Annotated in this window: 58 protein-coding genes and 1 pseudogene (2 of these 59 running past the window's edge); 54 read left to right on the top strand and 5 right to left on the bottom strand. The window is 40.0% G+C overall.

The genetic code is table 11. The features are described 5' to 3' along the window. The 4 genes in view from KTB61_RS07650 to KTB61_RS07635 are tightly spaced (at most 28 nt apart) and all read left to right on the top strand, a layout consistent with a single transcriptional unit that may run on beyond the window. On the top strand, window positions 1-667 hold the end of the coding sequence (locus tag KTB61_RS07650; protein WP_216697185.1) for an NAD(P)/FAD-dependent oxidoreductase. The gene continues 773 nt to the left of window position 1, outside the view; 667 of the gene's 1,440 nt are visible here — the last part of the coding sequence; its start codon lies beyond the left edge, outside the window; its stop codon occupies window positions 665-667. Further along, window positions 667-1,920 carry an NAD(P)/FAD-dependent oxidoreductase gene (locus tag KTB61_RS07645; protein ID WP_075759756.1) on the top strand — a complete coding sequence of 418 codons (1,254 nt, stop codon included), beginning with the start codon at window positions 667-669 and terminating at the stop codon, window positions 1,918-1,920. Before KTB61_RS07650 ends, KTB61_RS07645 begins: the two co-directional genes overlap by 1 nt. Before the next feature lie 18 nt (window positions 1,921-1,938). Then, entirely contained in the window at window positions 1,939-2,289 is a 351-nt protein-coding gene (locus KTB61_RS07640) for a DUF1667 domain-containing protein (protein ID WP_216697184.1), read from the top strand. Window positions 2,290-2,317: 28 nt separating this feature from the next. Continuing rightward, on the top strand, window positions 2,318-3,361 hold the full coding sequence (locus tag KTB61_RS07635; RefSeq protein WP_216697183.1) for a glycerol-3-phosphate dehydrogenase: 1,044 nt from the start codon (window positions 2,318-2,320) through the stop codon (window positions 3,359-3,361). 88 nt (window positions 3,362-3,449) lie between these two features. On the opposite strand, the gene KTB61_RS07630 is transcribed toward KTB61_RS07635, so the two are convergent. The 3 genes from KTB61_RS07630 to KTB61_RS07620 are packed head-to-tail and all read right to left on the bottom strand — an operon-like array spanning window position 3,450 to window position 7,534. Next, window positions 3,450-5,321: an ABC transporter ATP-binding protein gene (locus tag KTB61_RS07630; protein ID WP_216697182.1), complete on the bottom strand. Its 1,872-nt coding sequence runs from the start codon at window positions 5,319-5,321 to the stop codon at window positions 3,450-3,452. Beyond that, on the bottom strand, window positions 5,314-7,047 hold the full coding sequence (locus KTB61_RS07625) for an ABC transporter ATP-binding protein (protein ID WP_216697181.1): 1,734 nt from the start codon (window positions 7,045-7,047) through the stop codon (window positions 5,314-5,316). Before KTB61_RS07625 ends, KTB61_RS07630 begins: the two co-directional genes overlap by 8 nt. 34 nt (window positions 7,048-7,081) lie before the next feature. Beyond that, complete coding sequence (locus tag KTB61_RS07620) at window positions 7,082-7,534, bottom strand: MarR family winged helix-turn-helix transcriptional regulator (protein WP_216697180.1); 453 nt, start codon at window positions 7,532-7,534, stop codon at window positions 7,082-7,084. A 208-nt stretch (window positions 7,535-7,742) separates the two neighbouring features. On the opposite strand from KTB61_RS07620, the gene KTB61_RS07615 reads away from it, so the two are divergent. From KTB61_RS07615 to KTB61_RS07590, 6 genes are all read left to right on the top strand, one after another. After that, on the top strand, window positions 7,743-8,558 hold the full coding sequence (locus tag KTB61_RS07615; RefSeq protein ID WP_216697179.1) for a GGDEF domain-containing protein: 816 nt from the start codon (window positions 7,743-7,745) through the stop codon (window positions 8,556-8,558). Between the two features lies 1 nt (window position 8,559). Further along, on the top strand, window positions 8,560-8,979 hold the full coding sequence (locus KTB61_RS07610) for a PPC domain-containing DNA-binding protein (protein ID WP_216697178.1): 420 nt from the start codon (window positions 8,560-8,562) through the stop codon (window positions 8,977-8,979). A 21-nt stretch (window positions 8,980-9,000) separates the two neighbouring features. Then, complete coding sequence (gene asnS, locus KTB61_RS07605; protein WP_075759764.1) at window positions 9,001-10,386, top strand: asparagine--tRNA ligase; 1,386 nt, start codon at window positions 9,001-9,003, stop codon at window positions 10,384-10,386. A 62-nt stretch (window positions 10,387-10,448) separates the two neighbouring features. Then, window positions 10,449-11,057 (top strand): hypothetical protein, encoded by a 609-nt coding sequence (locus KTB61_RS07600; RefSeq protein ID WP_216697177.1) that lies wholly within the window; start codon window positions 10,449-10,451, stop codon window positions 11,055-11,057. Between the two features lie 83 nt (window positions 11,058-11,140). Continuing rightward, the gene (locus KTB61_RS07595; protein WP_075759766.1) at window positions 11,141-11,587 is read left to right on the top strand and encodes a GatB/YqeY domain-containing protein; all 447 of its coding nucleotides are present in this window, start codon (window positions 11,141-11,143) and stop codon (window positions 11,585-11,587) included. Continuing rightward, entirely contained in the window at window positions 11,584-12,117 is a 534-nt protein-coding gene (locus KTB61_RS07590) for a cysteine hydrolase family protein (RefSeq protein WP_216697176.1), read from the top strand. Before KTB61_RS07595 ends, KTB61_RS07590 begins: the two co-directional genes overlap by 4 nt. 102 nt (window positions 12,118-12,219) lie before the next feature. On the opposite strand, the gene KTB61_RS07585 is transcribed toward KTB61_RS07590, so the two are convergent. Next, window positions 12,220-14,622 (bottom strand): endonuclease MutS2, encoded by a 2,403-nt coding sequence (locus KTB61_RS07585; RefSeq protein ID WP_216697175.1) that lies wholly within the window; start codon window positions 14,620-14,622, stop codon window positions 12,220-12,222. Window positions 14,623-14,835: 213 nt separating this feature from the next. On the opposite strand from KTB61_RS07585, the gene ppk1 reads away from it, so the two are divergent. The 30 genes and pseudogenes from ppk1 to KTB61_RS07435 all read left to right on the top strand — a co-directional run bounded on the left by ppk1 (window position 14,836) and on the right by KTB61_RS07435 (window position 45,154). Then, window positions 14,836-16,884 carry a polyphosphate kinase 1 gene (gene ppk1, locus KTB61_RS07580; RefSeq protein WP_216697174.1) on the top strand — a complete coding sequence of 683 codons (2,049 nt, stop codon included), beginning with the start codon at window positions 14,836-14,838 and terminating at the stop codon, window positions 16,882-16,884. A gap of 135 nt (window positions 16,885-17,019) precedes the next feature. Further along, window positions 17,020-17,961 (top strand): 3'-5' exoribonuclease YhaM family protein, encoded by a 942-nt coding sequence (locus KTB61_RS07575; protein ID WP_216697173.1) that lies wholly within the window; start codon window positions 17,020-17,022, stop codon window positions 17,959-17,961. A gap of 8 nt (window positions 17,962-17,969) precedes the next feature. Continuing rightward, window positions 17,970-19,349 (top strand): 23S rRNA (uracil(1939)-C(5))-methyltransferase RlmD, encoded by a 1,380-nt coding sequence (gene rlmD / locus KTB61_RS07570; protein WP_216697172.1) that lies wholly within the window; start codon window positions 17,970-17,972, stop codon window positions 19,347-19,349. Between the two features lie 422 nt (window positions 19,350-19,771). Beyond that, a complete protein-coding gene (locus tag KTB61_RS07565) occupies window positions 19,772-19,999 on the top strand; it encodes a helix-turn-helix domain-containing protein (RefSeq protein ID WP_118520787.1) in 228 nt (75 codons plus the stop codon). Next, window positions 20,000-21,073 carry a DNA cytosine methyltransferase gene (locus KTB61_RS07560; RefSeq protein ID WP_216697171.1) on the top strand — a complete coding sequence of 358 codons (1,074 nt, stop codon included), beginning with the start codon at window positions 20,000-20,002 and terminating at the stop codon, window positions 21,071-21,073. Then, entirely contained in the window at window positions 21,066-22,298 is a 1,233-nt protein-coding gene (locus tag KTB61_RS07555; RefSeq protein ID WP_216697170.1) for a DNA cytosine methyltransferase, read from the top strand. Before KTB61_RS07560 ends, KTB61_RS07555 begins: the two co-directional genes overlap by 8 nt. A 13-nt stretch (window positions 22,299-22,311) precedes the next feature. Then, a complete protein-coding gene (locus KTB61_RS07550) occupies window positions 22,312-24,186 on the top strand; it encodes a hypothetical protein (RefSeq protein ID WP_216697169.1) in 1,875 nt (624 codons plus the stop codon). Window positions 24,187-24,198: 12 nt separating this feature from the next. Further along, window positions 24,199-25,644 (top strand): LlaJI family restriction endonuclease, encoded by a 1,446-nt coding sequence (locus KTB61_RS07545; protein WP_230973663.1) that lies wholly within the window; start codon window positions 24,199-24,201, stop codon window positions 25,642-25,644. 23 nt (window positions 25,645-25,667) lie between these two features. Further along, window positions 25,668-25,925 (top strand): hypothetical protein, encoded by a 258-nt coding sequence (locus KTB61_RS07540; RefSeq protein ID WP_216697168.1) that lies wholly within the window; start codon window positions 25,668-25,670, stop codon window positions 25,923-25,925. Between the two features lie 136 nt (window positions 25,926-26,061). Further along, window positions 26,062-27,945 carry an ImmA/IrrE family metallo-endopeptidase gene (locus KTB61_RS07535; protein WP_216697167.1) on the top strand — a complete coding sequence of 628 codons (1,884 nt, stop codon included), beginning with the start codon at window positions 26,062-26,064 and terminating at the stop codon, window positions 27,943-27,945. A gap of 203 nt (window positions 27,946-28,148) precedes the next feature. Further along, window positions 28,149-29,294: a helix-turn-helix domain-containing protein gene (locus KTB61_RS07530; protein ID WP_216697166.1), complete on the top strand. Its 1,146-nt coding sequence runs from the start codon at window positions 28,149-28,151 to the stop codon at window positions 29,292-29,294. A gap of 17 nt (window positions 29,295-29,311) precedes the next feature. After that, complete coding sequence (locus KTB61_RS07525; RefSeq protein ID WP_118452660.1) at window positions 29,312-29,500, top strand: hypothetical protein; 189 nt, start codon at window positions 29,312-29,314, stop codon at window positions 29,498-29,500. A gap of 505 nt (window positions 29,501-30,005) precedes the next feature. After that, window positions 30,006-30,467: a hypothetical protein gene (locus KTB61_RS07520; RefSeq protein ID WP_216697165.1), complete on the top strand. Its 462-nt coding sequence runs from the start codon at window positions 30,006-30,008 to the stop codon at window positions 30,465-30,467. Between the two features lie 68 nt (window positions 30,468-30,535). Continuing rightward, the gene (locus tag KTB61_RS07515; protein ID WP_216697164.1) at window positions 30,536-31,303 is read left to right on the top strand and encodes a phage antirepressor; all 768 of its coding nucleotides are present in this window, start codon (window positions 30,536-30,538) and stop codon (window positions 31,301-31,303) included. Window positions 31,304-31,308: 5 nt separating this feature from the next. Further along, window positions 31,309-31,749, top strand: coding sequence for a DUF7768 domain-containing protein (locus KTB61_RS07510; protein WP_132226281.1), 441 nt, complete (start codon window positions 31,309-31,311; stop codon window positions 31,747-31,749). Further along, window positions 31,742-33,997, top strand: coding sequence for a phage/plasmid primase, P4 family (locus KTB61_RS07505; RefSeq protein WP_216697163.1), 2,256 nt, complete (start codon window positions 31,742-31,744; stop codon window positions 33,995-33,997). Before KTB61_RS07510 ends, KTB61_RS07505 begins: the two co-directional genes overlap by 8 nt. A gap of 142 nt (window positions 33,998-34,139) precedes the next feature. Next, window positions 34,140-34,421 (top strand): VRR-NUC domain-containing protein, encoded by a 282-nt coding sequence (locus KTB61_RS07500; RefSeq protein ID WP_132226279.1) that lies wholly within the window; start codon window positions 34,140-34,142, stop codon window positions 34,419-34,421. Then, window positions 34,402-35,763 carry a DEAD/DEAH box helicase gene (locus KTB61_RS07495; protein ID WP_216697162.1) on the top strand — a complete coding sequence of 454 codons (1,362 nt, stop codon included), beginning with the start codon at window positions 34,402-34,404 and terminating at the stop codon, window positions 35,761-35,763. Before KTB61_RS07500 ends, KTB61_RS07495 begins: the two co-directional genes overlap by 20 nt. Continuing rightward, complete coding sequence (locus KTB61_RS07490) at window positions 35,753-36,166, top strand: RNA polymerase sigma factor sigma-70 region 4 domain-containing protein (protein WP_022059255.1); 414 nt, start codon at window positions 35,753-35,755, stop codon at window positions 36,164-36,166. The genes KTB61_RS07495 and KTB61_RS07490 overlap by 11 nt, the downstream gene beginning before the upstream one ends. A 135-nt stretch (window positions 36,167-36,301) precedes the next feature. Continuing rightward, the gene (locus KTB61_RS07485) at window positions 36,302-36,682 is read left to right on the top strand and encodes an HNH endonuclease (protein WP_216697161.1); all 381 of its coding nucleotides are present in this window, start codon (window positions 36,302-36,304) and stop codon (window positions 36,680-36,682) included. A gap of 234 nt (window positions 36,683-36,916) precedes the next feature. Further along, a complete protein-coding gene (locus KTB61_RS07480) occupies window positions 36,917-37,468 on the top strand; it encodes a terminase (RefSeq protein WP_132226275.1) in 552 nt (183 codons plus the stop codon). A 1-nt stretch (window position 37,469) separates the two neighbouring features. Continuing rightward, a complete protein-coding gene (locus tag KTB61_RS07475; RefSeq protein WP_216697160.1) occupies window positions 37,470-38,252 on the top strand; it encodes an S-adenosylmethionine synthetase N-terminal domain-containing protein in 783 nt (260 codons plus the stop codon). Between the two features lie 9 nt (window positions 38,253-38,261). Then, window positions 38,262-39,533, top strand: coding sequence for a site-specific DNA-methyltransferase (locus KTB61_RS07470; RefSeq protein ID WP_216697159.1), 1,272 nt, complete (start codon window positions 38,262-38,264; stop codon window positions 39,531-39,533). Next, window positions 39,523-41,349, top strand: coding sequence for a DNA cytosine methyltransferase (locus KTB61_RS07465; protein ID WP_216697158.1), 1,827 nt, complete (start codon window positions 39,523-39,525; stop codon window positions 41,347-41,349). The genes KTB61_RS07470 and KTB61_RS07465 overlap by 11 nt, the downstream gene beginning before the upstream one ends. Before the next feature lie 99 nt (window positions 41,350-41,448). Beyond that, the gene (locus KTB61_RS07460) at window positions 41,449-42,147 is read left to right on the top strand and encodes a virulence protein (protein WP_216697157.1); all 699 of its coding nucleotides are present in this window, start codon (window positions 41,449-41,451) and stop codon (window positions 42,145-42,147) included. Continuing rightward, a pseudogene (locus tag KTB61_RS13250) lies at window positions 42,131-42,349 on the top strand (DUF4314 domain-containing protein); the annotation flags it as partial. The gene KTB61_RS07460 and the pseudogene KTB61_RS13250, both read left to right, overlap by 17 nt. A 175-nt stretch (window positions 42,350-42,524) precedes the next feature. Beyond that, entirely contained in the window at window positions 42,525-42,701 is a 177-nt protein-coding gene (locus tag KTB61_RS07450; RefSeq protein WP_022059248.1) for a DUF5049 domain-containing protein, read from the top strand. Between the two features lie 123 nt (window positions 42,702-42,824). Then, window positions 42,825-43,190: a DUF7698 family protein gene (locus tag KTB61_RS07445; RefSeq protein ID WP_055200250.1), complete on the top strand. Its 366-nt coding sequence runs from the start codon at window positions 42,825-42,827 to the stop codon at window positions 43,188-43,190. 2 nt (window positions 43,191-43,192) lie between these two features. After that, window positions 43,193-43,435 carry a DUF7678 domain-containing protein gene (locus tag KTB61_RS07440; protein WP_022059246.1) on the top strand — a complete coding sequence of 81 codons (243 nt, stop codon included), beginning with the start codon at window positions 43,193-43,195 and terminating at the stop codon, window positions 43,433-43,435. A 117-nt stretch (window positions 43,436-43,552) separates the two neighbouring features. Then, window positions 43,553-45,154 (top strand): terminase large subunit, encoded by a 1,602-nt coding sequence (locus KTB61_RS07435; protein ID WP_216697155.1) that lies wholly within the window; start codon window positions 43,553-43,555, stop codon window positions 45,152-45,154. Here KTB61_RS07435 and KTB61_RS07430 read toward each other — a convergent pair. Beyond that, entirely contained in the window at window positions 45,140-45,382 is a 243-nt protein-coding gene (locus tag KTB61_RS07430) for a SymE family type I addiction module toxin (protein ID WP_230973667.1), read from the bottom strand. The two genes, KTB61_RS07435 and KTB61_RS07430, sit on opposite strands and share 15 nt — an antisense overlap. Before the next feature lie 55 nt (window positions 45,383-45,437). On the opposite strand from KTB61_RS07430, the gene KTB61_RS07425 reads away from it, so the two are divergent. From KTB61_RS07425 to KTB61_RS07360, 14 genes are all read left to right on the top strand, one after another. Then, on the top strand, window positions 45,438-46,781 hold the full coding sequence (locus KTB61_RS07425; protein WP_216697153.1) for a phage portal protein: 1,344 nt from the start codon (window positions 45,438-45,440) through the stop codon (window positions 46,779-46,781). Continuing rightward, window positions 46,699-47,529, top strand: coding sequence for a head maturation protease, ClpP-related (locus KTB61_RS07420; RefSeq protein WP_216697152.1), 831 nt, complete (start codon window positions 46,699-46,701; stop codon window positions 47,527-47,529). Before KTB61_RS07425 ends, KTB61_RS07420 begins: the two co-directional genes overlap by 83 nt. A gap of 14 nt (window positions 47,530-47,543) precedes the next feature. Then, complete coding sequence (locus KTB61_RS07415) at window positions 47,544-48,734, top strand: phage major capsid protein (protein ID WP_216697151.1); 1,191 nt, start codon at window positions 47,544-47,546, stop codon at window positions 48,732-48,734. A gap of 140 nt (window positions 48,735-48,874) precedes the next feature. Further along, complete coding sequence (locus tag KTB61_RS07410; protein WP_022059241.1) at window positions 48,875-49,147, top strand: head-tail connector protein; 273 nt, start codon at window positions 48,875-48,877, stop codon at window positions 49,145-49,147. Beyond that, window positions 49,147-49,479, top strand: a complete 333-nt coding sequence (locus tag KTB61_RS07405; RefSeq protein ID WP_022059240.1) for a phage head closure protein — start codon at window positions 49,147-49,149, stop codon at window positions 49,477-49,479. The genes KTB61_RS07410 and KTB61_RS07405 overlap by 1 nt, the downstream gene beginning before the upstream one ends. 2 nt (window positions 49,480-49,481) lie before the next feature. Then, entirely contained in the window at window positions 49,482-49,862 is a 381-nt protein-coding gene (locus tag KTB61_RS07400; protein ID WP_073126634.1) for an HK97 gp10 family phage protein, read from the top strand. Beyond that, window positions 49,862-50,179 carry a hypothetical protein gene (locus KTB61_RS07395; protein WP_022059238.1) on the top strand — a complete coding sequence of 106 codons (318 nt, stop codon included), beginning with the start codon at window positions 49,862-49,864 and terminating at the stop codon, window positions 50,177-50,179. Before KTB61_RS07400 ends, KTB61_RS07395 begins: the two co-directional genes overlap by 1 nt. A 3-nt stretch (window positions 50,180-50,182) precedes the next feature. After that, on the top strand, window positions 50,183-50,773 hold the full coding sequence (locus tag KTB61_RS07390) for a major tail protein (protein WP_216697150.1): 591 nt from the start codon (window positions 50,183-50,185) through the stop codon (window positions 50,771-50,773). 2 nt (window positions 50,774-50,775) lie between these two features. Continuing rightward, window positions 50,776-51,150 carry a hypothetical protein gene (locus KTB61_RS07385; protein WP_022059236.1) on the top strand — a complete coding sequence of 125 codons (375 nt, stop codon included), beginning with the start codon at window positions 50,776-50,778 and terminating at the stop codon, window positions 51,148-51,150. 17 nt (window positions 51,151-51,167) lie between these two features. Continuing rightward, the gene (locus KTB61_RS07380) at window positions 51,168-51,311 is read left to right on the top strand and encodes a hypothetical protein (protein ID WP_216697193.1); all 144 of its coding nucleotides are present in this window, start codon (window positions 51,168-51,170) and stop codon (window positions 51,309-51,311) included. Window positions 51,312-51,371: 60 nt separating this feature from the next. Next, window positions 51,372-54,557, top strand: coding sequence for a phage tail tape measure protein (locus KTB61_RS07375; protein ID WP_216697149.1), 3,186 nt, complete (start codon window positions 51,372-51,374; stop codon window positions 54,555-54,557). Further along, a complete protein-coding gene (locus tag KTB61_RS07370; protein ID WP_216697148.1) occupies window positions 54,554-55,204 on the top strand; it encodes a hypothetical protein in 651 nt (216 codons plus the stop codon). Before KTB61_RS07375 ends, KTB61_RS07370 begins: the two co-directional genes overlap by 4 nt. Continuing rightward, window positions 55,201-56,658, top strand: coding sequence for a phage tail spike protein (locus KTB61_RS07365; protein WP_216697147.1), 1,458 nt, complete (start codon window positions 55,201-55,203; stop codon window positions 56,656-56,658). The genes KTB61_RS07370 and KTB61_RS07365 overlap by 4 nt, the downstream gene beginning before the upstream one ends. A 12-nt stretch (window positions 56,659-56,670) precedes the next feature. Beyond that, on the top strand, window positions 56,671-57,671 hold the 5' portion of the coding sequence (locus KTB61_RS07360) for a hypothetical protein (protein WP_216697146.1). 814 nt of this gene lie beyond the right edge of the window; only the first 1,001 of its 1,815 coding nucleotides appear in the window; the start codon lies at window positions 56,671-56,673; the stop codon falls past the right edge of the window.

The following is a 57,671-nucleotide window of genomic DNA, read 5'->3' as shown; positions in this document are numbered from 1 at the left end:
TGGAAACTTAATTGTAGGTCCTGATTCCCAGCCATCTGCTGGAGATGATACATCAACAACAGGCAGCGGACTTAGTTTTGTAAAAAATACAGCATTAAAATCCGTGCCAGGAATTAACTTCAGAGAATCCATTCGTAATTTTGCAGGTGTTCGTGCAAGAACAAAAAAACATGATTTTCAGATTTATGAAGATAAGAAAAACAAGGGATTCATCAATATCGGAGGAATGGAATCTCCAGGATTATCATCTGCAACAGCGATTGCATTGGATGTTGTAAAAATGCTTGCTGATACCGGGCTTGTACTGGAAGAGAAAAATGATATTGTAGATACAAGAAAAGTAAATCGTTTCAAACATTTAAGCCATGAAAAACGTGCAGAATTAGTAAAAGAAAATCCTTTATATGGAAAGATCATTTGCCGTTGTGAAACAGTTACAGAAGGAGAAATCGTTGACGCAATCCATCGTCCGATTCCTGCAACTTCCATTGATGCTGTTAAGAGAAGATGTAATGCAGGTATGGGTAGATGCCAGGGTGGTTTCTGTGGACCAAAAGTACAGGAAATCATCTCCAGAGAATTAAATATTCCATTGAAAGATGTGCCACAGGATCGATTGGGAACAGATATTATTACAGGAGAAACGAAGGATGGAGGTGCCAGATAATGAAATATGATGTAATTGTAGTCGGTGGAGGTCCGGCAGGATTAGCGGCAGCAGTAGAAGCAAGTAAAAATGGTGCCGAAAGCATCTTGGTGATTGAACGTGATCAGGAATTAGGTGGAATTTTAAATCAGTGTATACATAATGGTTTTGGACTTCATTATTTTAAAGAGGAATTAACAGGTCCTGAATACGCAGGAAAATTTATTGAAATGTTAGAGCAGACCAATATTCAGGTGATGCTGGATACTATGGTATTGGATGTGGATGAACAGGAAAAATGTGTTCATGCGATGAATAAAAAAGATGGCTACATGAAACTGGAAGGAAAATCTATTATTCTAAACATGGGATGCCGAGAAAGAACAAGAGGAGCTATTGCAATTCCCGGGGACCGCCCGGCAGGAGTGTTTACCGCAGGTGCTGCACAGCGTTATGTAAATATTGAAGGATATATGGTAGGTAAAAAGGTCCTGATTTTAGGTTCTGGTGATATCGGACTGATTATGGCAAGACGTATGAGCTTAGAAGGTGCTAAAGTTGTTGGCTGTGTAGAACTTTGTCCATATTCTAATGGCTTAACACGTAACATTGTACAGTGCCTGGAAGACTATGATATTCCTTTGTACTTATCTCACACCATTACAGATATCCAGGGAGATAAGAGAGTAGAAAAAGTTATCGTTCAGAAAGTGGATGAAACAAATACTCCAATTCCGGGAACAGAAATCGAATTTGATGTAGATACAGTTCTGCTATCTGTAGGTCTGATTCCTGAAAATGAATTGACAAGAGCAGCAGGAATAACAATGGATCCAAGAACAAATGGACCAGTTGTATTTGAAAATATGGAAACTTCTGCGGAAGGTATATTTGCCAGTGGAAATGTTGTACATGTACATGATCTGGTTGACTTCGTTACAGCAGAAAGCCAGAAAGCAGGAAGAAGTGCTGCAGAATATGTAAAAAATGGAGAAACAAAAGATCAGACTTGTATTGAATTGAAGAACGGAGATAATGTCGGATATACAGTACCACAGAAAATTCGTCCGGCAAATGTAGATAAAATGGTTGAAGTTATGTTTCGTGTAAGAAATGTATTCAAAAACGTTGAAATCAAAGTAAGATCCAATGGAGAACAGCTTGCATCTTTCAAACGTGAACATATGGCTCCAGGTGAGATGGAAAAAATCGTTATTCCAAAGGCATTTTTAGATAAAGTTGAAAATGGAGAAATCACAGTATCTGTGGAGTAGAAAAGGAAGGTGCAGAAAATGACAGAGTTAATTTGTATTGTGTGTCCAAAAGGATGTCATTTAAAAGTTGATGAGGAAAATGGATATAAAGTCACAGGAAACGGATGTCCTAGAGGGGCTGCCTATGGTGAAAAAGAGCTGGTAAATCCTACCAGAGTAATTACTTCTACAGTAAAAGTAGATGCTCAGACAGCAAGGCGTGTTCCGGTAAAAACCAATGGGGATATCCCTAAGGGAAGAATATATGACATTATGGATGAGTTAACAAAGGTGACAGTTAAAGCACCGGTACAAGTGGGAGATGTAGTAATTCCAGATGTATTAGGACTTGGTGTAGACATTGTTGCATGTAAAAAAATAGCAAAATAATTTAATTACAATTTCAGGAGGAAAAGAAATGAGCATTATAACATTTGTATGTGCAGGTCAGATGAACTCTGCAATCACATTCCCGGCATTCGAAAACGGACATGAGGTTCGTCTTGTTGGATCACCACTTGATAGAGATATCATTGATGGATTAAGAAAAGATAATTTCCATATTACATTAAAGAGAACATTACATGATGGAATCAAATATTATCAGATCGAAGAATTAGAAGAAGCATTAGAAGGTGCAGATTTAATTCTTGGTGGAGTCAGCAGTTTTGGTTTAGACTGGTTCTGTGATGAAATATTACCAGTACTTCCAGAAGATGTACCATTGTTAACAGTAACAAAAGGTATGGTGGATCTGGATGATGGAACATTAGTACCTTATCCACATATTTTTGCACAAAGACAGCCAGAAGGAAAAAATATTAACTTTAACGCAATCGGTGGTCCATGTACAAGTTATGAATTAGCAGATCATGATGACAGCCATGTTGCTTTCTGCGGAAAAGATATGGAAACATTGAAATTCATCAAATCTCTGCTTGCTACAGATTACTATCATATCAGTTTATCTACAGATGTTGTTGGTGTTGAATGTGCTGTAGCTATGAAAAATGCTTATGCACTAGGTGTATCATTGGCCGTAGGTCTGGCAGAAAAGAGAGACGGAGAAATCGGTGCTGTACATTATAACTCTCAGGCAGCATTGTTTGGACAAGGTGTCAAAGAAATGACTCGTCTGTTAGAATTAATCGGTGGAAAACCAGAAAATATCATTCACGGAGCTGGTGACTTATATGTAACCGTATTCGGAGGAAGAACACGTAAAATCGGTACATTATTAGGACGTGGCTTATCATTTGATGAAGCAATGGAAGAACTGAAAGGTGTGACTCTGGAATCTATCGTTATTGCTACAAGAACAGCTCGTGCTGTTAAGAAACTGGCTGAAAGAGGAATCGTTGATTTGAAAGATTACCCATTACTTATGCATGTAGATGATATTATTAATAATGGTGCAGAAGTTGACATTCCATGGGAAGATTTTACTATGATTTCTGAGTAAGAAAATAAATGATAAGAAGGAGAGGCTGTTACACAAGGTGTAATCAGCCTCTCCTTTATTATTGAATTCATATATCAAAGTATTTACTTTAAGAAAGTTCCAGTTTACCGGTGTATAACTGATAATAGGTTCCTTTCTGTTTTATTAAATCTTTATGATCTCCACGTTCAATGATTCTTCCGTGATCTAAGACCATGATTGCATCACTGTTTCGAATGGTAGAGAGGCGGTGGGCAATGACAAATACGGTACGGCCTTTCATCAGATTATCCATTCCTTTTTGAACAATACTTTCTGTACGGGTATCAATGCTGGAGGTCGCTTCATCGAGAATCAGTACCGGAGGGTCTGCAACAGCAGCTCTGGCAATAGATAGAAGCTGACGTTGTCCCTGAGATAATTCTTCTCCATCTCCGTTTAACATGGTGTCATAACCTTGTGGAAGCATTTGTATAAATTGATCTGCATGGGCAAGCTGGGCTGCTTTGTAAATATCTTCATCTGAAGCATCCAGATTTCCATATCGGATATTATCTTTAATCGTACCGGTAAATAAATGAGTATCCTGCAGGACAATACCAAGAGAACGTCGCAGATCATCTTTTTTTATCTTGGTGATATTGATTCCGTCGTAACGGATTTTTCCCTGCTGAATGTTATAAAACCGGTTGATAAGATTAGTAATCGTGGTCTTTCCGGCCCCGGTGGAACCAACAAAGGCAAGTTTCTGACCAGGTTTAGCAAACAGATTAATATCATGAAGAATGGTTTTATCATCATTGTAACCAAAAGTGACATCTTCAAAGCGAACATCTCCAGTCAGTTCAGTATAGGTTACGGTACCTTCTGCAGAATGAGGATGTTTCCATGCCCACATTCCGGTATGTTCCTTACATTCAACAATATTTCCCTGTGCATCTTTTTTTGCATTGACCAAAGTTACATAGCCTTCGTCCTCTTCCGGCTGTTCATCAATGAGCTGGAATATACGTTCTGCTCCTGCAAGTGCCATGACAATAGAGTTAAATTGCTGTGCAACCTGCATAAACGGCTGTGTAAAACTTTTGGTAAACTGCAGGTAGGAAGCCATGACTCCAAGAGTGATTCCGCCAATACCTTTAACAGACAGCAAGCCGCCTAAGACTGCAGTCAGTACAAATTGAAGATTTCCAATATTACCAATAACCGGTCCCATCATATTTGCATATTTATTTGCCTGAGCGGCACTTTCAAATAAGACTTCATTAAACTGGTCAAATTCCTCCTCAGATTTTCTTTCATAATTAAAAATTTTTACAACACGCTGTCCATTCATACGTTCTTCAATAAATCCGGTAACATCTGCCAGAGCTTTTTGCTGACGAACAAAATATTTTCCGCTGTTTCCACCGATTGCTTTTGTTACAGCAATCAAAACAATAATAATGATAACAGCAAGAATCGTAAGGAGAGGACTCAATACTAACATGGATATAAAAGTAACAACAATGGTAAAAAAGGACATTAAAGCCTGCGGGATGGACTGGCTGATCATCTGTCTTAAGGTATCTGTATCATTGGTGTAAAGACTCATAATAGAGCCGTTGGTATTCTGGTCGAAATAACGGATTGGAAGTTTCTGCATATGTTCAAACATATCATCACGTACCCGTTTTAACACACCCTGTCCAATATAAACCATCATTCTTGTATAAATAAAAGTGGAGAGAACACCAATCAGAAAAATACAGCCAAGTACAGTTAGAGCTCTGTAAAGTTCAGTATAATCTGGATTTGTATGTCCAATCAAAGGAATAATGAAATCATCCAGCAAATATTTTAATGATAGAGAAACAGAGATAGAGGCAATAGAGCTGAACAGAATGCAGATAAATACCAAAAGGAGGCGGAATTTATATGTTTCTGTAACATATTGCAGCAGGCGTTTTGCTGTTTTTAATGCATTTCTATTTTTATTCATTATCTTCATCTCCCTTCATCTGTGATTCATATATTTCCCGGTAAATTTCATTTGTTTTTAACAGTTCCGCAGAGGTTCCCATGCCCATAATCTTACCACCATCAATGACTATGATCTGGTCTGCATCTTCAATAGATGAAATACGCTGGGCAATAATAATTTTTGTAGTATCCGGTATTTCTTCACGAAATGCTTTACGGATCAAAGCATCTGTTTTCGTATCTACAGCACTGGTTGAATCATCAAGAATCAGAATTTTTGGTTTTTTCAATAATGCTCTGGCGATACAAAGTCTTTGTTTCTGACCTCCGGAGACATTATTACCACCCTGAACAATCATAGTGTTATATCCAGATGGAAATTCATTGATGAATCCATCTGCCTGTGCAAGTCTGCAGACGTGTTTAACTTCTTCATCGCTGGCATTTCTATTTCCCCACCGGATATTGTCATAAATAGTACCGGTAAAAAGGACATTTTTCTGGAGTACCATAGATACCTGGTCTCTTAAGGCTTCCAGCTGGTAGTTTCGGACATCAACACCTCCTACTTTTACTGATCCTCCTGTTACATCATATAGGCGAGGAATCAGCTGAACCAGAGTGGATTTAGAGCTTCCGGTTCCCCCTATAATACCAATAGTCTGACCAGATTTGATGTGTAAGTTAATATCTTTTAAAGAAAGATTTCCATCTTCGCCGGCATAACTGAAGTTTACATGATCAAATACAATGTCTCCGTCGGCTACGTTGGTTATAGCCTGTTCTTTATTCTGCATTTCCGGTATTTCTTCCAGTACTTCTGTAATACGTTCGACAGATGCTTCTGCAATCATAATCATAACGAATACAAAAGTTACCATCATAAGGGAACCAATAATCTGCAGTGCATATACAATAATGCTGGTTAATTCTCCAGTTTCCATAGTTCCCTGAATAATGCTCTTTCCGCCAATAGATACAAGGAGCAGAATTACTACATACATGGTAAACTGCATAACAGGAGAGTTCCAGGCAACAATTTTTTCTGCTTTTGTAAATAAGTCATAAACATATTGAGAAATTCCATGAAACTTGTTAATTTCAAAATCTTCTCGTACAAAGGCCTTAACTACACGGGATGCATTGACATTTTCCTGAACTGAATTATTTAATACATCATATTCATCAAATACTTTAATAAAATGGGGATGAGCTTTTTTTGCAATGAAGATTAGGGTTCCGCCAAGAATTGGAATCATAATCAGAAACAGCAGAGCCGCTTTCTTATTTAGCAGTAAGGTCATAATCCAGGAAAGAATGACCATAATAGGTGCTCTTGCTAAAAGACGGATACTCATCATATAGGCCATTTGGATATTGGTGATATCAGTGGTCATACGGGTAACAAGTCCGGATGTGGAAAAATGATCAATATTATGAAAAGAAAATTCCTGTACCTTATAAAAAATATCGTGACGAAGATTTTTAGCATATCCTGCACCGGCAATGGCTGCCATATTACCGGCAGTAACACCAAAAAACAGGGAAAGCATTGCCATGATTACAAGAATAATCCCCCTCTGGATGATATAATCCATATTTCCCTGAGCAATACCAATATCGATAATTTTAGCCATTTCCAATGGAATAAGAACTTCCATTAGAACTTCAAGAATTACAAGAAAAGGGGACATCAGCGATTGAAATTTATATTCACGGACTGATTTTAAAAGTGTTTTATTCATCGTTTTTGCGTACCTCCTTAATGTTGATAGTTTGTTATGTGAGATTCTGGAGCATCTGATATAGAGTTTTTTTGCACAGCAGGAGTTGTTCTTCTGAAATCCCTCTTGTTAGATAGTTTTCTGTTTGACATATATGTTCAAGAATTTCGGGACGAAGGGCTTCTGCCTTTTCTGTTGGAATCAGTCTTTTTAATCGACCATCTTTCGGGTCATTTTGTCTTTTTATAAAGCCGTTTTGTTCCATTAGCTTTAGAATTCCTGTCACAGTTGATTTTCGAATCTGAAATTCTTCCTCGATATCTTTCTGGAATACGTTTCTGTGCAATGTTTCCAGTAAAATAAAATTGAGTACATGCCTCTGAATAGGAGTCAGACCCTGATCCGCGTCCTGACACTGACAGTAATTATCACGTTTTAACTTATGTGACAGCATCTGAATCAGACGTCCCATATGCATTTCTTTTAATATTGTCTCTATATCTTCCATAGTGTTTCCTCCATTGAAAAAGTTAGCAACCTAACTTGATTTATTATTATAGAGATTGTTACTTTTGTTGTCAATATTCAAACAATCAGTTCAGGATTATAAATAATATCAACATTTACCGTAACCTATGTGGTAAAAGCCTTTGAGAATTGTAGATTCCGTGGATTCGTGATAAAATGGAAGAAAACATCAACAAGGAGGAATAATTTTGAAATATTCAAATAAAAAATCAAATATAAAAATTACAATATTTCTAATATGTATTCTGGTATTTGTTGGTGGAGCATTATTTGATTTTTACAGCAGAATCCAGCAAAGGATACTTGAATTACAATTAGATGTGGATGCAGAAATTCTTTTAGGTAATGATATATATATGCTTATCTGGAAGATTATTATTGCAGTAATATTGTTATGTGGAATTATTGTTTATTATACTAATAAAGAAAAGAAACAATATATGCATGAGATTGATGAAAAGAAAAAGAGTGAGAAAGAACTGAAAGAAAAAGCGGATCGTGATTATCTTACAGGGTTGTTTAACAGAAGGAGCGGTGAGGAGCAGGTAGAAAGATTCCTTGAGAAAGAGGCAGAAAACAGCGAGGTGTGTCATGCTTTTATTATTATGGATCTGGATAATTTTAAATTGCTCAATGACACTTTTGGACACCAGATTGGTGATCTGGCACTAAAAGAAGTAGCAGATGTATTATACAGACATTTTCATGCAGAAGATATCATTTATCGTCTGGGAGGAGATGAATTTGCAGTTCTGATGAAAAATATTCCGATACATATTATACCGAAGAATGTGCAGGTCCTTTTAGGGAAAATATTGAAAATATATGAGCAAAAGGATAAAGCAGTTACCTTATCTGCATCTATTGGAATTGCCTTATGGCCGGCACATGGAGAAGAACTTAAAGAACTGTATAAAAAGGCAGATTATGCCTTATATCACGTAAAGAAAAAAGGAAAAGCATCCTTTGAAATATATAAGGAACATCAGGAAGGAGACATTTAGGATGGAATATCGTAAATTTGACGATCATTATGTGATTCGTCTGGACAGAGGAGAAGAAATCGTTGCCAAACTTAAGGAGGTTGCGCAAAAAGAAGGTATTAAACTGGCATATTTGACAGGAATAGGTGCTGTTGGAAAAGTAACAGCGGGAGTATTTGACACAAAAGAAAAAGAGTTTAAAGGACATACATGGGAAGGTGATCTGGAGGTTGTTTCCATAGGAGGAAATATAAATACCATGAATGGGGATACCTATGCACATTTTCATATTAGTATCGCAGATGAAGAGGGACATGTTTATGGAGGACATCTGACAGAGGCTGTGATCAGCGGAACCGGAGAAATGGTTTTAACAGAGATTAGAGGAAATGTTGATCGAGAGTATGATGAAGAAATTGGTCTGAATTTATTCAAATTTTAAGGAGCTGGAGGAAGCTGTTTCATGAAGATGATGACAGGAAGACAAATATTTAAAAATTTTAAAGAATATGATCAGAAATCAGTAGAATTATGTGGATGGGTGAAGAGTAATCGTGGTTCAAAGAATTTTGGATTTCTGATTATAAATGACGGAACTTTTTTTGAGCCGATTCAGGTTGTTTATGGAAAAGAAATGGACAATTTCTCACAAATATGCAAGATGACGGTAGGAACAGCAGTAATCGTTCAGGGAAATCTTGTGGCAACACCTGATGCCAAACAGCCGTTTGAGATACAGGCAGAAAAGATTTTCGTAGAAGGAAGTTGTCCTTCTGATTATCCATTGCAGAAGAAAAGACATACATTTGAATATTTAAGGAGTATTTCCCATTTACGACCACGAACCAATACATTTCAGGCTGTATTTCGTGTCAGATCTCTGGTAGCATATGCAATTCATAAATTTTTTATGGAGAGAGATTTTGTATATGTTCATACACCGATTATTACCGGACAGGACTGCGAAGGGGCAGGAGAAATGTTTCAGGTAACCACTATGGATCTGGAAGAAATTGCAAAAGAAGGGAAAGTTGATTATGAAGATGATTTCTTTGAAAAACCGGTGAATCTGACAGTAAGCGGGCAGCTTTCAGGAGAGACATTTGCACAGGCATTTCGAAATATTTATACATTTGGTCCTACCTTCAGGGCAGAGGCATCCAATACTACCAGACATGCGGCGGAGTTTTGGATGATTGAACCGGAAATGGCATTTGCAGATCTTGAAGATAATATGATTCTGGCAGAGCAGATGATAAAATATATTATCAGATATGTGTTGGAAAAGGCTCCTGAAGAAATGGAGTTTTTCAATAAATTTATAGACAAAGGGCTTTTGGAAAGACTTCATCATGTGGCAGAATCTGATTTTGCCAGAGTTACTTATACAGAAGCGGTGAAGATACTGGAGCAGCATAATGATGAATTTGAATATAAGGTTTCCTGGGGAATTGATCTGCAGACAGAACATGAAAGATATCTTACAGAAAGGATTTTCAAAAAACCTGTATTTGTAACAGATTATCCAAAAGATATCAAAGCTTTTTATATGAAGATGAATGATGATAATAAAACAGTGGCAGCAGTAGATCTTCTTGTGCCGGCTATTGGAGAAATCATAGGAGGAAGCCAGAGAGAAGATAGTCTGGATAAATTGGAAGCAAGAATGGAAGAGCTGGGAATGAATCCGGAGGATTATGATTTTTATCTGGATTTAAGGAAATATGGTTCTACAAGACATTCAGGATTTGGACTGGGATTTGAGCGAATGGTAATGTATGTTACCGGAATGGGAAATATACGTGATGTAATTCCATATCCAAGAACTGTTGGAAAGTGTAAATATTAAGGGTATGAGGTTTGAAGAAATGCATATGCTACCAGTAGAAGATTTATTCAGGAGGTAGCAGGATGCATTCAATCTGGCAGGAAAAAATAGATTTTCCCGATTATCCAATTTTGAAATCAGATAAAAAAGCCGATGTCGTATATTTGGAAGCAACTTTAAAAAATGCAGTGGAAGCGCATTTTTTAAAAGAGCAGGGAAAAGCAGTAATGATTTTGGAAAAAGGTATTATTTCCCGAAAGAGTGATCTTGGTGGAATGGGTATTTTAAAAGCCGAAAATAAAGAAGAGAGAAAAGTGCTTCATCAGCTTCGAGATTATATTTTCGGTAGGCAGATTCCCTGCGAGATGGAGGTAGTATCAGAAAACTGTCTATGGATCCATCCTGTAAAGCTGTTTTTGTTTATGACAGAAGGAATCCCTGTTTATGAGCAGACCTGTGTGCAGACACGAACAGGAAAGAGACTGGATATTGGCTGTGCATATGTGGATGCGGCCCAGATCATAGAACCAGAAAATAAAAAAGATCCAATGTATATTTATGTTTTTGAAGAGGAGATTTTTTTTAAGATGAATCAGAAGGATTTTCTTAATGTGAGAAAATATAAAGATGTGTGGCTTGCCCAATCATTAAAAAGAGATTTGAAGGGAAGCAGATATTACTGGGAGGTTTAGGGAAGTTTCCGATGGAGACTTCCTTTTATGGTGTAAAAGGTATAAAATAGAAGGAAACGAGAGAAAGAGGAGGAACTAATCTCATGAGTATGATTGATGTAATTCGTAAAGAAATGATGACTGCAATGAAAAACAAGGACAAAGAAAGAAAAGATAGTTTGTCCATGCTGTTAAATGCATTGAAAAATGCACAGATTGATAAAAGAGAAGATCTGACAGAAGCAGAAGAAAATTCAATTATTGCAAAAGAAATCAAACAGACAAAAGAAACTATGGATTCCTGTCCTGCAGACCGTACAGATATTATTGATGAATGTAAAGCTCGTCTTGCAGTTTTAGAAGAATTTGCTCCAGAGCAGATGAGTGAGGATCAGATCAGAGCAGAAATCGAAGCTGTTCTTACAGAACTTGGAATTGATGCTCCAACCATGAAAGACAAAGGAAAAGTTATGAAAAATCTGATGCCAAGAGTAAAAGGAAAAGCAGATGGCAAACTGGTAAACCAGTTAGTGGGAGAAAAACTTCAATGAGAAAAGCATTAGTTGTAATTGATATGCAAAATGATTTTATCGATGGAGCATTGGGAACAGAAGAAGCTCAAAAGATTGTTTCATCCGTAGCAGATAAGATCAGAAATTTCCAGGGAGATATCTATGGTACACTGGATACCCATAGGGAAGATTATCTTTCTACCCAGGAAGGGATAAATCTTCCGGTTCCTCATTGTATTTATGGGGAAGAGGAATGGGCATTGAATGAAGAGATTATGCAGGCAATCGCAGATACAAAAGGAAATGTTCATGATTTTTGTAAGAAGAATACCTTTGGATCTATGGAACTGGCTCATATACTGGGAAGAGAATATGCAGGTACTGATGTAGAAATTCAACTGGTTGGGCTATGTACAGATATTTGCGTCATATCTAATGCTATGGTAATGAAAGCAGCATTGCCCGAGGCAAAGCTTGTGGTTGATTCATCATGTTGTGCAGGGGTGACACCGGAAAGTCATCAAAATGCACTGGAAGTAATGAAAGTATGCCAGATAGAAATTAAATAAAATGTTTTAGAATAAAAAGCTCCACTTTACAGTAACAGTATCCGCTGTCGGATTTAAAAACTATTACTGATAAGGTGAAGCTTTTTGTTGTAGAAAAATATTTTAAAGCATGACCACAGTTACTCCCAGATCCCCTTCGCCGTATTCACCATCACGATATCCGGAGATTCGTTTTTGCTTTTTCAATAATTTAAAATAGTTATGAAGTCCTTTTCGTAATGCACCGGTTCCTTTTCCGTGAACTACTGTAATCTGATTCAGATTTGCCAGACACGCATCATCAATATATTTATCAAGCTGGGCGATGGCCTCGTCTACGGTCATTCCCATTACATTGATTTCCGATTTAATAGAAGCTGATTTACTGATGGCGGTACGTCCCCGGTTTCGACTTTCGTTTCTTTGATTTTCCTTTTTCACTTCTTTTGCAGTCTTTGTAATTTCCAGATCTTTAATGTTAACAAGAGAACGCATCATTCCCATCTGAACATAAAGATCACCTTTGGCATTTGGTAATGTCTGTACAGTACCAGCTAAAGACAGACTGGTAACATATACTTCATCCCCAACCTGAAAATCGCTGGCATCATGGCGTTTTTTAGAACGTTTTTTAGATTTGTATGCCATTTGATTTTCCAGCTTAGTCATACGGCCACGAAGATCACTTCTCATATGCTCCATTTTCTTGTTGGCATTCTGATTGTTGGTCTGTTTTTTCAGTTTATTATATTCTTTAATAGTAGAATCTGCCACTTCTTTGGCTTCGGAAATAATATTATGGGCTTCTTCTCTGGCATCTCGAAGCAGTTTATCACGTTTTTCTTTTATATTATCCTGTTTTGATTTTAAACTGCGTCGGAGAGATTCGATTTCCTTTCGGTATTCTAATATTTCTTCCTGTTCCTGTTCAATGGTTTGTTTACTTTTTTCCAAATCTGCCAGAATAGATTCGAAGTCTTTTACAGATTGATCAATCTGTCCAGATGCATCCTGAATAATATGCTCATCAAGTCCCAGTTTTCTGGAAATGGCAAAAGCATTACTTTTACCAGGAATACCGATCATCAGACGATAAGTTGGTGAAAGAGTTTCCACATCAAATTCACAGGAAGCATTTTCAATATCATCTGTGGAAAGGGCAAACATTTTCAATTCACTGTAATGAGTGGTTGCCATGGTTTTAACACTACGGGCATGAAGATCATTCAAAATAGAAATTGCCAGCGCAGCCCCTTCAATAGGATCAGTTCCACCACAAAGCTCATCTAAAAGAACAAGGGAGTTGCGGTGCGCCTGTTGGATGATGGATACAATATTTGTCATATGAGAAGAGAAAGTACTTAAATTCTGTTCAATGCTTTGTTCATCTCCAATATCTGCAAATACTTCCTCAAATATTCCAAGACTGGATCCTTGAAAAGCAGGAATATGCAGACCAGCCTGCCCCATTAAAGTAAGAAGACCGACGGTTTTTAATGAAACCGTTTTTCCACCGGTATTGGGACCGGTGACGATCAGCATAGAAAAATCTTTTCCGAGAGATACGTTGATTGGAACTACTTTTTTCTTGTCCAGCAAAGGATGTCGTCCCTGTTTAATATCAATGATACCATCTTCTCGGAAGATAGGTTTGGATCCATCCAGATCTTTGGCATATTTTGCTTTAGCAAAGATAAAGTCCAGAAGAATCAGAATTTCCTGGTTGTGTGCAAGGTCATCAATTCCATAAGAAGCCTGTTCACTTAAGACAGACAGGATTCGCTCAATTTCTGTCTGCTCTTTTCCTTCCAGTTCTTTCAATTCATTATTGAGATTTACAACAGACATAGGCTCAATAAACAAAGTACTTCCAGAGGAAGACTGATCATGGATCATTCCTTGGAAACTGCTTCGATATTCCTGTTTTACCGGAATACAGTAGCGACCATTTCTCATGGTAACAATAGCATCCTGCAGCTTATCCTGATTGGCAGCAGAACTGACAAGAGATGTCAGTTGTGCATGGATCTTCTGATTGGTCTGTTTCATTGCACGACGAATACTTTTTAATGAAGATGATGCATCATCGCTGATTTCTTCTTCTGAAATAATACAACGTCGGATTTCGCGGAGAAGATCTTCCATCGGAATCAGATTTTCAAATAGTTCATCCAGTGAATCAGGTTCCAGATCCTTTTCTGTCCGGACACCATAAGAAACAGCATTTTTCACTGTTTCTAAAAGCCGGGCAATGTCCAGAAGCTCACCGGTTCCCAATGTTCCTTTCATTTTCAGACGCATCAGGCAAGGAGTGAGATCGGATACTCCAAAAAAAGATACATTTCCACGTTTGTAAATGCGTGTCAATGCATCCTGTGTCTGATCCTGGGCATTTAAAATATCAGTTTCGTCAGTCATAGGAGTTAAACCGGAACACATAGATTTTCCTAATTCTGTAGTGGCATAGCCGGTCAGAATGTTAATGATTTTATCAAATTCTAAAGTTTGTAGTACTTTTTGGTTCATAATTAATAATCCTTCTTAATTTAAATGAAATGTTTCATCATAATATAATGAGTTTAACATATATTGATAGCGGTGTAAACGCGAGGAAATGTCGAAAAATAAGGAAACGTGAGGTTATTTTACAAGAAATTAACATTACCGGAAAATAAATTTTACGATGAAGGAGTATGCTAAAAAAGAGAATATAGAATAATTGAAAGGTGAATTATCAGAATGAAACAGAAAATTTTTATGAATCGAGAACTTTCATGGCTGAAATTTAATGAACGAGTATTAGAGGAAGCAGAAAACAAAAATGTTCCATTATGTGAACGATTAACATTTGCATCTATTTATCAAAGTAATCTGGATGAATTTTTCATGGTACGTGTAGGTTCTTTAATTGACCAGATGCTGATCGATAAAGATATGAAAGAAAATAAAACCAAAATGACACCAATGGAGCAGCTGCAGGCAATTCTGCCAAGGGTGCGTAAACTGAATAGAAGAAAAGATATGGTTTATGAAGAAATTATGGATCAGCTGGAAGAACACGGTATAAAACTTGTAAATTTCCAGAAAATAACTAAAAAAGAAAGTGAGTATCTGCGTGAGTATTTTAATGCAGAAATCGCACCGCTGATTTCTCCTACAATCATTGGGAAGCGTCAGCCTTTTCCGTTTTTAAAGAACAAAGAAATTTATGCAGTTGCAGTACTGGAAACAAAAAGCGGAAAAGAAAAACTGGCAATTATCCCATGTGGAAATGGTGTATTTCAGCGTTTGGTAAAACTGCCAAACAGTGATGAGTACATACTTTCAGAAGAGATGATTCTTCATTATGTACCTAGGGTATTTAAAGGCTACCATGTAAAAGCCAAAGCATTGATTCGAATAACAAGAAATGCGGATATTGATGCAGATGCCATGTACGATGAGGATCTGGATTATCGTGATTTTATGGTAGAACTGATCAAAAAGAGAAAAAAACTTGCTCCTGTCCGTCTGGAACTTTCTAAGGAAATGGACGGAGAAATTATTAATACATTATGTGAATACCTGGATCTGGATCCAGACTATGTATTCCAGAACCGTACACCATTGGATCTTTCTTTTGTATTTGTCATTCAGGATATTTTACGAAAAGAATCTTCATTATTTTTTGAAAAGCGGGTACCACAAAAATCTGTTCAATTTAACGATGATGAGCCGATCATGGATCAGATTGCCCAAAAAGATAAATTGTTAAGCTATCCATATGAAAGCATGAAGCCATTTTTAAAACTGCTTCAGGAGGCTGCCAATGACAAAGATGTAGTATCAATCAAAATGACTCTGTATCGTGTGGCAAAACAGAGCAAAATTGTAGAAACGTTAATTGAAGCGGCTGAAAATGGAAAAGAAGTTACAATTCTTGTAGAGTTAAAGGCACGATTTGATGAAGAAAATAATATTGTATGGTCCCGCAGACTTGAAAATGCCGGATGTCGTGTGATTTATGGACTGGATGGTTATAAAGTACACTCAAAACTGTGTCTGATTACAAGAAAAACAGAAGGTCATGTGGGATATATTACTCAGATTGGAACTGGAAATTATAATGAAAAAACCAGTCGTTTGTATACAGATTTATCTCTGATGACAGCTAATGTTGATATTGCTCTGGAAGCGGCAGATGTATTCCAATCTCTGTCTATGGGAGAAACAGTGGATTCAACCAATCATCTTATGGTTGCACCAAATTGCCTGCAGAATAAAGTATTACATTTGATTGATGAGGAAATTGCTCATGCGCAGGCAGGAGAAAAAGCTTATATTGGATTGAAAATGAATTCGCTGACAGATAAAAAGATTATGGAAAAATTAATCGAAGCATCTTGTGCTGGTGTAAAGATTGATATGATTGTGCGAGGAATATGCTGTCTGATTCCGGGAGTGAAAGGCAAGACAGAGAACATTAAAGTGACCAGTATTGTAGGACGATTTCTGGAACACTCCCGTATTTACATTTTCGGGGTTCAGGGCAGAGAAAAGATTTACATCGCTTCTGCAGACTTTATGACAAGAAATACTTTACGAAGAGTAGAAGTAGCCGCACCGATTTATGATAATGATATTAAGATGCAGTTAAATGAAATGTTCATTACAATGCTAAGTGATAATCAGAAAGCCAGAGAAGAGGACAGTGAAGGAAATTATAAAATCTGTGAAAATCAGGATACTCCTTTGAATTCACAGGAATTCTTTTATGAACAGGCATATAAAAATGCCGAAAAAATGTAGAAATTCCACATACTCTGCAGAAAATAAAGAATCCAAAATATATCATGCTTTTTATATGGATTTTATAAAAGAACTGTGGCATAATGAAACATGTATGCGTTAAGCAGCAATACCAAAATTAGAAAGGCATTATATATGAGATATATTAGTGAATTACGTGAAGGGGATCAGGTTTCTGAGATTTATTTATGTAAGACAAAATCTCCTGGAACCTCAAAGTTTGGAAAATCTTATTATTCCCTGACACTGCAGGATAAAACAGGAATGATTGATGGTAAAGTATGGGAGCTTACGAATGCCATTGGTCATTTTGAAGCAATGGATTATATTTTAGTCAGAGGTCAGGTGACAAGTTATCAGGGGTCTAATCAGCTGAACATACAGCAGATTCGAAAAGCACAGGAAGGCGAATACAGAATGGTTGATTACATGCCAAGTACGAAGAAAGATATTGATGGCATGTATCAGGAGTTGTTAAATCTGATCAGGAAAACAAAAGAACCACATTTAAAGAAACTGGCAGAAATGATTTTTGTTGAAGATAAGGATTTTGCCAGGGAATTTAAGGTTCATTCTGCAGCCAAAAGTGTACATCACGGTTACATAGGAGGACTGTTGGAACACAGCCTGTCAGTGGCAAAAATTTGTGAAAGTTATGCAAATCTATACCCACAGATCAACCGTGATCTTATTGTTATGTGTGCGTTATGGCATGACATGGGTAAAGTTGAAGAATTATCCGGATTCCCTGAAAATGATTATACAGATGAAGGACAGCTGGTGGGTCACATTGTTATGGGAGCCATTAAGCTGGATCGTTTGATTCGACAAATTCCGGGATTTCCACCAAAGCTTGCCAATGAAGTGAAGCATTGTATGCTGGCACATCACGGGGAGCTGGAGTTTGGATCTCCAAAGAAACCGGCATTGCTGGAGGCAATCGCTTTAAGTCAGGCAGATAATCTGGATGCAAAAATGGAAACTTTTGCTGAGATTATGGAAAAGCAAAAAGAAGATCAGGAATGGTCAGGTTTCCAGAGACTGTTAGATACAAGAATCCGTAAAACATCAATTTAGAGGTATGTATGGAATTTAAGAAGAATCAAATTGTAGAAATATATATTGATGATATTGGAAATGAGGGAGAGGGCATTGGTCATATTGACGGCTATGCCCTTTTTTTGAAAGATGCCGTTATTGGAGACAGAGTTCGAGCAAAGATCATAAAAACAAAGAAAAATTATGGATTTGCCAGAGTTGAAGAAATCCTGGAACCATCCAAAGATCGTGTAGAGCCAAAGTGTCCTGTGGCCAGACCGTGTGGTGGCTGTACCTTGCAGCATTTGTCCTATGATAAACAGCTTGAGTATAAATTTAATAAAGTAAAAAACTGTCTGGAGCGAATAGGCGGACTGAATGGAATAGAAAAGAAAATGGAGCCGATCTACGGAATGGAAGATCCTTTTTATTACCGTAATAAAGCCCAGTTCCCGGTAGGAACCGATAAGGAAGGAAATCTGGTTACAGGATTTTATGCAGGAAGGACTCATAGTATTATTGATTGTACCCATTGTGCCATTCAGCATCCGGTCAACGAAAAAATCTTGTTAAAAGTACTGGATTATATGAAAGAAAATGGTATTTCGGCCTATGATGAGAAGATACATCAGGGCCTGGTGCGACATATTGTTACCCGTGTTGGTTTTGTCACCGGAGAGATTATGGTATGTCTGGTTATCAATGGCAATAAAAAGAATCTGAAAAATTTGGACGGACTTGTGGAATCGTTAAAGGAAATAGATGGTATGACCAGTATTTGTGTCAATGTCAATAAAGAAAAGACCAATCGTATCTTAGGAAATAGAATAGAAGAAGTTTACGGTCCTCCATATATTTATGACTATATTGGAAATGTAAAATATCAGATTGGTCCACTGTCCTTTTTCCAGGTAAATCCAAAACAGACCAGGGTTTTATATGAAAAGGCCTTGGAGTATGCCAAGCTGAATGGAGAAGAAACTGTTTGGGATTTATACTGTGGTATTGGAACTATTTCTTTGTTCCTGGCACAGAAAGCAAAACAGGTTTATGGGGTGGAAATTGTCAAAGAAGCAATTGATGATGCAAGATTAAATGCCCGTATGAATCATATAGATAATGCCACATTTTTTGTTGGGAAAGCAGAGGAAGTATTGCCGGAAGAGTATAAAAAACATGGGGTTTATGCAGACGTTATTGTTGTAGATCCTCCAAGAAAAGGATGCGATAAGAAGCTTTTGGATACAATGGTTAAGATGGAGCCAAAACGAATCGTCTATGTCAGCTGTGATCCGGCAACTCTGGCAAGAGATGTGAAGGTGCTCGGAGAAAACGGGTATCAGGTAGAAAAAGTCAGCGTTGTGGATCAGTTCAGCCATAGCAGCCATGTTGAGAGCGTGGTTCTGTTGACTAAAGTACACAAGTAAAAGTGTGAAAAAGGCTTGAAATAAGGGGATTTCGATAGTTTTGGTTACTGAAAATAATACCGCAAAAAATGTCCTAAAAGCTTTTAAAAACCTAGGAAATTTTATAGTTGGATAGACAGAAATATTGAGATTGGGTCGATTATACAGAAGTGTTTACTTGTGATGTGTGAAAAAAATAAACACAGTAAAGATATATGAAGTCTTGCGGAAAGTCCTTTTTTGATGCTTGCAGATAGCTGAGTGGGTATTGGTTTACTCAGCAGGGTTGACACTAGAAAATAGATAACAAGAAGTTGAACCCTAGAGGGGTTCAGTCTTAAATATATAAAGGGCGAAATATTTTATTTCTCCATTGATAAAAATGATTTCTCTATATATAATATAAATTGGGTTTGATTATGCATCTGAATCGGAGGAAAGAGATGGAAGTAAGCTATAATAAATTATGGAAATTAATGATTGATAAAGGAATGCCCAATAAGAGTGATTTGAGAAAAGTTACGGGTATTGGGACAAATACACTTGCAAAGTTAAGTAAAAATCAAGTTGTTAGCATGGAAGTGCTAATGAAAATATGTTCAAGTTTAGATTGCGATATTTCTGATATTTGTGAGTTTAAACAAGAAAAACTAACGGAGGATAACAAATAAATGAATGCAATAGATTTATTCGCAGGATGCGGTGGATTATCGAAAGGATTTATGGATGCGGGATTTGATATCATTGTTGGCGTTGACAATGACCAAGATGCCCTTAACACATTCGCACTTAACCATAATGGTGCAAAGCCGTTGAATGCAGATTTATCCAAGCAGGAAACGTTTGATGAGATAAAGAAAATAGCTGGAGATAAAACAATAGATGTAATTATTGCAGGACCACCTTGTCAGGGATTTTCATTAACAGGACCTCGTAATTTTGATGACGAGAGAAATAAATTATATCTAGCTGTAATTGAAATGGTAAAACAGTATAAGCCTAAAGCTTTTATTATTGAGAATGTTCCGGGAATGGCAACTTTATATAAAGGTCAAATCAAGGAAGAAATTCTCAAGAGATTTCGAGATATGGGATATAATATTGATTGTGAAGTATTAAAAGCCTGTGATTATGGAGTGCCACAGATGAGAAAACGTCTGATTTTTATGGGGATTAGAAAAGACTTAGGAGAACCTTGTTTTCCAGAAGCTCAGTTTGGCCCGGGAACAGATAGACCTTATCGTACTTGCCGTGAGGCAATATCGGATTTACCTACAAGAAATAATGAATTAGGCACGAACGAAGATGTTTATTCGCAAGATGCAGTTACAGAGTATCAGAAAATGATGAGGAAGAACTGTATGGTTCTTTCAAACCATGTTGCAACAAATCATAAAGATTTTGTGAAAGAAACTATCGCATTAGTTCCGGAAGGTGGTAATTATAAGGACTTGCCTGCAGGGGTTGGAGAGAGCAGAAAATTTCATATGGCTTGGACACGATTGGATGGTAATGCTCCGGCACGAACTGTAGATACAGGACATAGAAATCTTTTCCACTATGAATTGAACCGTGTCCCAACTGTAAGAGAAAGTGCAAGAATTCAATCATTCCCAGATGATTTTGTGTTTACAGGAACCAGAACAAAGCAAGATAGACAGGTTGGAAATGCGGTTCCACCTTTGTTAGGTGAAGCATTAGGAAAAGCTATACTAGAAATTATAGGAGAGAAAAATAATGGCTAAGATTAAAGCAATCGACTTATTTGCTGGATGTGGTGGTCTTATGGATGGCTTTGAACAATCAGGGCATTACGATACTATTGCAGCAGTTGAATGGGAAAAGGTGCCATGTCAAAATCTCGAAAATAGATTAAGAACAAAATGGAAGTATTCGGATGCGGATCAGAGAGTCCTAAGGTTTGACATACAAAGAACTGATGATTTATTTAAAGGGTGGACTGATGATCCAGTCTATGGTTCATCTATAGGTTTGGATAAACTCATTGAAGATGCAGATGGGATTGATGTGATTATTGGTGGACCTCCATGTCAGGCATATTCGATTGCAGGAAGAGTACGGGACGAACATGGAATGAAAAATGACTACAGAAATTACCTTTTTGAAAGTTATATAAAGGTTCTTGAAAGATATAAACCTAAAGCATTTTTATTTGAAAATGTCCCAGGGATATTAAGTGCAAAACCTGGAGATAGGCCGATAATTGATATTATTCAAGAGAGTTTTGAAACAGTTGGCTATCATATCATGAAAGATTTGAGAAAAGCTGTTATAGATTTTACTGAGTATGGGGTTCCTCAGAATCGTAAGAGAGTAATCATTTTTGGTGTGCGAAAAGATTTATTTAAAGAAAATAGTGAGGAAATTGTGAAATCTTTCTATTTTTCTGTTTTGCCAAAATATAAATCTTCTAGAAAAATAACGGTAAGAGAAGCTATTGGTGATTTGCCTAAATTATACCCACAGGAAGAAGACTCGAAATATAATGGGGCTAGAACAAGACATTCATTACCAGATCCCATGGTTGCAAATCATGTAGCTAGATGGCAGAGTGATCGAGATGTTGGGATTTTTAAACTTTTAACAGAGGATATTGAATCCGGAAGAAATAAATATGTATCGATTTCTGCACTAAAAGAATTATATACAAAGATGACAGGAAAGAATTCAAATGTTCATAAATATCATGTCATCAAGTGGGATGAACCAAGTAATTTAATACCTGCACATTTATATAAAGATGGATTAAGACACATTCATCCAGATTCATCACAATGCAGAACCCTTACAGTTAGAGAGGCCGCTAGACTGCAAACATTCGCAGATGATTATATTTTTGAAGGTAGTAACATGGAACTATACAAAATGATAGGAAATGCAGTTCCATCACTTGCCGCAAAATGCTGTGCAAATGCAGTCTATGATATTCTCACAGAGAATGGAAATTAGGAGGTAATGAAAAGTGGCATACACTACAAACCAAGCATTAGAAACCCTAAATCGTTATCTAGGAATAACTGATGATGAAAAACAAATAATAGAGAATACAAAGCGCAGAGGGTTCGTATTCTCTTTGCCAAATGGTGAAAAGGCCGCAGTTTTTGTTTATCCCTTGGTTCATAAGCAAGATAATACAAAGAATTATTTTGATACAAGAGATAGTGGTGCTTATGAAAGAGGAGTAACATGGAATTATGCGATTACAAACAACATGAAATACTTTTGTATAGGTGTTAACGATACGGTAGACAAATATAATGATTATTCATTTAGTTTAGAGTGTAATGAATCTGATATTGAAAAAATATCAGGCACTTTAAATGGATCAAGAAATGGGCCTGGAAATCAAATAATTATTCCAAATGACTATGTGCCATCTAAGGGGATAGAACGTATTGCTAATAAACTAGGAATTTATATCACGGCAGTTCACAAGGATAATTTGTTAGATTACCTTACATATTATGACAATCGACCATATATGGAAAATTCTGCTTTGGCAAATTTAGATGAATTAGTTGTAGATGATTCATATGTGGAACGGGAAGATCCTTTTAAGACTGGTTACGAATCGCCATTTCCAAGAAACAGAATTCTTTTCGGTGCACCGGGAACTGGCAAGAGTTTTACTATCAATAGCGACCGCGTGGAGTTGTTAGGCAAGGACAATGAGGATGATTATGAACGTGTAACTTTTCACCCAGATTATTCTTATGCAAATTTTGTAGGAACATATAAACCGGTAATGATTGATGATTCTGCAGAGGTTATTTCTTTGGCAACAGAAAAAGATGTCTTGGCGGTATTAACTGATGAAACAAAGTCTGCACAAGAAAAGTATGATCAGCTCTATGACAGATTCAAAGGTGATGGATTAACAAGACTTCCACTTTTGTTGGGGCTTTATACAGATGAAAGTTTCAAGACAAGAAAAGCTGATGGTTCAGACGCAGCAGGTGATAATAGTGTAGAACGCAATCATGGAAAGGCAATCAGACCATATGTAAATCTTTTAAAGCCATCAAGTGGCAAGAAGGATATTTCTTATGAATATGTTCCTGGACCTTTCATGCGTATGTATGTTAAGGCACTGAAGAATAGCAGAACGGATAATATTAAGCCATTCCTATTAATTATCGAAGAAATCAACAGAGCAAATGTAGCTGCTGTATTCGGAGACATTTTCCAGTTGCTTGATAGAGGTGATGATTTTGTCAGCGAGTATCCAATCCAGGCAACCGAAGATGTTAAAAAATATCTTGCGAAAGAACTGGGTGGGGATCCAAGTGATTATAATAAAATAAAAATTCCAGATAACATGTTTATTTGGGCAACTATGAATAGCGCAGACCAGGGTGTATTCCCAATGGATACAGCATTTAAGAGAAGATGGGATTTTACATATATCGGAATTGATGACAGCGATCAGGATCTCCAAGGCAAGTATGTATATCTTGCTGATGATAAATCCCAAAAAGTGGAGTGGAATAAGTTAAGAAAAGCTATCAATAATTTTCTTGCAAAAGAGAAGATTAACGAAGATAAACAGCTTGGACCTTATTTCATTTCAAGAAGCATTGTTGTACCTAAAGATGGTGACGAGATTAATAGAGATAGATTCATTAATACCTTTAAAAATAAAGTTATTATGTATTTGTTTGAGGATGCAGTAAAACAGAAGAGACCTAGATTATTTGAGGGATGTTTCCAAAATAGCAGCAGATACTCAGAAATTTGTAGAGAATTTGAAGCAAAAGGTGTCGGAATCTTTAATCATGACATTCAGTTAGATTGTGAAGTGGAGGATGTAAAATACGGTGATACCACACAAGAATAAGGAGGTCTGATTATGATTTCTGAATTTGTACGAGAACAAAAAAGATATACACAAAATGAATTGTGTCACATTTTAAAGTGCAGTGAAGAACATGCGATTCCGTTAATCAGAAAACTAAAGGAGTTCGGTGTATTAAAGGCTGTTAAGGCTTCTGATATTCAGAAAAATATGGCGGATCTGTTAGAAGAGGATATCGAGATGGTGGATGTAGAAGTAGGAGAAAATGAATATTTCTATGTGTTCACCTTTGTTGGAGTTATTGTTGTAGCCGGACGAGTTCTGAAATGTTATCCCAAATATCTTTTGAACGCAAAGGAACCTACGGATGAACTACGAAAGGTTATAAAGGTTTTGGAAAAATATAATGCCAAAGAACAGATTGTTCGTATGTTCAACGATAGCAGTGAAAGTAACTCATTTAATCTGTTGGCTGTGCTGTTATTTTTGTTACAGGATTACTTTGAAAATGATGTATATACCAATACAGAAGATATTATTGAATGCAATGGTTCTGGTGAAATACTGTGGGATAAGACTATTAATGAAACCTTTACTTTGCTTTCAGAGAATCGTCCGTATTATACAGAATTACAAACTCGTAAAAGAGTCACCAATGATTTTGATTATTTCAAGAGGCTCCATGAGTGTTTAGTAACGATGGCTTCAAAAGAACTCCAAGATGCAGAGTTACTTGATTTATTTGAGATGACAGGTGTTGATCTTACTGATGCAGAGTTGGATGATTTCGGGGATAAAGAATATATTTTATATCGAATTGAAAACGAACTTAATACTCAGTTCAACACAAGAAAACAGTTGGTTTTGAAGACAATGTATGCTTATATCGATAGAAGAGGAAGTCTCTACGATACAGAGTGCTTGTCATTATTTGGAACAAATAGTTTCAATCTGGTATGGGAAAAAATTTGTGCAGATATTATGGATAATCAGTTGGATGTCCCTCTTGGCATTTTAAAACTGCCTGTGCCATTGAAAGAAGGTTATAACAGAAGACAGAAGCTTATTGAATTAATCGAGAAACCATTGTGGACTATTACAGGAAAGTGTGCAAAAGATACATTGATACCAGATTTAGTTTCTATTTGTATGGTTAATGAACAGCATCAATTTATTATATTTGATGCAAAATATTATAATGCCCATTTGGAAAAGGGAATTGTTCCGACAGGACAGCCCGGCATAGAATCTATCACCAAACAGTATCTTTACCAATTGGCATATCAACAGTTTATTGAAGACCATAATTTCTCTTCTGTAAAAAACTGTTTTCTACTTCCAACAGAAAACAACGAGATAGAGGATAAGGGTGAAGTTCGAATGGAGATGCTTTCTAATTTGGGACTTCAAGATATAAAAACAAGGTTAATTCCTGCAACAATGGCATATGATTTGTACCTTTCAGGAAGAAAAATGGATATGGAAATTTTGAAATTGTAATGATTCAATAGGAGGTCGTGAAAATGAAGCAGATATGCTTGGGAACAATAATTACCCTAATATATCAAAGCCGCACACGAAGTGCAGATACAATCAAATCCATGTGTGGTGGCATTTTTGCGGCCTATGATTTGGATATAACGTCCTATAACAAAGAATTACCGAGTCACCTGAAAAGTGGACATGATCCTGTTCCTGTTGAATTGATATTCACAGCTAGAATTGCAAATATTGATTGTGTTGCAGAAGGCATTGAAGATAATTTAATTCCTTCGATTTAAAACAATTATCCTACTTTAAATTTTAGGTTTGGAGGATATACAGATACGCTTAATTTTGGCAGAGATTCTCTTTAATTGCTATCTGAGCAGGAAGAAGATTGATATTGATAAGCTGAAATTGTAGGAGGTACTATGTATGGCGGTAAGCCGCTCATTTACGGATTATGTTAGAAAGAAATATGAAAATGAGTTCTGGGCGGCAGCCGAGCAGTTCATTGAGGATAACCAGGACTATATAAAAAAACTGGCTACTAGAGTGCATTCTGTCGGAGAAACTGAGATTGCAGATGTTCATGTGGAGCATGTCTGGGTGGAAGATCTTCCGGGAATGAAGATTAGTTTCGATGTTGCTCTGTCAGTGAATATTGAAATAAAAGATGGCAACCATCACTATGATGTATCAGAAGAGAGAACTTTCTGGTTGATGGTGTCCTGTCGGGGTGATCTGGATAAAAAACTGGAGGACTTCGAAATTACATCGGTATCTAGCTACAACGGTAAGAATCGAGTGAAAGATCCGATGGATGATTCCCTTGTGCCAATCATTCCTTATTCTGAACTTGAAAGGGTTGCAGAGGATTTTTTAAAGAAAAATTTCCCAGAAGCACTGAGAGTTCCACTAAGGGGTCAATCTCCTGTGTGGGTAGATCCGACAAGATTGGTAGAAGCACTGGACTTGACGATTCAAAGCCATCGTATTAAAGATGATTCATCGGTTTTCGGTCAGATTTATTTTGAGGAAGCCGATGCTGACATTTATGATGAGGACGCAGAGAAAGATGTTCTTACTCATATTAAAGGAAAAACCATTCTTGTAGATCCTTTGGTGTACCTGCTTCGAAATATCGGATCAGTGAATACAACCATAATTCATGAGTGCGTTCACTGGGATAAGCATAGGAAAGCTTTTGTATTAGAACGGCTTTATAATGAAGCAGCATCATGCATCAGCTGCGAAGTTGTAGGTGGTGCAGCATCTGAAATATCAAAAAAATCTACGGAATTCATGGAGAAACAGGCTAACCAACTTGCACCAAGAATTCAGATGCCACAGACTCCGTTTAGAGCCAAGGCGAACGAGTACATAGCTACATTTTTGCGTGAGAGCGATGCTCAATACGAAATGGATGTTATGGAGATGGTCATCGACCAACTTGCAGTCGATTTTGGAGTATCCAGGCAGGCGGCTAAGATTCGATTAGTAGAACTTGGATTTGATGGTGCAATCGGAACTTTTAACTATGTTGATGGTCAGTATGTCCGACCACATGGTTTCCGAAAGGACTCAATTGAAGCATATCAGACATTTACGATAAGTGCTCAAGATGCAGCTATTCAGCGCTTCTCAAATCCGGAACTCCGTGAAAAGACTGCTAATGGTGATTATCTGTTTATAGAAAATCATTATGTCTACAATTCTCCGCTATATGTTTGCACTGATATGGACGGTCGGCTTATGCTGACTGATTATGCCAGAGCACATATGAACGAGTGTTGTCTTGTCTTTGATCTAAGCATCACGAGTAAGGTAGAGTCCGCATACCATACTATCTGCTTCTTGAACAGAGAGCAGAGCGATATTACCTTTGATGTAAAATATCACAATGGGTATCAGAATGCTCCACCGGAACGACAGATTGCAATGCGAAAGAAGCAACAGGAGGAGTGGCTGAATATTCGAAAGCAGATGACGGACGATCCAGAGCAGTGCATGGAGTTGTTGTTAGACTGGAGAAATATGAAATACACGGATCTCGGTGACTTGATTGATAGAGATCCGAAAACAATCAGCCGTACCGTTAAAGGGAAAACAGCTCCGAATCTGAACACTGCTGTGTTGATTTGTTTCGGGCTTAACTTGCCACCAATGATAAGCGAGAAGCTGTTGGATGTTTTGGGATGTAAGCTGAAACCGTTTGATCCAGAACATCAGTGGATTAGTGAAGCCTTACATGTGAAGTACCCGGAACCACTGTGGGCTGTTAAAGAATATCTTGAGCAATATGATGTAGCAATTTAAAAATTTACTTTATAAAAAAACGGACATGCCATGTCCGTTGCTAGAGTGACCTGGAAGAAGAAAACTTCCGGGTCTTTTTACTATGCAGTAAAAAAGAATGTTTGATTGCAAATATATGCAATAGCAAAAGCGGTATTGCATATATTGACAAAAAGCGTGAATGGTGTATAATAATATCATCAAAATGCAAAGGAGGCACTGCTATGTCAGAAGAACGAAAATTAGCTGATGTTAAAATTAGCGATATCAAAGATGTAGACATAATGCGTGGTTTCATAGCAACTGCGGGTATGGGACTCTGCAATAAAGATGAAATCTTGGATAAAAAGCAGGTGGTAGAAGATAAATTAGATGATATAAATAGCTATCTTGCAGAACTTGAGGATGCACTGCAAAGGTGGGAACGCACGGAGCAAAGTTCATCATCAAAGGAAAGCTATGATCTTATCGAAGAATATGGAACGGAGGAGAGCATACGTAATCGTCTGGATGTACTGAATAAGGAACGTACTCAGTGGGCAGGTTTTCTTACTCAGTTGGAGTCATACTTAAGTGAATGTAAAAATTTTAATAAAACGCTTTGTTTTTCGAATATTCGGAAATTATTACGTCAAAATCCAGATGTTAAAATAGGTCAGATTGAAAAGGAAGCAGGAATCAGATTAGGATATATGTCTCGTCTGGAGAAGGATGGAAATACATCCGAGCCGAGTATGGAATTTGTTGTAACGGCAGCAAAGCTTCTTAAGGTTAGTGTTGATACCTTGATATCTGTCGATCTTACTGGACTTACACCGACAGAGCAGTATATTACAAGTTTCTTCGATAAATTAAAGGAAGATACATTAAAGGATAGGCTCGATTGGAATCGAGAGACAGCGTTTAATCTGAATCGAATGGAGCCGGATATGAATGGTTTCGTATACCATCCTCTGTTTGCAGAAGAAACATTTTATGAGGAGACAGACTGCGAATATCCGCAGGAAGTAACTAGAATCGTATTCAATTCAAAGACCTTTGGTCCCAAGACATATATTGCCGGAGATTGTTTTAATCTTAGATTAAAAAATGGAACAACGCTTTATCTTATGGATATTGAGAAGAGCGTTCATAAAGTTGGAGATTCTTCTGCAGCTGCTAAAGAAGCCTGGATGTATGTACCGTCCAAGGGAAGTCAATTGTTGGTAGCCTCACAGGATGATACACCAGTTGCTCCGTTTCTTGAGTTATTGTTCTCAACTGTAAAGGAGCGTATGGAACATCCGAAGGTAAACAATGACGTGATGTATGCAATTGATGCATTCATGAAGGATGATATATCTGATGACATGGATGAAATGCCATTCTAAGAAGGAGGTTGAGTTGATTGATAAAGACATCTATTAGAAATCTTCACAGCGACAAAGATATACCACCTCGTTTCTGCAATGTTATTGTAAATGGAGACGATGTAACGCTTGAGGTAAAGATAAATAAAAATAAGTTTGAAACGATTTCTTGGGAAGACATGCAATACCAAGTAAATCAAGCAATAATGAAAGCAGCAAAAGAATGAATTAGAAACTACCGCAAACTGCCCCGTAAAGAATCGAGGAGCTAACCGCCGGAGTTATCTACAAAAGCCTTTATAGGCAAAGTAGGTAACTCCGGTTTTTTTTGTGTTTTACGGCAGTTTTCAGCGGACATGGCGTGTCCATCACGAGAAAAATTTCCAGTGTACACTATAAATAAAAACACCTGACACTGAGATGAATACACAGAAATGCGTATCCATCTCAGTGTTAGAGGCACTTAAAAAATAATATCACAAGGCCTGATTAGCTATAAGGGCATTGGGATACAGATATCGACATCAACCACAGGACAACCTGTGGAAGGTGTGATAGAGGTACCCTTATTTCCTTATGCCCTTTTTCAGGCTTCATGGGTCGGTACTTCTATAAGCACCGGCCTTTATTTGTTTCCTATGCCCTTCTGCAAGAACCAGGCAGAAAGGCAGGAACTTTATGAAAATCAAGATTCGTTACGAGAACGAGTACCAGACCCTTGAGGTCGAAAACGTGGAATTGGAGAGATGGCTTAATATCTCCATTTCAGAAAATGAAAGTCAGGAAGACTACGAACAGAGAATCCAGGATGTAATCGAGGAAAGATTCAACAGACCCGACTACAACAACTGGCATAAGCATGACCGTCATACTGGCAATGCTTATATGAAGAGCAAGGATGGAACAGTTGAGGTCAACACTGAAGAAGCAATTATGTTCAGAGCAGCTGATAAGTCAGCTTTTAACAGTTCAATTGATGGAGTACATAACCAGCTTGAATACGAAGAATGCTGTGAAACTTTGAGAAGTCTTCTTAAACCTACGGTAGCAGATATGGTAATTGCCATTGCACTTGACGGCTACACCGTAGGCGAGTACGCAGCAGAAATCGGCGAGGAGGCCAACAATGTCAGTCATCGTTACAGACGTGCAATCAACAAATTAAAAAAAGTTTTTTCAAAAACGTCCTTTTAACCCTTCTCCCAAGGCTACCAGGTAGGAGGGTGACACCTCCGAGAAATTTATTTAAGGAGGTAATTCGTATGGAATTACAAGTATTTAACAGCACAGAGTTTGGCTCTGTAAGAACAGCAATCGTAAACGGTGAGGTTATGTTTGTCGGCAAGGATGTTGCAGACATTCTCGGGTACCAGAACGGTAGTCGAGATATCAACCGCCATGTAGATGAAGAGGACAGACACAAGGTCATGATCTTTGATGGTAACCAGGATAAGGAAACAATCATCATCAATGAGTCTGGACTTTACAGTCTTATCCTTTCAAGCAAGATGCCGAATGCGAAGAAGTTCAAACACTGGGTTACATCAGAAGTTCTTCCGGCTATCCGTAAGCATGGGATGTATGCCATCGATGAGATTTTGGAGAATCCTGATCTTGCGATTGCAGCACTCACACAGCTTAAGGAAGAGCGTGAGAGAAGAAAACAGCTTGAATGCCAGACACTCATTCAGCGTCAGCAGATTGCAGAACTCCAGCCAAAGGCAAGCTACTATGACCTTATTTTACAGAACAAGAACACAGTTCCTATTACACAGATTGCAAAGGACTACGGTATGAGCGGTCGAAAGTTCAATGAACTTCTTCACGAACTTGGGGTTCAGTACAAGTTCAGAAAGACCTGGCTTTTATATCAGCACTATGCAGAGTGCGGATACACACAGTCCCGTACCTACGCAATCGATGAGAGCAGAAGTGTGATGCATACCTACTGGACTCAGAAGGGCAGACTTTTCCTTTATGACCTTTTGAAGAATGAAGGTATCTTACCAGTTATCGAACAGGAGGATTAAGAAATATGGGTGTTGATAAGTTTAATCACGAAGGGTACTTCGACCCGACCACATATGAGGCTCTTACCAACATCCACCGTGAGGAAATGGCAGCTGATAAAAAGGCTGCCTATCTTCCTTTGGTGTATGTGTGCAGTCCATATGCGGGAGATGTTGAAACCAATGTAAAGAATGCAAAACGATACAGCAGATTCGCTGTTGATGAAAATGCTATCCCGGTAACACCTCATCTTTTATATCCACAGTTCATGGATGACGGTAATGAGGCTGAAAGAGAGATGGCTATGCATTTCAATTATGTACTTCTTGGCAAATGCACAGAGGTCTGGGTCTTCGGTGGTGTGATAAGCCGAGGCATGGCTCGTGAGATTGGTGTAGCCAAGAAAAGAAGAATGAAGATCAGATGGTTTACCCAGGATTTGAAGGAGGTCGGAGAATATGATTAATTTTACTGTTTATTCAGCAGACTGTGTCGGCAACAGCGGTAACTGTCTGTATCCCAATAAGAATGTTGTAACGGATAAAGAGTCCTTTATCGCAGCAACCAAGATGGATCATGTAACAGCCAAGTATAAAGGAAACTATCGCAGTAAGGATAACTTTGAATCCTCTGACTGTATTCCACTTGACTGTGACAATGACCATTCAGAGAACCCGGAAGACTGGCTTACTCCTTTTGATATTGCACTTTCAATTCCGGGAGTTGTATTTGCTGCATCTTACAGCAGACACCACAACCTTCCAAAGGGTGATAAATCGGCAAGACCAAGATTTCATGTATTCTTCCCTATACCAAAGGTAACGGACGGAGAAGAGTATGCAGCCATGAAACGCAAGATAGCTGATGCTTTCCCTTATTACGATACCAACGCATTAGACTCTGCAAGATTCCTTTATGGCAATGACTCTGATGAAGTGGAGTTCTATGAAGGTGACAAGACCATTCTTGATTATCTGGAAGAGGATGATTTTTCAGATTTCGATGCAAGCCTTGAGCAGGTGTCGGAAGGTCAGCGTAACAGTACCATGAGCCACATTGCCGGGAAGATTATCAAGAGATACGGAAATACAGAAGAGGCTTATCAGATCTTCCTTAAGAAGGCAGAACTCTGTAATCCACCACTTCCTGAAAGTGAACTCAAGGTGATATGGAGAAGTGCATCAAAGTTCGGTAACAAGGTGTCGAACCAGGAAGGATACATTCCACCTGAACAGTACAACTCTGACTGCAGATTAAAGCCGGAAGACTTCTCCGATGTGGGGCAAGCTACGGTTCTTGCAACCGAGTATAAGGACATCCTTCGCTATTCCCCATCGACTGATTACATGGTCTACAACGGCAGTTTCTGGGAAGAGTCAAAACCAAAGTCCCAGGGTGTTTCCCAGGACTTGACAGAAAGACAGCTTGCAGAGGCTGAAACCGAAATGAAGAAGGCTATGGATGAACTTGTAAAGAATGGCGGCATGGAGATTCTTGTATCGGTGGGTTCGAAGAAGGCTGTGCAGATGTTCAATAAACAGCAGGCTCATGCCTATGAGATGTATGAAGATGCTGTGGCTTACAAGAAGTATGCCATTAAGCGAAGAGATACAAAGAATATTGCAGCCACATTAAAAGAGGCTCGTCCGATGCTTGAAGTGGAACAGAGAAACCTTGATGCCGATGAGTTCATGCTTAATACACCGACTCTTACCTATGATTTAAGACAGGGCACCAAGTATCCGCTGGAACACAGACCAGAGCATTTCATCACAAAACAGACAACCGTTGACCCATCAAGTGATGGAGCAGATATCTGGGCAGCCGCACTTGATACCTTCTTTTTAAAGGATACCGACCTTATTGATTATGTTCAGAGAATGGTCGGTCTGTCAGCAATCGGAAAGGTGTATGTGGAGGCACTCATTATCGCATATGGAGAAGGCCGCAATGGTAAGTCAACCTTCTGGAATGTTATCGCAAGAGTCCTTGGTACATACTCAGGAAATATCTCTGCAGATATGCTTACCGTTGGATGCAGAAGAAATGTCAAGCCGGAACTTGCCGAGGCAAAGGGTAAGAGAATGCTCATTGCAGCTGAGCTGGAAGAAGGCATGAGATTGAATACCGCTAATGTTAAACAGCTTTGCTCTACCGATGAAATCTATGCTGAAAAGAAGTATAAAGATCCGTTCTCATATACTCCGACACATACACTCGTGCTTTATACCAACCATCTGCCAAAGGTCGGTGCGATTGATAAAGGTACCTGGAGAAGACTTATCGTTATTCCGTTTGATGCCAAGATTGAAGGAAGTGCTGATATCAAGAACTATGCAGACTATCTGTTTGAAAAGGCAGGCGGAGCAATCCTTACATGGGTTATCGAAGGTGCAAGAAAGGTAATTGCAGACAACTACAAGATTGACCCGCCACAGAAGGTGCGTGATGCCATTGAGCATTATAAGGAAAGTAATGACTGGCTTTCCTACTTCTTAAGCGAACGCTGCGAACTTGACCCTGCCTATGTGGCAAAGTCGAGCGAGGTATATAACGAGTATCGAATCTTCTGTACCCAGGTGGGTGAGTTTACAAGAAGCACAACAGATTTCTACACAGCCTTGGAAACGGTCGGATTTGAAAGATACCGTGACCGTAAAGGCAGATACATTAAAGGCTTAAGACTTAAGACAGACTTTATGGAAGAAGAGTAATGACAGTAGGTGTGACAGTTAATGACGGCTATTTACTATCCTTTTCTATAGAGTAAAAAAATTAAGTCTATATATAAAGTATAGGAAATGACAGTCTTACCCTGTCACACCATCAAATTCAGCATTGATGGAGGTGGCACGAATGCGTGAAAAAGAAGTAGAGCAGAAGCTTGTAAAGGCTGTAAAGCTTGCAGGTGGTTTCTGCATCAAATTTACATCTCCCGGGTTTGACGGAGTGCCGGACAGACTGGTTCTTCTTCCAAAAGGGAGAATGGCTTTTATAGAACTCAAGGCTCCTGGCAAGAAACCAAGAGCCTTACAGAAAAGAAGAATGAAACAGTTATCAGCTTTAGGTTTTCCCTGCTATGTGGTTGATAACACTGATGTGATTGGGGGTGTCATTGATGAAATACAATCCTCATGATTATCAGACTTATGCAACGAACTTTGTACTGGAACATCCTGTGGCAGCAGTCCTTTTAGAAATGGGACTTGGAAAGAGTGTGATTACCTTAACAGCAATCTTTGAACTTCTCTATAACAGATTTGAAGTAGGAAAGGTTCTGGTCATCGCACCCCTTCGAGTAGCAAGAGATACATGGCCTGCTGAAATAGAAAAGTGGGATCACTTAAAGGGTCTTACCTATTCGGTTGTTATAGGTACAGAGTCGGAGCGAAAAGAGGCGTTAAGAAAAAGTGCGGGTATCTATCTGATCAACAGAGAGAATGTGGACTGGCTTATCAATAAGAGTGGCTTTCCATTTGATTTCGATATGGTTGTCATTGATGAATTATCGTCTTTCAAGTCTGCATCGGCTAAACGATTCAAGAGCCTTCTTAAAGTAAGACCAAAGGTAAAAAGAATCGTGGGTCTTACAGGAACTCCAAGCAGTAATGGACTTATGGATTTATGGGCAGAGTTCAGAATCCTTGACATGGGAGAAAGGCTCGGAAGATACATCACACATTATCGTATGAATTTCTTTGTGCCGGATAAACGAAATCAGCAGATGATATTTTCCTACAAACCAAGACCAGGTGCGGAAGATGCCATCTACAGACTGATATCGGATATTACGATTTCCATGAAGTCGGCAGATTTTCTAAAAATGCCTGAATGCATTATGAACGAAGTGGAAGTAAAGCTTTCAGAAAAGGAATGGTCTGTATATGACGAATTAAGACAGGAAATGGTGGTGTCTTTGGAAGATGAAGAGATTGATGCTGCAAATGCAGCTGCTCTTTCAGGCAAACTTCTGCAGATGGCTAATGGTGCTATCTATAACGAAGAAAAATCAGTCTTCCTTATTCATGACCGTAAGCTTGATGCACTTGAAGATTTAATCGAGGGTGCAAATGGAAAGCCTGTACTTGTGGCTTACTGGTATAACCACGATTTGGAGCGAATCAAGGAAAGATTCAAGGTTCGTGAAATCAAGACTTCAAAGGATATCAGAGATTGGAATAACGGTGATATACCGATTGGTGTAATCCATCCTGCTAGTGCCGGACATGGCTTGAATTTGCAAAGTGGTGGTTCGACCCTTATATGGTTTGGTCTTACCTGGTCATTGGAACTCTATCAGCAGACCAATGCAAGGTTATGGAGACAGGGGCAGAAATCCACAGTTGTCATACACCACATTATTTCAAAGGATACCATCGATGAAGATGTGATGAAGGCATTAAGGCTAAAAGAGAAAACACAGACAGATCTTATTGATGCGGTTAAAGTGAGAATCGGAGGTGGTGCTTATGACGGCTAAAGATTATCTGAACAGACCGTTCATTCTAAATAACAAGATTAACGATAAGAAAATTAAGCTCGGATTTTACAGAGAATTATCGTGCAGTCCATCATCACCGGGATTCGAGGAGCATTTTTCAAGCAATCAAAATACAAAAGCTCCCTTTGTTCGCTACTTAGAAAAGATAGATGATCTAGAGCGAGAGATTGCTGAAGATTATAAAAAGCTTGATGAGATTAAAACCGAAGTGGACAATGCAATTGATGTTGTGGAAGATCCAATGGAACAGATGATTTTAAGATATAGGTACTTGGAATTTTTATCAATGCCAGATATTTCTGTTCGAATGCATTACTCACTGCGTTGGACAAAGAAACTACATAGACGTGCATTGGACAGTTTTGAAAGAGGACACCCCTAGATCACCCCTAGGCCACTCCCCATTCATACCGAAATGATGTAAAATGGTATTGTAGAAAAATATATAAATACAACAGAGCCTTTGTAGGAGCAATCCCACAGAGGCTTTTGTTATGTCCAGATGGAGGTGAAAAAGATGCCAAGAAAACCAAAGAAACCGTGTGGTTATCCTGGATGTCCTAATTTAACAGAAGGTAGATACTGCAAGGAACATGAAAAACAAATGAACCAATCCTACGAGAAGTATGGCAGAGACAAAGCTGTACGCCGCAGGTACGGAAGAGCGTGGAAACGAATTCGTGACAGCTATGTTAAGCAACATCCATTCTGTGAACAGTGCTTTGAGAAAGGAATCATTGTTCCGGTGGATGAGGTTCATCATAAGAAACCATTGTCAGAAGGTGGTACCCACGACAGAAGCAATCTGATTTCTCTTTGCAAAAGCTGTCATGCCAAGATCCATGCCGCACGCGGTGATTATCACGGAAGTAAAAAACATCATGTGTATAAGTATTAAGTGTGTCGGTCTATGACGGCTATTTACTATCCTTTTCTATAGAGATAAAAATTTTATCCTATATATATAATATAGGAAATGCTGGTCATAGGGTGTCACACTGCGAATTGATGAATGAAAAAGTACCCCAGGGGCGGTCAAAATCTTTAACACCGGGACCACCGTGGAACGGCGTGGGGTCTTGCGTGTGAAAAATGCGAAATCAAAAGGGTAATTAAAGGAGGGTGTACAGACGTGCCTACAAAATCGAATAACATCGGTGGCCGTGGTGGTGCAAGACCTGGTGCAGGTCGCAAGAAAACGGCTGTATCCGAGAAAGCAAAGAACGGAAATCCGGGTGGCAGAAAATTAGAAGTCCTGGATATTCCTGAAGTGGAAGGTGTGGAGATGCCAAAGCCACACGACTTCCTGTCTGCAGAACAGAGAGACGGAAGTGAACTGCAGGCTCACGAAATCTATACGGAAACATGGAACTGGCTCAACAAGATCGGATGCTCATCGAAGGTATCCCCACAGCTGTTGGAAAGATATGCGATGTGTTCTGCAAGATGGATTCAGTGCGAAGAGATGACCAACAAGCTGGGATTTCTTTCAAAGCACCCAACAACACAGAAACCAATCCCATCTCCGTTCATTAACATTGGCATCAACTATATGAACCAGGCAGTAAGGCTCTGGAACGAAATATTTCAGATTGTGAAGGAGAACTGCAGCACAGATTATGATGATGCTGCTCCACAGAATGATTTGATGGAAAGACTCCTAAGAGCAAGGGAAGGAAAATAATATGATTGAAAAAGTAAATCCATGCCATCCTGATAAGGTGGCAGACAGAATAGCAGGTGCCATTGTTGATTTGGCTTATGCAAAAGAAGAAAATCCGAAGGTTGCCGTTGAGGTGCTTATCGGTCATGGGCAGGCTCATGTAATTATTGAAACATCAGCTGATATTGACAAGCTTGATGTTGCAGAAGTAATCCATAGAATTGCCGGAGATGTCAGAGCAGACATCGAGATAGTTCCCCAGGATATACACCTTGCAAAGAACCAAGAAGAGAGCATCCATTGTGGTGACAATGGAATCTTCAAGGGAATGCCACTTACTGAAGAGCAGAAGGCATTATCCCAGATAGCAAGAGACATCTATAAAGTGTATCCGTTTGATGGAAAGTACATTCTTGATCAGGCAAGACTCATCATCTGCCAAAGCAATGCAAAAAAAGTACACTTAAAGGAAATCTATCCTGCAGCTGAAATCAATCCCCTGGGTGACTGGACTGGTGGCACGGATGTAGATACCGGGGCAACCAATCGTAAGCTTGGTTCTGATATGGCAGACTCCGTAACAGGTGGTGGTCTTCATGGCAAGGACTTATCCAAGGCGGATGTTTCTGTAAATATCCATGCATTCCTTAAGGCACAGAGAACTGGCAAACCAGTAGAACTTGTATGTGCCATTGGTGATGATGCCGTTGATGGTATTCCATATAAGGAAATTGTGGAAGAAGCAAGAGAGTTTATTCGTTCCATCGGTGGCTTTGAGAAGTTTGCCGAGTGGGGACTTTATTAAGGAGGCATTATGGGAAAGACAACTACAGAAATGCAGCTTGTAGCTGTATCAAAACTAATTCCTTATGCGAATAATGCAAGAACCCATTCTGCCGAGCAGGTTATGAAACTTCGTTCTTCCCTTCGTGAGTTCGGTTTCATCAATCCTGTTATCATTGACCGAGAGTTTAATGTTATCGCAGGTCATGGAAGAATCCTTGCTGCAAAGGAAGAAGGAATACTTGAAGTGCCTTGTGTATTTGTGGACTACCTTACAGAAGCACAAAAGAAAGCGTATATTTTGGCAGACAACCGAATGGCAATGGATGCAGGATGGGACGAAGAGTTACTTCGTATTGAAATTGAGGCTCTCCAGAGTGAGGACTTTGATATCGGACTTACGGGATTTGACGAAAGCGAGATTGCGGATCTCTTTGGTTCGGATGATACTTCTGGGGTAAAGGATGATGACTACGATTTGTCAGCTGCACTTGAGAAAGCAGCATTTGTAAAGCGTGGTGATATCTGGACAGTCGGAAGACACAGATTGATGTGTGGTGATGCGACTTCCTCAGAAGATGTAGCTGCACTTATGGATGGTAAAAAAGCCAACCTTATCGTAACGGACCCGCCGTACAATGTGGCATTTGAAAGTTCCGATGGCTTATCCATAAAAAATGATAAGATGGCAAATGATAAATTCTATGAATTTCTGCTTTCCGCATTTAAGAACATGGCCGAGCATCTTGAAAAAGGTGGCTCGGCTTATGTATTTCATGCAGATACAGAAGGTCTTAATTTCAGAAAGGCTTTCATGGATGCAGGCTTTCATTTATCCGGGTGCTGCATCTGGGTAAAGAACTCTCTGGTGCTTGGCCGAAGTGATTATCAGTGGCAGCATGAACCAGTCCTTTATGGCTTTCTACAGAATGGAAAGCACTACTGGAGCAAGAATGCAGGCAGAAGTCAGACAACCGTCTGGAACTTCGATAAGCCGAAGAAGAATAAGAATCATCCGACTTCAAAGCCACTTGACCTGCTTGCCTATCCAATCGGAAATTCAAGTCAGGAAAACGCAATCGTCATTGATACCTTTGGTGGCAGTGGTTCAACGCTCATGACCTGTGAGCAGACGAACCGTGTATGTCATACGATGGAACTTGATGAGAAATACGCATCCGTCATCCTTCGCAGATATGTTGAGGATACCGGTGATACAGATAATGTATTCGTTATAAGAAACGGAGAGAAACTTGCTTACTCCGACCTTGTAAAAGAGGTGGAGGGAGCAGATGGAGAATAAGAATTTGACCCTCGGAAGTCTGTTTGATGGTTCCGGGGGTTTTCTTTTGGGAGGACTAATTTCCGGTATCACTCCGATTTGGAGTTCAGAAATTGAGCCATTTCCCATAAGAGTTACAACAAAAAGATTGCCACAGGTAAAGCACTATGGAGATATCTCCAAGATGAACGGAGCAGAGATTGAACCTGTAGACATCATCACATTTGGCAGTCCATGCCAGGATATGAGTATTGCAGGCAAGCGTGATGGACTTGGTGGTTCAAGGTCTAGCTTGTTTTATGAGGCAGTCAGAATCATAAAAGAAATGAGGTGTAAGACAGATGGCAGAAAACCTAGATTTATCGTCTGGGAAAATGTCCCCGGAGCATTCAGCTCCAACAAGGGAGAAGACTTCAGAGCAGTACTCGAAGAGGTCTGCAAAATCAAAGATGAATCAGTGTCAGTGCCTAAACCTAACAAATGGAACCGTGCAGGAAAAATCATGGGAGATAATTACTCCGTTGCCTGGAGACAGTTTGATGCTCAGTTTTGGGGAGTACCCCAGAGAAGAAAACGTATCTACCTTGTCGCAGATTTTGCAGATTGGTGTGCCGGAAAAATACTATTTGAGTCAGAAGGCTTGTCTGGGTATTCTAAGGAGAGCATCCAGTCGTGGCAAAGTTCTGCCTCCGCTTTTAGAGAAGGCACTCAAGATGCAGGCATCGGCTTAATGTTTGAAAACCACGGACAGGATGCAAGATATACGGGTCCTCTTGATGTGTCTCAGACCGTTCTTTCTACTTATGGAACAGGCGGCAACAATCAGCCGTTTGTAGTGGAAACACCAAAGACATTGAAAATCCGAAGTGGATGTGAAGGCGGAGGAAAGGGTCCGCTAATCCAGGAGAACAAGTCAGCAACACTTGGAACAAACAATGATCAGACATTATTCCAGCCTGTTGCTTACGGCATCTGCTCCAAGGACAGTAATTCCATGAAATCTGCAAATCCAAACAGTGGATTTTATGAAGCAGATACAAGCAGAACCATTGATGGCAATGGTGGGAATCCCGGCTGCAACCAAGGCGGCATTGCTGTGATTGAAGGCAATGGCACTCGTCCTTCTCATAAGGGTGATGGATATAAGGAATCAGATGTCATGTACACATTAAATGCAACGGAGCAACACGCAGTGGCATTTGCAGATATTCATGCGACACTTTCTGCCAACGATGGTCCAAAGGGACCGTCTTCTCAGATGATGGGAAATCCTCATGAAAATTTTGTAGGAGAGCCTGCATATGGTATTGGCAGACCCGCAATGAACCAAGGCTATAATGCAAAGTTCAGTTTCCAGATTGAAGAGGAAGTAGAACCGACTATTGTGGCAGCAGGAGCAAGTGGAGTAGCTCATCCGGTGTATAGTTCATCCAAGGCATCATTTTTTACATCCGCTGAAGAAGAAATGGCAAACACACTCGTTGCCACAGATTACAAGGATCCACCTATCGTTAATGAACCGAGATATATTGTGAGAAGACTTACTCCTACGGAATGTGCAAGACTGCAGGGATTTCCGGATTGGTGGTGTGATGAGCTTGGAACAGAGAATCCTACCGATGAGGATATTTCTATATGGAGAGAAATCTTTCAGACACACACTGATGCACTTGGAAAGAAAACAAAGCCGAAGACAGATAATCAAATCAGAAAATGGCTTAAGAACCCACATTCAGACTCAGCGGAGTATAAGATGTGGGGCAATGGTGTAGCACTTCCTAATGTGGTGTTCGTGCTTTCCGGAATAGCATATTATGCACAAAATCATGATGGATAAATCGGTTCATATTTACTCAGATATTTACAGATATGACTTGCTATTTACGTGATTCAGAGTGATATATGTAGTACCGAAAAATAAAGGAGGTACTCATAAATGAGAGTAGAATTTAACCGAACCGGAGCAGAGAGAAAAGCACTGGTTACAGCAATTGGAGAAATCCTCGGAACAAAGCCAAAGTACAAGGGGATGCCAACAGCCGCTTATGATTTTGGTGGATTGATTATCGACAAAAACGGTGATGCAGAGTTCGAGGAGAACATCTTTCCAAAGGATATCGAAGACCTTCTTCAGCAACTTGCCGACAGAGGCTTTGCTTACGAAAGCAAGGAAGTATCCGAAGACCCGGAAGAAATGCCACAGGGCGAAGATGCGGGGCTTACAGTGGCAATTCCCATTGAGAATGTTGGAGTTTGTAACCTTACAAATTTACTTGATGCAAAAGGAGAGTTAATCAAAAAAGCGTTAGGAGTGGATGACATTCGAATTGAAATTGATGAGGAAAAAGTTTCATTTCCTTGGTTTTCCGAACTCCCGGATGCAGAAACCTGTCAAGCTTACCAGAATTTCATTGCAGCACTTTGCAAGATGAGTAAAGAACAGAAACGCATCAACTCAACAGAAAAGAAAGTCAGCAATGAGAAATACGCATTCAGATGTTTCCTTTTAAGACTTGGGTTTATCGGTGAGGAATACAAAGCCGACAGAAAGATTCTGCTAAAGAATCTCAGTGGCTCATCTGCTTTCAAAAATGTAGCAAAGAAGGAGGTGTCAGACGATGAGATTTCCAAGTAAAGAGATTGTGGAAAGGGTACGCAGACAGTATCCTATCGGATGCAGAGTAGAACTTGTGAGAATGGACGATTTGCAGGCACCACCGATTGGAACGAAAGGCACGGTCATGGGTGTGGATGATACAGCAAGCATTATGGTTGCTTGGGATAATGGTTCCGGATTAAATGTAGTATATGGAGAGGACAGTTGCAGAAAACTGGACAGCGTAAAGGTGACTTGCTACGGAAATACTGAAACTTGGGACAGCAGAAAAGATGCGATGGAGTTTTACCTTCGAGCAATGGCATCATCCGAAGGCAGTGAACAAAGCAGATACACAAAGGTGTATACAGAACTTGTAATGGGACTGCCGGATTGTACAGACGAGGAGTAAGATTATGGATGAGAAGATAAAAGAACAGATTTTATATATCAGAGTCTCAGGTCTTACCAATATGTTTGATGTAACGATGGTTCAGAGGCTTGCCAATGAATATGGTTTCTACGAACTTGTGATTTTCCTAGAGGAAAATCGAGCAGATTATGTCCATTTCATCCTTTATGGAGAGACATAAAATACACAGTTATCTACTGAAATAATTGTTACATTTATGCCAGTAATTAACTTGCTATTATGTGCTTTTAGAGTGATATATAGTGTACCGAAAGGAAAAGAAAACACTTAGGAGGACATCACAATGAAGGAAATCAGAACATTTGAAAAGGCAATCGAAGAGAAGGCAAGAAACCTTAAGGACGCAGGAATCAATCCTACACTTTTCTGGGCATACAAAACTTCCAAAGAAGAATCTGGCAACGACCTTATTGATTTTAACGAGGTCATTTGGGATTACGACATCAAAGAGATTGCAGACTGCTTAAGAGCAGAAGGCATTACAGAGTTTACCATCAGTTCAACATTTTCAAGCCTTATCGAAACCCTCGCAGCATTTGAGAAAGAAGGCATTTGCATGAACGGACTTACAACAGTCAACGCAAGACACACCGACTGGAAGACTGGAGAGCATGCAAGAATTCCAGCAATCAAGATGGAGGTGAGATAAGCATGTGGTCAGAAGGAACAATCGGAATTCCTAAGAAGGATGGCGGATACAAGAACGTAAAATACTGGGTGAAACATTTTGAAGAACCCAGCGAGGATTACGGCATCAACGGCGGTAAGATTTCCAAACTGAGCCTTAAGATGGATGGAGAATGGATTGCCAACTACGACAGAGGATGGGATATTGAGCCGACCTGCGAAGAGGCGGAACTTGCTCTTTGCATCCTTTTAAATGATTTTAACTAGACTGAATAACGAAATGTTATCGGGAACGGAAGCTGAAAGGCTTCTGTATCTCGTATAGAAACATTTATTGGCGTCACCGATGATGGTGGCTATTTTTATTTGTGGAGGTAATGGCAAATGAGAAAACTGAAAAAGTATAAACCAACGAAGCTTATGGCGAAGTCTTCTCATTACGATGAGCAGATGGCAGATTATGCCATCAGCTTTATTGAGGAACTATGCCATACCAAAGGAACGTGGGCAGGAAAGAAATTTGAATTGATAGACTGGCAGGAACAGATTATTAGAGATCTATTTGGAGTATTAAAGCCAAATGGATACAGACAGTTCAACACAGCTTATATTGAAATACCCAAGAAACAGGGCAAATCAGAGCTTGCAGCTGCCGTTGCACTTCTTCTTTTATGTGGTGATGGAGAAGAAAGAGCGGAAGTGTACGGATGTGCAGCAGACAGAAATCAGGCAAAAATTGTATTTGATGTTGCCGTTGACATGATAAGGTTCTGTCCGGCTCTTATGAAAAGGGTGAAGATACTGGAGTCGCAGAAGAAGCTGATATATAAGCCAACCAACAGCTTTTATCAAGTTTTGTCGGCGGATGTTGCAAATAAGCATGGCTTTAATACACACGGAGTAATTTTCGATGAGCTGCATACACAGCCAAACAGAAAACTTTATGACGTAATGACCCAGGGTTCAGGTGATGCCCGTATGCAGCCGTTGTATTTCCTTATTACAACAGCCGGGAATGATACGAACTCCATCTGCTACGAGATACATCAGAAGGCACTCGACATTGAGGCAGGGCGAAAAGTTGACCCTACCTTTTATTCCGTTATCTACGGAGCAGACGAGTCTGAAGACTGGACAGACCCTAAAGTGTGGAAAAAGGCAAATCCATCACTTGGCATTACCGTTGCCATAGAAAAAGTAAAAGCCGCCTGTGATTCTGCAAAACAGAACCCCGGAGAAGAAAACTCCTTCAGACAGCTAAGACTTAATCAGTGGGTAAAGCAATCGGTGAGATGGATGCCGATGGAAAAATGGGATGCCTGCAACTTTACAGTCAATGAAGATGACCTGGAAGGGCGTGTATGTTACGGAGGACTGGATTTATCCAGTACAACGGATATCACAGCTTTTGTACTTGTATTCCCACCACTTGATGAGGATGACAAGTATGTTGTACTTCCGTATTTCTGGGTGCCGGAAGATACGCTTGACCTTAGAGTAAGAAGGGATCATGTTCCCTATGACTTGTGGGAGAGAAAAGGGTATCTGCAGACAACCGAAGGAAATGTTGTTCACTACGGATACATTGAAAACTTTATCGAGAGCCTCGGTGAGAGATTCAATATCCGTGAAATAGCATTTGACCGTTGGGGAGCAGTTCAGATGGTTCAGAACCTTGAAGGTATGGGATATACAGTTGTTCCATTCGGACAGGGTTTCAAGGATATGAGTCCACCGACCAAGGAACTGATGAAGCTTGTGCTTGAGCAGAAAATAGCCCATGGTGGGCATCCAGTTCTCAGATGGAATATGGATAATATCTTTATTCGTACTGACCCTGCAGGAAACATCAAGGCAGACAAAGAAAAATCAACAGAAAAGATTGACGGTGCCATTGCAACAATCATGGCACTTGATAGAGCAATCAGATGTGGTAATGAAGTAACGGAATCGGTCTACGATACAAGAGGACTACTTGTCTTCTGATTTTTCGATGACAAGCTTACCGTTTTCACAATGGATAGTAACTTTATCTCCAGTATGAAAGCCTAGATCTTCAAGCCACATACCGTTGATACGAAGTGCTGGTACTTCTTTATTGTTGTACCCACCTACAGATGAAACAGTAAGATTTCGTTCTGCTTTGAATGGACGTTTTCTAGGTGTTTTATCTGCACCACGGGTTTTGGCAAAATCAACATCATATTTATACATTGGCAATAGCCCCCTTTCTTTTGGAAAATTATAAAAACAATGGAGGAAAAAAACGATGAGTATTTTTTCGGGATTATTTAGGACAAGAGATGCTCCTACCAACCGAACAAGCGGCAGTGCTTATTCATTCTTCATGGGTGGAAGTACTGCCGGGAAGAATGTAAATGAGCGAAGTGCCATGCAGATGACAGCGGTTTATGCCTGCGTCCGTATCCTTTCAGAGGCTATCGCAGGATTGCCACTTCATGTCTATCATTATAACGATGATGGTGGAAAAGAAAAAGCATTAAGCCATAATCTCTATCATTTACTGCACGATGAACCGAACCCTGAAATGACAAGCTTTGTTTTCAGGGAAACACTTATGACACACTTACTACTTTGGGGTAATGCCTACGCACAGATCATAAGAAATGGCAAGGGTGAGATTATTGCTCTTTATCCATTGATGCCAAATCGTATGAGAGTTGACCGTGATGACAAGGGTCATCTGTATTACGAATACCAGGTAAGTTCTGATGATGCTCCTACAAATAAAGGCTCCACCGTAAGGCTTACACCTGATGAAGTCATGCACGTTCCAGGATTGGGATTTGATGGTCTTGTTGGTTACTCGCCAATTGCGATGGCCAAGAATGCTATCGGTCTTGCAATCGCAGCAGAAGAGTATGGAAGTAAGTTCTATGCGAATGGTGCTGCACCAAGCGGTGTATTAGAGCACCCTGGAACTCTAAAGGACCCATCAAAGGTAAGAGATAGCTGGTCACAGACATTTGGTGGCAGTGCGAATTCACATAAGGTTGCTGTTCTGGAAGAAGGGATGAAGTATACACCGATTTCCATTTCTCCAAACGAAGCACAGTTTTTAGAAACAAGAAAATTTCAGATTGATGAGATTGCTCGAATTTTCAGAGTGCCTCCACATATGGTAGGAGACCTTGAGAAATCGAGCTTTTCTAATATTGAGCAGCAGTCACTTGAGTTCGTGAAATACACCCTTGACCCATGGGTTTCAAGATGGGAGCAGAACATGGCACGTTCTCTTCTTTCTGCAGAAGAGAAAAAGCAATATTTTATTAAGTTTAATGTGGACGGACTTCTTCGTGGTGACTATCAGAGCCGTATGAACGGTTATGCCACTGCAAGACAGAATGGTTGGATGTCTGCCAATGACATAAGGGAACTTGAAAATCTCGACAGGATTCCTGCTGAGTTGGGTGGTGACCTTTATCTTATCAACGGCAACATGACCAAGCTTGAAGATGCGGGTATCTTTGCTACGGGAACAGACACATCAAACGGAGAGGAGAAGACAGATGAAGAACAAGAAGTTCTGGAACTGGAAGAGCCGAAAGACTCTAAACCAGGCAAACGAAGAAGTCGCAGAACGAATCCTTGAGTTGCATGGCACGATTGCCGAGGAGTCATGGTTTGACGATGATGTTACACCACAGCTTTTCAAGGATGAGTTAAATGCCGGAAGTGGAGATATCACCGTTTGGATTAATTCTCCGGGTGGTGACTGTGTGGCTGCGGCTCAGATTTACAATATGCTCACACAGTACAAAGGCAATGTCACAGTAAAGATTGATGGTATCGCAGCATCAGCTGCATCGGTCATTGCGATGGCAGGAAATACAGTTCTTATGTCTCCTGTATCCATGATGATGATCCACAACCCTGCAACCGTAGCATTTGGTGACCATGCAGAAATGCAGAAGGCAATCGATATGCTTGCAGAAGTTAAGGAATCCATCATCAATGCCTACGTGATTAAGACTGGTCTTACAAGAGCCAAGCTTAGTCACTTGATGGACGCAGAAACCTGGATGGATGCAAATAAGGCCATTGAACTTGGCTTTGCTGATGACATTATCACAAGAGCAGAAACAAAACCGAATACAGAAGATCCTGATGAAGAGGACGAAGAAGATGAAAGCACCGAGGAGAAGGAAAAGAAACCAACTGACTCGATGCTTTTTTCACGCAAGGCTGTAAACAACGCTCTTATCAACAAGCTGGAAAAACACTATGTCCAGCCTGAAAAGACAGTAACAAAGCAGGCAGAAATCACTGCACCTGCAAGTAAAGGCACTCCTGCAAAAGAGATTAAGGAGCGTCTTGATTTTATTAAGAAATTCATTTAAGGAGGAATTCTATTATGACTATTAAGGATTTAATCGAAAAAAGAGCAAAAGTGTGGGATACTGCAAAGAACTTTGTTGAGACCCATGAAGACAAGAATGGTGTGCTTTCCGAAGAGGATACAGCAACCTACAACAAGATGGAAAAGGAAATTGAGGATTTGACAGCTGCGATTGATCGTCAAACAAGAGCAGAACGCAGAGAAGCAGAACTTGCAAAGCCTGTTAATTCTCCGATTACCGGTAAGCCTTTTATGGGTGATGCAGATAAGGTAAAGACTGGACGTGCTTCTGATGCATACAAGGATGCGATGCTTTCTGCAATGCGTTCTAATTTCCGTAATGTAAGCAATGTATTACAGGAAGGTGTAGATGCCGATGGTGGTTATCTTGTGCCGGAGGAGTATGACAGAAGACTTATCGATGTGCTTGATGGTGAGAACATCATGCGCAGCCTTGCTACAAAGATTACTACAGCAGGTCAGCACAAAATCAACATTGCAGCTACCAAGCCTGCAGCAGCATGGATTGAGGAAGGTGGAACATTATCTTTTGGTGATGCAACATTTGACCAGATCTATCTTGATGCCTACAAGCTTCATGTAGCAATCAAGGTCACAGAAGAGCTTCTTTATGACAATGCCTTCGGTCTTGAAAACTACATCATCACTCAGTTTGGTAAGGCACTGGCGAATGCCGAAGAGGATGCATTTCTTAACGGTGACGGCAAGGGCAAACCTACCGGCATCTTCGCTAAAACAGGTGGAGGTCAGGTCGCAGGGACACTTACAGCGGCTATCAAATCCGATGATCTTATTGATCTGGTGTATGGACTTAAAAGACCGTATCGAAAGAGTGCATCATTTATTATGAACGATGCGACACTCGCATCTCTTAGAAAGCTGAAGGACAACAACGGAGCATATATCTGGCAGCCTTCATACAAGGAAGGAGAACCGGACAGAGTGCTTGGCTATGCTGTTCACACTTCTGCTTTTGCACCTACAAATGCGATTGCATTCGGTGATTACAGCTACTACAACATCGGTGACCGTGGTTCTCGTTCTTTTGCAGAACTTCGTGAACTTTTCGCTGGTAACGGCATGGTTGGTTATGTAGCCAAGGAAAGAGTTGATGGTAAGCTTATCCTTCCTGAAGCGGTTAAGATTTTAAAACTTAAGGAAGAAACACAGGCGGCAGGTAAATAAGACTTAAAACAATAATGTGTGACACTTTATGACGGCTATTTACTATCCTTTTCTAAAGGGATAAAAAATTGAGCCTATATATAGATATAGGGAATGCCAGTCATAAGGTGTCACAGTCTTTTTCAGAGGTGGTGATAGATATGATTGTAAATCTTGATGAGATGAAGGGTTACCTTCGAGTGGACTTTGATGACGATGATGCACTTATCGAAAATTTTGTAACAACCGGGCAGAATCTCTGTGCAGATATAGCCAGGTTATCCGTGGATGAACTTGGTGCGATTCCATCATCTAAGATTGCTGTCATGTACGCAGTTGCCTATCTGTATGAACACAGAGAAGATGCAGACCATCATCAGCTGACCATTTCACTTCGCTCCCTGCTTGAAGGTGTAAGAAGGAGTGTGTTCTGATGGATATTGCTCTTTTGAATGTGAAGATTACCGTGCAGAAGAATGAAACTGTTGTAGATGCCATCGGCAATCATAAGAATACCTGGACTGACTATCACACCTGCTTTGCAACGGTAAGTGGCGAAGGCGGTTCTGAAAAGAGTGTGGCAGGTCTTATTGTAGATGATTCGGATATTTCGTTTACGGTCAGATACTGTAAGGCTTTTGCAGACCTTGATGTTACAAAACACAGAGTTATATTCGAAGGCTCCCTTTATAACATCGTTTCTATCGACCACATGAACTATAAGAAGAAATGCCTAAAACTGAAATGTGAGAAAGTGAGGAGGTAGGCATGGCAAACGTAAAGATTGATAACCTCGCAGATGAAATCATGAACGGTCTCAAGGAGTATGCTGATCTGGCTACAGATGATTTAAAGAAGTCTGTAAGGAAGGCAGGAAATACAGTAAGAAAAGATATTGCTGCATCTGCTCCAAAGGATACGGGAGCCTATGCGAAGAGCTGGTCAGTCAAGAAAACGAAGGAAACTTCAAATTCACTTGAACTGACAGTACACTCCAAGAACCGATATCAGCTTGCCCACCTTCTTGAACACGGTCATGCAAAACGTGGCGGTGGAAGAGTGGCTGCAAGACCTCACATTGCCCAGGCAGAAGAGAATGCGATTGAAACATTGGAAACAGAAATTGCAAGAGCACTTGGAGGTATGTGATGGAAGAACTGTTACAGATTATTAAAGAAATGGGGATTCCCTTTGCATATGACCATTTTGCAGAGGGAGAAAGTCCAGATCCACCGTTTATCTGCTATCTCTTGCCCGGCAGTGATAACTTTGCGGCTGACGGAAGAGTGTATTTGAAGGTAAACGAAGTTCATATAGAACTGTATACCGATTTGAAGGACTTGTCGGTAGAACAGAAAGTTGAATCCGTGCTTGACAGTCACGGCATTTTTTATGACCGTTTGGAAACATGGATTGAGAGTGAAAAAATGTATGAAGTCCTGTATTCATTTGAAATGGAGGCTTAGATTATGGCGAATAAAGTAAAATACAACCTTAAAAACGTCCATGCAGCAAAGCTGACAAGGACAGAGGATGGTGGCTATTCCTATGAAAAACCAAGATCAATTCCCGGTGCAGTAAGTATTAGCTTGGATGCAGAAGGTGATACTTCTCCGTTTTATGCGGATGGTATCGTGTATTTCCGTTCTGTATCTAACAACGGTTATAGCGGAGATTTAGAGATTGCCCTTATTCCGGAATGGTTTAGAACTGACATCCTTAAGGAGGAACTTGACAAGAATGGTGTTCTTGTGGAGAACTCAAATATTACAGAGACAGAGAAGTTTGCACTTCTGTTTGAGTTTGACGGAGACGTGAAGTGCATCCGTCACGTTATGTATAACTGCTCGGCAGCCCGTCCGTCTATTGAATCGGAAACCAAAGAGGATACGATTGAACCGGGAACAGAAACATTATCTCTTACAGCAGATCCAAGAGAAGATGGTCTTGTTAAATCAAGAACCGGAGATACCACTACGGATGCGACCTATAGCGATTGGTACAAGGCAGTATATGTTCCTGTTGCGAAGACAGCACAAGCTGTAAATGGAGGTAAATAATCATGCTGAAGAAAGTAATTAAAATTGGGGATAAAGATGTGGTATTTCGTTCCTCTGCCACTGTTCCAAGATTATATCGTGCAAAGTTCAAACGAGATATCTTCAAGGACTTAGCAAAGTTGGAAAGTTCCTATAAAGGCAGTAAGGAAGAGGGAGAAGAATTCGCTATCGATGATTTGGAAATCTTCGAGAACGTGGCATATATCATGGCATATCATGCGGACAACACCATCCCAGATAACATCGATGATTGGCTTGACCAGTTTGAGATGTTTTCTATCTATGAAGTGCTGCCGGAGATTCTAGCTCTTTGGGGAACGAACCTTATCACGGACATTGACTCTAAAAAAAACTTAAACGCAGTAGTAGGGAGATGACAACACCCTTGTTCCTTTTGCGTTGCTTAGAAATCGGTCTTTCCATCCAAGACTTGGATTATCTGACCATTGGTATGGTAATGGATATCTGGACGGAGAAAGGAAACGATTCTGTAAAATATGACAGCTTAGCAACGCAGGAGGATTTTGATAAGTTCTAACGATTATGCTCGGAAGATGCCGGGCTTTTTTTATGCAATTTTTGAAGGAGGTAGACGCCAATGGCAAACAGAATCAAAGGTATCACTGTCGAAATTGGCGGTGATACTACCAAGCTGCAGACAGCTCTTAAAGGAGTTAACGGTCAGATTAAAAATACGCAGTCTGCATTAAAGGATGTAGAAAGACTTCTAAAACTGGATTCGACCAATACAAATCTGCTTGCTCAGAAACAGAAACTTCTGACACAGGCAATTGGAGAAACAAAAGAGAAACTGACCACCTTGAAGACGGCGGCACAGCAGGCAAATGAACAGCTGCAGAAGGGTGAGATTTCACAGGAGCAGTATGATGCACTTCAAAGGGAAATTGCCGCAACAGAGGCAGAACTTAAAAGGCTTGAATCTCAGGCATCCAAGACAAATCAGACACTGACAAAGATTGGTGAGGTTGGCGGAAAATTAGAAAATGCCGGAGACAGCATTGCAAACGCCGGAAAGAAAGTGTCTGTTGCATCAGCGGCCGTTACTGCGATGGGCGGTGCTGCCGTAAAGACAGCAGCGGACTTTGAATCTTCCATGAGCCAGGTACAGGCAACAATGGGAATTACAAAGAATTCCATGTCCAAGGTGAACGGTCAGTCTGTCAACACAATGGATACCTTATCTGAACTGGCAAAGACGATGGGTGCCAAGACTGCCTATTCTGCAAGTGAGTGTGCGGAAGCTCTTAATTACCTGGCTCTTGCCGGATATGATACGCAGGAAATGTGCGATACCCTGCCAACCGTTCTGAACTTAGCGGCCGCAGGCAATATCGATTTGGCATCTGCATCCGACATGGTAACGGATGCCATGTCTGCACTTGGACTAAAAACCAAGGATGCCGATAAGATGGTGGATCAGATGGCAAAAACCGCATCCAGTACAAACACATCGGTAGGTCAGCTTGGCGAAGGAATCCTTACTATCGGTGCAACAGCAAAGTCTGTCAAAGGAGGAACCGCTGAACTTAATACGGCACTGGGTATCTTGGCCAACAACGGTATCAAAGGTGCAGAAGGCGGTACGCATCTTCGAAATGTTATTCTGTCTTTGCAGAATCCAACAGATGGTGCAGCCAAAACAATGGAAAAGCTTGGGGTTAAGACTTATGACTCTGAAGGCAATATGCGTTCGTTAAATGATATTTTGGGTGACCTGAATAAATCAATGGACGGTATGACTTCGGCAGAAAAGGCGAACATCATAGCAACTATTTTTAACAAAACAGATCTTGCATCGGTGAATGCACTGCTTGCCAATACCGGAGATACCTGGACGGATCTTCAGACAGCTATTGAAAACAGTGGCGGAGCAGCACAGAAGATGGCGGATACCCAGCTTGATAACTTAAAGGGGCAGCTTACCATTTTGAAATCTGCAGTGGAGGGATTTGCTATTTCCATCGGTGAAACACTGATGCCGATGGTAAAAAATATTGTTTCTAAGATTCAGTCTTTTGTAGATTGGCTGAATAATCTTGATGAAGGTACAAGACAGGTCATTGTAAAGGTCGGACTTTTTGTTGCGGCTTTAGGTCCATTCCTTGTGATCCTTGGCACGGTCATATCAAAAGTGGGTGTGGCTATGCAAGCGTTCAGTAAGCTCGGCCTTAAGATCACAAGTCTTGTTGCGAATGCAGGAGGAGTGTCCGGTGTAATGGGAAAGGTCGGTGCAGCCATTGGTGGCATTTCCGCTCCAGTTGTCGCAGTGGTGGCAGTCATCGGAGCTTTAGTAGCTGCATTTGTTCATTTGTGGAACACAAATGAGAAATTTAGAGACAACATCATTGGGATTTGGAATCGGATCAAAGAAATTTTCAGCAGCTTTGCACAAGGTATTACCGAAAGACTGAACGCACTGGGCTTCGATTTTCAGAACTTCAAAGAAGTGGTATCTGCCATCTGGAATGCATTATGTAGTTTCCTGGCTCCGGTATTTGAAGGAGTATTTACGCAAATTGCTAATATTCTGGAGGGAGCACTTGGAGTTATCACAGGAATCCTCGATGTGTTTATCGGCATCTTTACCGGAAACTGGTCTCAGGTGTGGGAGGGTGTCAAAGGCATCTTTGGCTCTGTTTGGGATTTCATTAAGAATACATTTACAAACTATATGAACGTCATTCAGAACGCTGCCAATGTGGTGCTTGGATGGTTTGGCACAAGTTGGAATGAGGCTTGGTCTGGTATCAAGAGTTTCTTTGTGAATCTGTGGAATGGTATCGCTTCCTTCTTTTCGGGAATCTGGGACGGTATCAAGAATGTTGTCACAACTGCCGTGATGTTCATTGCATCTTTCTTTCAGGCTGCATTTGACATCATCACAGTGCCATTTCGATTTATTTGGGAAAACTGCAAGAGCGTTATTATTACCGTCTGGAATGCGATAAAAGAAAAGGTGACTACCGTTATCAATGCCGTTTCTTCTGTTATCAGCACAGTAATGAATGGTATTAAAACGGTATTTACTACGGTCTGGAATGCAATAAAGCAGGTTGTTACAACAGTGGTGAACGCTATCAAAAACGTTGTAACTACAGTATTTAATGCCATTAAAAACACAGCTGCTACAGTATGGAATGGGGTAAAGACGGCCGTTACCACTCCGGTGAATGCTATCAAGAACACCGTCAGTACGGTATTCAATGCGGTGAAGAGTACGGTATCTTCTGTATTTAACAGCATCAAGAGTACCGCAACTTCGGTCTGGAACGGAATAAAGTCTGCAATCATTACACCAATTGAGGCGGCAAAGAATAAGGTCAAAGGCGTGGTCGATGCCATCAAGGGATTTTTCTCTGGCATGAAGATTTCACTCCCTCATATCAAACTCCCGCACTTTAGAGTAACGGGCAGTCTTTCCATTGCACCGCCATCTGTTCCACACCTTTCTATCGATTGGTATAAGGATGGAGGTATCATGACCAAGCCTACCGCATTTGGTATGAATGGATCTTCATTGATGGTAGGAGGAGAGTCGGGTGCAGAGGCCATCTTGCCGCTTTCTGCGTTCTATAAGCAGCTGGAAGCGATGATTGACAGCAAGCTGGATATGAGCGGTATGGAAAAGTACCTGGCTGTTATTGCGGACAATAGTTCGAAGGGAATCTATTTGGAGGATGGAACACTGGTGGGACATCTACTTCCGGCAATCGATAATGGCCTTGGAAAACAGCAGAAAATAACAAGGAGGCTTGCACTATGATACCAGACATTTTGATCAACGACACTTCCATGCTTAAGCTTGGATGGATAAGAGAAACCGTTGATTTTCCTGTACCGAAGTCCCAGGCAGAAACCGTTACCGTGCCGGGACGAAATTCTCCGGTACGGTTTAACGAGGCGCTTGGCCGTATATCTTTTGAACCGAGAGCATTTACATTGACGTTTTCCATGCTGGGAACAAGAGTACAGTTTGATGAGCTGGTTTCCATTGTGAGCAATCGTTATGCCGGAAGGCTGTGCCAAATCATCTGCAGTGAAGAACCCAATCTATATGTTCTTGGAACGATTGAGATGAGTTCTTCCTATGATCCACTTACCGGAAAGGGTCAGCTTGTTATGGAAAGCAGTGATGCAGATTCCTACAGGTATCATGTGGAAGAGACACAGGTTGTTTTTACCGGAAGTGGAACGGCAGTGCTTGTAAGTGATTATATGCCGGTAGTTCCTACGGTTATAACGACTGCGGAAACCACGATGTCTTGGAAAATTGGAACAGATACTTTCCGCAGAACACTGAGCAGTGGCACATGGGAAATTCCAGAGCTGCAGCTTAGCTTTGGAGATAACAGCATCAAAATCGAGAGTGATGGAAGTACTACTTTCCGTTACCGGGAGGGATGCCTATGAGTATCTTTAGAGTATATGTGGATGGTCAGATTTTTTACCATCCCCATTTATCGAAGCTTGCTATTACAGAGGCAACCGTAAGTGAGGACGCAGAAAACATCGACAGCTTTACCTTGTCTGCACCATATAATCATCCCTACATCGATTTTATTCGGCCAATGGCATCAGTAATTCAGTGTAGAAGGGATGATGAAGTGGTATTTGAAGGAAGAGCACTGGATGATGGATCCGATTTTTACAACACCCATACTTGGACCTGTGAATCCTGTTTGGCTTATCTGAAAGATACCATGCAGCCACCCTTTGAATATAAGGGGACATTAAGAGGATTATTTGAGCAATTTGTAAATGTGCATAATCAATCGGTAGAAGAGCAGAAGCAGTTTGAAATCGGCAGAATTACGGTGACAGACGATAACGATTATATTGCTTACAGTAACTCGGATTATTCTGTGACGATGGATGCCATAAAAAATAAGCTAATTGATACGCACGGAGGATATCTTCGGGTTCGCTATATTGGTTCAAAGAGGGTTTTGGATTATCTCAAAGATTTTGATGAAAGAAGCCTGCAAAAAGTGGAATTCGGGAAAAATCTTCTAGATGTAAAAATAACCAAGGACCATACCGAAAGAGTGACAGCCTTGATTCCATTCGGTGCGAAAAAGACCGAAGAAGATGAAGATGGAAACGTAACAGAACTGGATGAACGAATTGATATTACAGAAGTAAATCATGGACTGAATTATGTCACGGATGAGGATGCCGTCAAGGAAATCGGATGGATATGGGCAACTGAAATATGGGAGGATGTCACCAAGCCGTTAAACCTTTTGAGAAAAGCAAAAGCAAGAGTGAAGGAACTGGCAAAAGGTATCACAAGTATGGAACTGACAATCTTAGATGAATCAGACAGTGACAGTACAATTGATGATATTACATCCAGGATGTATGTGGACTGTTATTCAAAACCACACGGGATTGATGGAAGATATCTTGTGCTTGGAAGAAAAAGAGACTATTTAAATCCTGCCGGAAACACCATCACGATAGGAGCAACGAATGTAACGCTTACATCGGCATCCGCCAAACAAGGCAGTAGCATTTCCTCTTTGGAAGATGATATTTTCGGCCAGACCACGAAAATCGAGAAGATTACCGGAGATCTTGATACGATCAATTCACAGAAAATGTATCGGACGGAATTGATTGTAGATGGAGTCAGTATTTTTAAGAATAAAGGTCAGAAAAGCACCATGTACTGCAAGGTGTATTCCTGGGATAAGGAAATCACCGATACTTTAGATGCAAGCTGCTTTATATGGCATCGAAACTCTTCGGATGAAGAAGCAGATAAAGAGTGGGATAAGAACCACATCGGCATGAAACAAATAACGATTACGACAGAGGACGTGTTAGACAATGCGTCCTTTTATTGTGAAATAAAACTTTAAGGAGGAATTTAAATGGCTACGATTTTAACATCCAGTCAGCAGACATTTGTGGACATCACGGATCAGCGAAAATTATCGGCATATATTACATCCAATCTTCCAAAGACCCAGAGTGAAGATCCCAACGTACTGCCACATACCTATGCACCAAGCTGGGACAGTACAAATCTGGTATTGACACCTGTGCTGTTTCTGGATCAGACCAATGTATCTCCGACTGCAACAGGAGTGACGATTGCATGGAAAAGAAAAGATGGTGTGGCATCAGAAACCGCACTGACTTCCGGTGAGACTGTAAAAAGCGGAGTGCTTACGGTCAATCAGAATAAGTTGGCATCATCCAGTTCAGGAATGATTACCTACATCTGCTATATCAGTTACTATGATTCTGAAACCAAGAATACAATCAATATCACTGCGGATATTACCTATACCTTGGTGAAGAATGCAGCTAATGCAAAGCTGTGTACGGTGAGCAGTGATACCTACGTCTTTAAGTATGATACTTCCCAGGCTTTAGTGGGTGCTTCTCAGGCAGCACTGACGGCACAGGTACAGGGAGTGACCATTAGCAAATGGCAGTATAAAAACAGCAGCGGTGCATGGACAGATTATCCGACCACCTCCGACAATACTTCTATTACAGGAGGAACATTGGTGGTGAAGCCGGCGCATAGCATTTTCGTCAGCAACGTGGCTCAGATCAGAGTGACAACTTCAGAGAGAGATGTGTTTGATACTGTCACGATTACGAAAATCTATGATGGAGCCAAAGGAGATAAAGGTAATCCGGGATCTGCCGGAACAGGAGGACTTTCTGTGGTTCTTGGGAATGAAACCCAGACGATTGCCTGTACTTCAGCAGGAAAGACATCTGCTGCAAGCACCATTACAATTCCTTTTACCGGATATGTAGGTATTACGCAGTCGGCTTGTACTTGTGCTGTTGGAACACTTCCTACTGGTATTACGGTTAAGACCAATACTGCAGCAACAGCCAGTGCAGCAGGAAA

Origin of the sequence: Anaerostipes faecalis (assembly GCF_018982945.1) — a bacterium.
Taxonomy (GTDB): Bacteria; Bacillota; Clostridia; order Lachnospirales; family Lachnospiraceae; genus Anaerostipes; species Anaerostipes faecalis.
This window is presented reverse-complemented; position numbering and strand designations above follow the sequence as displayed.

Bases quoted from the DNA above. Each gene is read 5' to 3' on its own strand.
- KTB61_RS07645 (WP_075759756.1), top strand. From the start codon at position 667: ATGAAATATGATGTAATTGTAGTCGGTGGAGGTCCGGCAGGATTAGCG.
- KTB61_RS07640 (WP_216697184.1), top strand. From the start codon at position 1,939: ATGACAGAGTTAATTTGTATTGTGTGTCCAAAAGGATGTCATTTAAAA.
- KTB61_RS07635 (WP_216697183.1), top strand. From the start codon at position 2,318: ATGAGCATTATAACATTTGTATGTGCAGGTCAGATGAACTCTGCAATC.
- KTB61_RS07630 (WP_216697182.1), bottom strand. From the start codon at position 5,321: ATGAATAAAAATAGAAATGCATTAAAAACAGCAAAACGCCTGCTGCAA.
- KTB61_RS07625 (WP_216697181.1), bottom strand. From the start codon at position 7,047: ATGAATAAAACACTTTTAAAATCAGTCCGTGAATATAAATTTCAATCG.
- KTB61_RS07620 (WP_216697180.1), bottom strand. From the start codon at position 7,534: ATGGAAGATATAGAGACAATATTAAAAGAAATGCATATGGGACGTCTG.
- KTB61_RS07610 (WP_216697178.1), top strand. From the start codon at position 8,560: ATGGAATATCGTAAATTTGACGATCATTATGTGATTCGTCTGGACAGA.
- asnS (WP_075759764.1), top strand. From the start codon at position 9,001: ATGAAGATGATGACAGGAAGACAAATATTTAAAAATTTTAAAGAATAT.
- KTB61_RS07600 (WP_216697177.1), top strand. From the start codon at position 10,449: ATGCATTCAATCTGGCAGGAAAAAATAGATTTTCCCGATTATCCAATT.
- KTB61_RS07595 (WP_075759766.1), top strand. From the start codon at position 11,141: ATGAGTATGATTGATGTAATTCGTAAAGAAATGATGACTGCAATGAAA.
- KTB61_RS07590 (WP_216697176.1), top strand. From the start codon at position 11,584: ATGAGAAAAGCATTAGTTGTAATTGATATGCAAAATGATTTTATCGAT.
- KTB61_RS07585 (WP_216697175.1), bottom strand. From the start codon at position 14,622: ATGAACCAAAAAGTACTACAAACTTTAGAATTTGATAAAATCATTAAC.
- ppk1 (WP_216697174.1), top strand. From the start codon at position 14,836: ATGAAACAGAAAATTTTTATGAATCGAGAACTTTCATGGCTGAAATTT.
- KTB61_RS07575 (WP_216697173.1), top strand. From the start codon at position 17,020: ATGAGATATATTAGTGAATTACGTGAAGGGGATCAGGTTTCTGAGATT.
- rlmD (WP_216697172.1), top strand. From the start codon at position 17,970: ATGGAATTTAAGAAGAATCAAATTGTAGAAATATATATTGATGATATT.
- KTB61_RS07565 (WP_118520787.1), top strand. From the start codon at position 19,772: ATGGAAGTAAGCTATAATAAATTATGGAAATTAATGATTGATAAAGGA.
- KTB61_RS07560 (WP_216697171.1), top strand. From the start codon at position 20,000: ATGAATGCAATAGATTTATTCGCAGGATGCGGTGGATTATCGAAAGGA.
- KTB61_RS07555 (WP_216697170.1), top strand. From the start codon at position 21,066: ATGGCTAAGATTAAAGCAATCGACTTATTTGCTGGATGTGGTGGTCTT.
- KTB61_RS07545 (WP_230973663.1), top strand. From the start codon at position 24,199: ATGATTTCTGAATTTGTACGAGAACAAAAAAGATATACACAAAATGAA.
- KTB61_RS07540 (WP_216697168.1), top strand. From the start codon at position 25,668: ATGAAGCAGATATGCTTGGGAACAATAATTACCCTAATATATCAAAGC.
- KTB61_RS07535 (WP_216697167.1), top strand. From the start codon at position 26,062: ATGGCGGTAAGCCGCTCATTTACGGATTATGTTAGAAAGAAATATGAA.
- KTB61_RS07530 (WP_216697166.1), top strand. From the start codon at position 28,149: ATGTCAGAAGAACGAAAATTAGCTGATGTTAAAATTAGCGATATCAAA.
- KTB61_RS07515 (WP_216697164.1), top strand. From the start codon at position 30,536: ATGGAATTACAAGTATTTAACAGCACAGAGTTTGGCTCTGTAAGAACA.
- KTB61_RS07510 (WP_132226281.1), top strand. From the start codon at position 31,309: ATGGGTGTTGATAAGTTTAATCACGAAGGGTACTTCGACCCGACCACA.
- KTB61_RS07505 (WP_216697163.1), top strand. From the start codon at position 31,742: ATGATTAATTTTACTGTTTATTCAGCAGACTGTGTCGGCAACAGCGGT.
- KTB61_RS07500 (WP_132226279.1), top strand. From the start codon at position 34,140: ATGCGTGAAAAAGAAGTAGAGCAGAAGCTTGTAAAGGCTGTAAAGCTT.
- KTB61_RS07495 (WP_216697162.1), top strand. From the start codon at position 34,402: ATGAAATACAATCCTCATGATTATCAGACTTATGCAACGAACTTTGTA.
- KTB61_RS07490 (WP_022059255.1), top strand. From the start codon at position 35,753: ATGACGGCTAAAGATTATCTGAACAGACCGTTCATTCTAAATAACAAG.
- KTB61_RS07485 (WP_216697161.1), top strand. From the start codon at position 36,302: ATGCCAAGAAAACCAAAGAAACCGTGTGGTTATCCTGGATGTCCTAAT.
- KTB61_RS07475 (WP_216697160.1), top strand. From the start codon at position 37,470: ATGATTGAAAAAGTAAATCCATGCCATCCTGATAAGGTGGCAGACAGA.
- KTB61_RS07470 (WP_216697159.1), top strand. From the start codon at position 38,262: ATGGGAAAGACAACTACAGAAATGCAGCTTGTAGCTGTATCAAAACTA.
- KTB61_RS07465 (WP_216697158.1), top strand. From the start codon at position 39,523: ATGGAGAATAAGAATTTGACCCTCGGAAGTCTGTTTGATGGTTCCGGG.
- KTB61_RS07460 (WP_216697157.1), top strand. From the start codon at position 41,449: ATGAGAGTAGAATTTAACCGAACCGGAGCAGAGAGAAAAGCACTGGTT.
- KTB61_RS07450 (WP_022059248.1), top strand. From the start codon at position 42,525: ATGGATGAGAAGATAAAAGAACAGATTTTATATATCAGAGTCTCAGGT.
- KTB61_RS07445 (WP_055200250.1), top strand. From the start codon at position 42,825: ATGAAGGAAATCAGAACATTTGAAAAGGCAATCGAAGAGAAGGCAAGA.
- KTB61_RS07440 (WP_022059246.1), top strand. From the start codon at position 43,193: ATGTGGTCAGAAGGAACAATCGGAATTCCTAAGAAGGATGGCGGATAC.
- KTB61_RS07435 (WP_216697155.1), top strand. From the start codon at position 43,553: ATGAGAAAACTGAAAAAGTATAAACCAACGAAGCTTATGGCGAAGTCT.
- KTB61_RS07430 (WP_230973667.1), bottom strand. From the start codon at position 45,382: ATGTATAAATATGATGTTGATTTTGCCAAAACCCGTGGTGCAGATAAA.
- KTB61_RS07425 (WP_216697153.1), top strand. From the start codon at position 45,438: ATGAGTATTTTTTCGGGATTATTTAGGACAAGAGATGCTCCTACCAAC.
- KTB61_RS07420 (WP_216697152.1), top strand. From the start codon at position 46,699: ATGAAGAACAAGAAGTTCTGGAACTGGAAGAGCCGAAAGACTCTAAAC.
- KTB61_RS07415 (WP_216697151.1), top strand. From the start codon at position 47,544: ATGACTATTAAGGATTTAATCGAAAAAAGAGCAAAAGTGTGGGATACT.
- KTB61_RS07410 (WP_022059241.1), top strand. From the start codon at position 48,875: ATGATTGTAAATCTTGATGAGATGAAGGGTTACCTTCGAGTGGACTTT.
- KTB61_RS07405 (WP_022059240.1), top strand. From the start codon at position 49,147: ATGGATATTGCTCTTTTGAATGTGAAGATTACCGTGCAGAAGAATGAA.
- KTB61_RS07400 (WP_073126634.1), top strand. From the start codon at position 49,482: ATGGCAAACGTAAAGATTGATAACCTCGCAGATGAAATCATGAACGGT.
- KTB61_RS07395 (WP_022059238.1), top strand. From the start codon at position 49,862: ATGGAAGAACTGTTACAGATTATTAAAGAAATGGGGATTCCCTTTGCA.
- KTB61_RS07390 (WP_216697150.1), top strand. From the start codon at position 50,183: ATGGCGAATAAAGTAAAATACAACCTTAAAAACGTCCATGCAGCAAAG.
- KTB61_RS07385 (WP_022059236.1), top strand. From the start codon at position 50,776: ATGCTGAAGAAAGTAATTAAAATTGGGGATAAAGATGTGGTATTTCGT.
- KTB61_RS07375 (WP_216697149.1), top strand. From the start codon at position 51,372: ATGGCAAACAGAATCAAAGGTATCACTGTCGAAATTGGCGGTGATACT.
- KTB61_RS07370 (WP_216697148.1), top strand. From the start codon at position 54,554: ATGATACCAGACATTTTGATCAACGACACTTCCATGCTTAAGCTTGGA.
- KTB61_RS07365 (WP_216697147.1), top strand. From the start codon at position 55,201: ATGAGTATCTTTAGAGTATATGTGGATGGTCAGATTTTTTACCATCCC.